At 56.2% G+C, this 54789-nt stretch carries 58 protein-coding genes and 1 pseudogene (1 of these 59 only partly in view); 30 read left to right on the top strand and 29 right to left on the bottom strand.

Translation table 11 applies throughout. The features are described 5' to 3' along the window. Positions 1–218 carry the 3' portion of an isocitrate lyase/PEP mutase family protein gene (locus H8S59_RS01500; RefSeq protein WP_187520230.1) on the top strand. 592 nt of this gene lie to the left of the window's left edge, so 218 of the gene's 810 nt are visible here — the last part of the coding sequence; its start codon lies off the left edge, out of view; it ends in the stop codon at positions 216–218. Between the two features lie 68 nt (positions 219–286). Here H8S59_RS01500 and H8S59_RS01495 read toward each other — a convergent pair whose 3' ends face one another. The 3 genes from H8S59_RS01495 to H8S59_RS01485 form a co-directional block, all read right to left on the bottom strand. Then, positions 287–766: a GNAT family N-acetyltransferase gene (locus tag H8S59_RS01495; protein ID WP_187520229.1), complete on the bottom strand. Its 480-nt coding sequence runs from the start codon at positions 764–766 to the stop codon at positions 287–289. A 194-nt stretch (positions 767–960) separates the two neighbouring features. Next, complete coding sequence (locus H8S59_RS01490) at positions 961–1443, bottom strand: hypothetical protein (RefSeq protein ID WP_187520228.1); 483 nt, start codon at positions 1441–1443, stop codon at positions 961–963. A gap of 464 nt (positions 1444–1907) precedes the next feature. Further along, complete coding sequence (locus H8S59_RS01485; protein WP_187520227.1) at positions 1908–2534, bottom strand: immunity protein Imm33 domain-containing protein; 627 nt, start codon at positions 2532–2534, stop codon at positions 1908–1910. 1605 nt (positions 2535–4139) lie between these two features. Between H8S59_RS01485 and H8S59_RS01480 the strand changes: the two genes are divergently transcribed. Beyond that, a complete protein-coding gene (locus tag H8S59_RS01480) occupies positions 4140–4556 on the top strand; it encodes an Imm50 family immunity protein (RefSeq protein WP_187520226.1) in 417 nt (138 codons plus the stop codon). 180 nt (positions 4557–4736) lie between these two features. Here H8S59_RS01480 and H8S59_RS01475 read toward each other — a convergent pair whose 3' ends face one another. From H8S59_RS01475 to H8S59_RS01465, 3 genes are all read right to left on the bottom strand, one after another. After that, positions 4737–5120 (bottom strand): hypothetical protein, encoded by a 384-nt coding sequence (locus tag H8S59_RS01475; protein ID WP_187520225.1) that lies wholly within the window; start codon positions 5118–5120, stop codon positions 4737–4739. Between the two features lie 72 nt (positions 5121–5192). Then, entirely contained in the window at positions 5193–5429 is a 237-nt protein-coding gene (locus H8S59_RS01470) for a hypothetical protein (protein ID WP_187520224.1), read from the bottom strand. A 397-nt stretch (positions 5430–5826) separates the two neighbouring features. Beyond that, a complete protein-coding gene (locus H8S59_RS01465; RefSeq protein WP_187520223.1) occupies positions 5827–6222 on the bottom strand; it encodes a GFA family protein in 396 nt (131 codons plus the stop codon). A gap of 1400 nt (positions 6223–7622) precedes the next feature. Between H8S59_RS01465 and H8S59_RS01460 the strand changes: the two are divergent. The 3 genes and pseudogenes from H8S59_RS01460 to H8S59_RS01450 all read left to right on the top strand — a co-directional run. Next, positions 7623–7784 (top strand): annotated as a pseudogene (locus H8S59_RS01460) (transposase domain-containing protein); the annotation flags it as partial. A 276-nt stretch (positions 7785–8060) separates the two neighbouring features. Continuing rightward, entirely contained in the window at positions 8061–8579 is a 519-nt protein-coding gene (locus tag H8S59_RS01455) for an isochorismatase family protein (RefSeq protein ID WP_187520222.1), read from the top strand. A 504-nt stretch (positions 8580–9083) separates the two neighbouring features. After that, positions 9084–9752, top strand: coding sequence for a hypothetical protein (locus H8S59_RS01450; protein ID WP_187520221.1), 669 nt, complete (start codon positions 9084–9086; stop codon positions 9750–9752). Positions 9753–9991: 239 nt separating this feature from the next. Here H8S59_RS01450 and H8S59_RS01445 read toward each other — a convergent pair whose 3' ends face one another. Next, positions 9992–10306, bottom strand: a complete 315-nt coding sequence (locus H8S59_RS01445) for a hypothetical protein (RefSeq protein ID WP_187520271.1) — start codon at positions 10304–10306, stop codon at positions 9992–9994. Between the two features lie 151 nt (positions 10307–10457). Between H8S59_RS01445 and H8S59_RS01440 the strand changes: the two genes are divergently transcribed. Continuing rightward, complete coding sequence (locus tag H8S59_RS01440) at positions 10458–10880, top strand: hypothetical protein (RefSeq protein ID WP_187520220.1); 423 nt, start codon at positions 10458–10460, stop codon at positions 10878–10880. Between the two features lie 305 nt (positions 10881–11185). Here H8S59_RS01440 and H8S59_RS01435 read toward each other — a convergent pair whose 3' ends face one another. Together H8S59_RS01435 and H8S59_RS01430 are read right to left on the bottom strand one after the other, a co-directional pair. Further along, positions 11186–12019, bottom strand: a complete 834-nt coding sequence (locus tag H8S59_RS01435; RefSeq protein WP_095100820.1) for a hypothetical protein — start codon at positions 12017–12019, stop codon at positions 11186–11188. Positions 12020–12181: 162 nt separating this feature from the next. After that, positions 12182–12604, bottom strand: a complete 423-nt coding sequence (locus H8S59_RS01430; protein WP_187520219.1) for a hypothetical protein — start codon at positions 12602–12604, stop codon at positions 12182–12184. Positions 12605–12779: 175 nt separating this feature from the next. Between H8S59_RS01430 and H8S59_RS01425 the strand changes: the two genes are divergently transcribed. Further along, positions 12780–13280 carry a GNAT family N-acetyltransferase gene (locus tag H8S59_RS01425; RefSeq protein WP_187520218.1) on the top strand — a complete coding sequence of 167 codons (501 nt, stop codon included), beginning with the start codon at positions 12780–12782 and terminating at the stop codon, positions 13278–13280. Between the two features lie 42 nt (positions 13281–13322). Then, entirely contained in the window at positions 13323–13823 is a 501-nt protein-coding gene (locus H8S59_RS01420; protein WP_027899308.1) for a DUF3916 domain-containing protein, read from the top strand. A 16-nt stretch (positions 13824–13839) separates the two neighbouring features. Here H8S59_RS01420 and H8S59_RS01415 read toward each other — a convergent pair whose 3' ends face one another. Then, positions 13840–14316 carry a cyclophilin-like fold protein gene (locus H8S59_RS01415; protein ID WP_176560652.1) on the bottom strand — a complete coding sequence of 159 codons (477 nt, stop codon included), beginning with the start codon at positions 14314–14316 and terminating at the stop codon, positions 13840–13842. 47 nt (positions 14317–14363) lie between these two features. Further along, positions 14364–15575: an MFS transporter gene (locus tag H8S59_RS01410; RefSeq protein ID WP_187520217.1), complete on the bottom strand. Its 1212-nt coding sequence runs from the start codon at positions 15573–15575 to the stop codon at positions 14364–14366. Positions 15576–15814: 239 nt separating this feature from the next. Between H8S59_RS01410 and H8S59_RS01405 the strand changes: the two genes are divergently transcribed. After that, positions 15815–16735, top strand: a complete 921-nt coding sequence (locus tag H8S59_RS01405; protein ID WP_187520216.1) for an AraC family transcriptional regulator — start codon at positions 15815–15817, stop codon at positions 16733–16735. Between the two features lie 34 nt (positions 16736–16769). On the opposite strand, the gene H8S59_RS01400 is transcribed toward H8S59_RS01405, so the two are convergent. Then, positions 16770–18218: a fatty acid desaturase gene (locus H8S59_RS01400; RefSeq protein WP_187520215.1), complete on the bottom strand. Its 1449-nt coding sequence runs from the start codon at positions 18216–18218 to the stop codon at positions 16770–16772. Positions 18219–18470: 252 nt separating this feature from the next. Here H8S59_RS01400 and H8S59_RS01395 point away from each other — a divergent pair, with 252 nt between their 5' ends. Then, positions 18471–19136, top strand: coding sequence for a hypothetical protein (locus H8S59_RS01395; protein WP_176469969.1), 666 nt, complete (start codon positions 18471–18473; stop codon positions 19134–19136). Then, positions 19130–20245, top strand: coding sequence for a hypothetical protein (locus tag H8S59_RS01390; protein WP_187520214.1), 1116 nt, complete (start codon positions 19130–19132; stop codon positions 20243–20245). The genes H8S59_RS01395 and H8S59_RS01390 overlap by 7 nt, the downstream gene beginning before the upstream one ends. Here the strand turns inward: H8S59_RS01390 and H8S59_RS01385 are convergent. Together H8S59_RS01385 and H8S59_RS01380 are read right to left on the bottom strand one after the other, a co-directional pair. After that, complete coding sequence (locus H8S59_RS01385; protein WP_187520213.1) at positions 20233–21141, bottom strand: hypothetical protein; 909 nt, start codon at positions 21139–21141, stop codon at positions 20233–20235. The genes H8S59_RS01390 and H8S59_RS01385 overlap by 13 nt on opposite strands. 24 nt (positions 21142–21165) lie before the next feature. Then, on the bottom strand, positions 21166–22032 hold the full coding sequence (locus tag H8S59_RS01380) for a metal-dependent hydrolase (RefSeq protein WP_187520212.1): 867 nt from the start codon (positions 22030–22032) through the stop codon (positions 21166–21168). A gap of 124 nt (positions 22033–22156) precedes the next feature. Here H8S59_RS01380 and H8S59_RS01375 point away from each other — a divergent pair, with 124 nt between their 5' ends. The 6 genes from H8S59_RS01375 (at position 22157) to H8S59_RS01355 (ending at position 26820) form a co-directional block, all read left to right on the top strand. After that, positions 22157–23086 (top strand): fatty acid desaturase family protein, encoded by a 930-nt coding sequence (locus tag H8S59_RS01375; protein WP_187520211.1) that lies wholly within the window; start codon positions 22157–22159, stop codon positions 23084–23086. Continuing rightward, a complete protein-coding gene (locus H8S59_RS01370; RefSeq protein WP_187520265.1) occupies positions 23086–24690 on the top strand; it encodes a GH3 family acyl-acid amido synthetase in 1605 nt (534 codons plus the stop codon). The genes H8S59_RS01375 and H8S59_RS01370 overlap by 1 nt, the downstream gene beginning before the upstream one ends. After that, on the top strand, positions 24675–25775 hold the full coding sequence (locus tag H8S59_RS01365) for an aromatic ring-hydroxylating oxygenase subunit alpha (RefSeq protein ID WP_187520210.1): 1101 nt from the start codon (positions 24675–24677) through the stop codon (positions 25773–25775). Before H8S59_RS01370 ends, H8S59_RS01365 begins: the two co-directional genes overlap by 16 nt. Before the next feature lie 232 nt (positions 25776–26007). After that, positions 26008–26178 (top strand): hypothetical protein, encoded by a 171-nt coding sequence (locus H8S59_RS26890; RefSeq protein ID WP_246474994.1) that lies wholly within the window; start codon positions 26008–26010, stop codon positions 26176–26178. Positions 26179–26199: 21 nt separating this feature from the next. After that, positions 26200–26493, top strand: coding sequence for a hypothetical protein (locus tag H8S59_RS26885; RefSeq protein ID WP_246474993.1), 294 nt, complete (start codon positions 26200–26202; stop codon positions 26491–26493). A 12-nt stretch (positions 26494–26505) separates the two neighbouring features. Then, positions 26506–26820, top strand: a complete 315-nt coding sequence (locus H8S59_RS01355) for a hypothetical protein (RefSeq protein ID WP_246474992.1) — start codon at positions 26506–26508, stop codon at positions 26818–26820. Between the two features lie 65 nt (positions 26821–26885). On the opposite strand, the gene H8S59_RS01350 is transcribed toward H8S59_RS01355, so the two are convergent. Continuing rightward, on the bottom strand, positions 26886–27788 hold the full coding sequence (locus H8S59_RS01350) for an AraC family transcriptional regulator (protein ID WP_187520209.1): 903 nt from the start codon (positions 27786–27788) through the stop codon (positions 26886–26888). 138 nt (positions 27789–27926) lie between these two features. Here H8S59_RS01350 and H8S59_RS01345 point away from each other — a divergent pair, with 138 nt between their 5' ends. The 3 genes from H8S59_RS01345 to H8S59_RS01335 are packed head-to-tail and all read left to right on the top strand — an operon-like array spanning position 27927 to position 30062. Then, positions 27927–28670 carry an SDR family NAD(P)-dependent oxidoreductase gene (locus H8S59_RS01345; RefSeq protein ID WP_187520208.1) on the top strand — a complete coding sequence of 248 codons (744 nt, stop codon included), beginning with the start codon at positions 27927–27929 and terminating at the stop codon, positions 28668–28670. 16 nt (positions 28671–28686) lie between these two features. Further along, positions 28687–29088 (top strand): VOC family protein, encoded by a 402-nt coding sequence (locus H8S59_RS01340; RefSeq protein ID WP_187520207.1) that lies wholly within the window; start codon positions 28687–28689, stop codon positions 29086–29088. Beyond that, positions 29085–30062 (top strand): saccharopine dehydrogenase family protein, encoded by a 978-nt coding sequence (locus tag H8S59_RS01335; RefSeq protein ID WP_187520206.1) that lies wholly within the window; start codon positions 29085–29087, stop codon positions 30060–30062. Before H8S59_RS01340 ends, H8S59_RS01335 begins: the two co-directional genes overlap by 4 nt. Positions 30063–30228: 166 nt before the next feature. Here the strand turns inward: H8S59_RS01335 and H8S59_RS01330 are convergent, their stop codons facing one another. Further along, positions 30229–31122, bottom strand: a complete 894-nt coding sequence (locus H8S59_RS01330) for an AraC family transcriptional regulator (protein WP_187520205.1) — start codon at positions 31120–31122, stop codon at positions 30229–30231. A gap of 202 nt (positions 31123–31324) precedes the next feature. Here H8S59_RS01330 and H8S59_RS01325 point away from each other — a divergent pair, with 202 nt between their 5' ends. Further along, entirely contained in the window at positions 31325–32074 is a 750-nt protein-coding gene (locus H8S59_RS01325) for an SDR family NAD(P)-dependent oxidoreductase (protein WP_187520204.1), read from the top strand. A gap of 72 nt (positions 32075–32146) precedes the next feature. Here the strand turns inward: H8S59_RS01325 and H8S59_RS01320 are convergent, their stop codons facing one another. Continuing rightward, a complete protein-coding gene (locus H8S59_RS01320; protein ID WP_095100790.1) occupies positions 32147–33337 on the bottom strand; it encodes an MFS transporter in 1191 nt (396 codons plus the stop codon). A 112-nt stretch (positions 33338–33449) separates the two neighbouring features. Between H8S59_RS01320 and H8S59_RS01315 the strand changes: the two genes are divergently transcribed. From H8S59_RS01315 to mnmH, 3 genes are all read left to right on the top strand, one after another. Further along, a complete protein-coding gene (locus H8S59_RS01315) occupies positions 33450–33875 on the top strand; it encodes a winged helix-turn-helix transcriptional regulator (RefSeq protein ID WP_187520203.1) in 426 nt (141 codons plus the stop codon). Between the two features lie 159 nt (positions 33876–34034). Further along, positions 34035–35069, top strand: a complete 1035-nt coding sequence (gene selD, locus H8S59_RS01310; RefSeq protein WP_187520202.1) for a selenide, water dikinase SelD — start codon at positions 34035–34037, stop codon at positions 35067–35069. Further along, the gene (gene mnmH / locus H8S59_RS01305; RefSeq protein WP_187520201.1) at positions 35069–36169 is read left to right on the top strand and encodes a tRNA 2-selenouridine(34) synthase MnmH; all 1101 of its coding nucleotides are present in this window, start codon (positions 35069–35071) and stop codon (positions 36167–36169) included. Before selD ends, mnmH begins: the two co-directional genes overlap by 1 nt. A gap of 22 nt (positions 36170–36191) precedes the next feature. Here mnmH and H8S59_RS01300 read toward each other — a convergent pair whose 3' ends face one another. Further along, a complete protein-coding gene (locus H8S59_RS01300) occupies positions 36192–37247 on the bottom strand; it encodes a permease (RefSeq protein ID WP_187520200.1) in 1056 nt (351 codons plus the stop codon). Between the two features lie 152 nt (positions 37248–37399). On the opposite strand from H8S59_RS01300, the gene H8S59_RS01295 reads away from it, so the two are divergent. Both H8S59_RS01295 and H8S59_RS01290 read left to right on the top strand, forming a co-directional pair. After that, entirely contained in the window at positions 37400–38020 is a 621-nt protein-coding gene (locus H8S59_RS01295) for a glutathione S-transferase family protein (protein WP_187520199.1), read from the top strand. A gap of 297 nt (positions 38021–38317) precedes the next feature. Further along, complete coding sequence (locus H8S59_RS01290) at positions 38318–39013, top strand: tRNA (adenine(22)-N(1))-methyltransferase (RefSeq protein ID WP_246474989.1); 696 nt, start codon at positions 38318–38320, stop codon at positions 39011–39013. A gap of 220 nt (positions 39014–39233) precedes the next feature. On the opposite strand, the gene H8S59_RS01285 is transcribed toward H8S59_RS01290, so the two are convergent. Next, the gene (locus tag H8S59_RS01285) at positions 39234–41420 is read right to left on the bottom strand and encodes a TonB-dependent siderophore receptor (RefSeq protein ID WP_187520198.1); all 2187 of its coding nucleotides are present in this window, start codon (positions 41418–41420) and stop codon (positions 39234–39236) included. 220 nt (positions 41421–41640) lie between these two features. On the opposite strand from H8S59_RS01285, the gene H8S59_RS01280 reads away from it, so the two are divergent. Continuing rightward, the gene (locus tag H8S59_RS01280; protein ID WP_095100774.1) at positions 41641–42267 is read left to right on the top strand and encodes a glutathione S-transferase family protein; all 627 of its coding nucleotides are present in this window, start codon (positions 41641–41643) and stop codon (positions 42265–42267) included. A 95-nt stretch (positions 42268–42362) separates the two neighbouring features. Here the strand turns inward: H8S59_RS01280 and H8S59_RS01275 are convergent, their stop codons facing one another. Beyond that, positions 42363–42521 (bottom strand): DUF2986 domain-containing protein, encoded by a 159-nt coding sequence (locus H8S59_RS01275; RefSeq protein WP_187520197.1) that lies wholly within the window; start codon positions 42519–42521, stop codon positions 42363–42365. Between the two features lie 170 nt (positions 42522–42691). Here H8S59_RS01275 and H8S59_RS01270 point away from each other — a divergent pair, with 170 nt between their 5' ends. Next, on the top strand, positions 42692–43177 hold the full coding sequence (locus tag H8S59_RS01270) for an isochorismatase family protein (RefSeq protein ID WP_187520264.1): 486 nt from the start codon (positions 42692–42694) through the stop codon (positions 43175–43177). 54 nt (positions 43178–43231) lie between these two features. On the opposite strand, the gene arsH is transcribed toward H8S59_RS01270, so the two are convergent. From arsH to H8S59_RS01245, 5 genes are all read right to left on the bottom strand, one after another. Continuing rightward, on the bottom strand, positions 43232–43966 hold the full coding sequence (arsH, locus tag H8S59_RS01265; protein WP_187520196.1) for an arsenical resistance protein ArsH: 735 nt from the start codon (positions 43964–43966) through the stop codon (positions 43232–43234). After that, positions 43966–44436 carry an arsenate reductase ArsC gene (locus H8S59_RS01260; RefSeq protein WP_187520195.1) on the bottom strand — a complete coding sequence of 157 codons (471 nt, stop codon included), beginning with the start codon at positions 44434–44436 and terminating at the stop codon, positions 43966–43968. Before H8S59_RS01260 ends, arsH begins: the two co-directional genes overlap by 1 nt. A gap of 9 nt (positions 44437–44445) precedes the next feature. Then, a complete protein-coding gene (locus H8S59_RS01255; protein ID WP_187520194.1) occupies positions 44446–45735 on the bottom strand; it encodes an arsenic transporter in 1290 nt (429 codons plus the stop codon). Between the two features lie 23 nt (positions 45736–45758). Beyond that, positions 45759–46109 carry a metalloregulator ArsR/SmtB family transcription factor gene (locus tag H8S59_RS01250; RefSeq protein ID WP_187520193.1) on the bottom strand — a complete coding sequence of 117 codons (351 nt, stop codon included), beginning with the start codon at positions 46107–46109 and terminating at the stop codon, positions 45759–45761. A gap of 217 nt (positions 46110–46326) precedes the next feature. Further along, positions 46327–46719: a cupin domain-containing protein gene (locus H8S59_RS01245; RefSeq protein ID WP_187520192.1), complete on the bottom strand. Its 393-nt coding sequence runs from the start codon at positions 46717–46719 to the stop codon at positions 46327–46329. A 98-nt stretch (positions 46720–46817) separates the two neighbouring features. Between H8S59_RS01245 and H8S59_RS01240 the strand changes: the two genes are divergently transcribed. Beyond that, a complete protein-coding gene (locus H8S59_RS01240) occupies positions 46818–47669 on the top strand; it encodes a LysR family transcriptional regulator (protein ID WP_187520191.1) in 852 nt (283 codons plus the stop codon). A gap of 73 nt (positions 47670–47742) precedes the next feature. Here the strand turns inward: H8S59_RS01240 and aldA are convergent, their stop codons facing one another. From aldA to H8S59_RS01220, 4 genes are read right to left on the bottom strand one after another with little or no spacing between them, the layout of a single operon-like run. Next, entirely contained in the window at positions 47743–49176 is a 1434-nt protein-coding gene (gene aldA, locus H8S59_RS01235; RefSeq protein WP_187520190.1) for an aldehyde dehydrogenase, read from the bottom strand. 18 nt (positions 49177–49194) lie between these two features. Beyond that, positions 49195–49995 carry an HpcH/HpaI aldolase family protein gene (locus H8S59_RS01230; protein WP_187520189.1) on the bottom strand — a complete coding sequence of 267 codons (801 nt, stop codon included), beginning with the start codon at positions 49993–49995 and terminating at the stop codon, positions 49195–49197. Positions 49996–50040: 45 nt separating this feature from the next. Then, positions 50041–51225, bottom strand: a complete 1185-nt coding sequence (gene rhmD, locus H8S59_RS01225) for an L-rhamnonate dehydratase (protein WP_095100761.1) — start codon at positions 51223–51225, stop codon at positions 50041–50043. Positions 51226–51242: 17 nt separating this feature from the next. Next, positions 51243–52541: an MFS transporter gene (locus tag H8S59_RS01220; RefSeq protein WP_187520188.1), complete on the bottom strand. Its 1299-nt coding sequence runs from the start codon at positions 52539–52541 to the stop codon at positions 51243–51245. A gap of 274 nt (positions 52542–52815) precedes the next feature. Here H8S59_RS01220 and H8S59_RS01215 point away from each other — a divergent pair, with 274 nt between their 5' ends. Continuing rightward, the gene (locus H8S59_RS01215) at positions 52816–53760 is read left to right on the top strand and encodes a LysR family transcriptional regulator (RefSeq protein WP_095100757.1); all 945 of its coding nucleotides are present in this window, start codon (positions 52816–52818) and stop codon (positions 53758–53760) included. Positions 53761–54789: the final 1029 nt, after the last annotated feature.

Genomic DNA, 54789 nt, shown 5'->3' with positions numbered 1-54789 from the left:
TCAACCTGCTCTGGCGGCCGGGTCTTGCCACTCCGGAAGCCTTGGCGCAGATGGGAGTCCAGCGATTGAGCGCGGGTTCGGCCATCGCGGAGTTTTTGTACGGAGCCATGGAGGGACTGGCACGCGGTTTCCTGGAAAACGGTCAATTCAACACCCACGACCTGAAGGCTAAAACCTACGGAGAACTCAATGCGCTAATGGCCTGTCGATCACAGTGATAGTGCTACTCGGCGGAAGACGACTACCGATCCATTGCGCACGTCCTGTAAGCAGGAAAGCCAGTGAATCAGTTCCCAGACCAATGCATTGTCTGCACTGAAATATGCGGATGACTTTCTAACGGTTCCCATTCATCCAGGAATTCAAAACCCTGCTTTAGATAGAAGTTTGAGGCTCTCGCATTGTCTGGAGAGACGTCGAGAAAAACGCCATCAAAGCCTTGGGCTATCGCGCGAGCTTTCACGGCCTCAACCAACTGAGTTGCTACGCCAGAGCCGCGTGCAGAAGGCGCAATCCACATTCCGATCAAGTTATAGCGATTCGCACTGCTCACTGCGGCACCGACCATTCCGACAGGTTTGTCACTGTCGAAGGCCAGCCAGAATGCCGTTCCGGCTGACGATGCGCGGTCTTTCCACTGTTCGTCAGTGTATTTGGCGGCGGTTTGGTAAGTCACACCAAACGCCGTTGGCGTGTCCAGAAGTGCTGCGAGTCGGACTTGCTTCAAAAGCATCCAGTCTTTTGTTTTCGTCAGTCTAATGTCCATAATCTTCCTGGAAAATCGGCAGCGTCCCAACGTCTTATAAGAGTGTAACGACCTTGCTGGTGTTGCTTGATGTCGAGCTTGGCTGGAAGTGAGCCAGTGTGGACGATTGTGACATGCCAGGATCCAGGCGACGGGAGCAGTGACGTCATGATTGATCTACCCTCACACATCCTCGAAAGCATGAATCTCAACCTTTAGCGAATAAAAGCAAGTACGCGCTCATATAGGGCAGCGTCCCGCGTGATCAGTAACAGGCTTGGACAGGCGCCAAGCAGAGCGTGTGTTGGTTGCAAATCCTCAATTTGTGACCAGAACTCTTCGACCTTACTGCTCTCTCCGAAAGGTTGAAATGCGATAGCGCTGTTAAATCTGGAGAGACTGGCCCGATCTGGTAAGCGCTCAAAGACATACCATTCATCAAAGCCCGGCGTGGGCAACTGAGCGACATCTGTAATCATAGGACTGATTACCAGGTCACCTATACGTTGCCAACCGCTGGCTATCTCAGCAGTGCTAAGTTTATGGGGGCCACTATCCGACCAGGCGATTGCCACGTGATGGCTCAGCACGAGCTGAGGAAGCTGGCGAATGACGTCGCCCAGGTTAACGTCGCATCCATTGTCCCAGCTGAGAGCGCTGTAGCCGGCGTGCGTCCCGGTATGCAGTCCGGCTGTCATATATCTTCCTTGCAGGATTAGCGATTGGATATGCCTCAGCACCTTACTCTGGGTGAAGATTACGTCAACAGGCATCCAGAGTTATCGGGATTTAACGGAAGGTCCAACATTCAAAACGCAAAATCCATTCAGATGACACCGACCAAGGTTGTGCCACTGCTAATTTTGGCTTGGTCATTAGAGATGACTTTTTTGGTGATTCAGAAAATCGGGGTAGACCCTCCCAGTGCTGACCATTAGCGCCAGTTGAAGATCGTTATAGAAGCATTTGCTATGAAGGAGGGTAGGTCAGGTCGAATTCGCGACGTAGATGAGTCCTAATCAGGAAACTCATACGATAAGATGTCTGAAATATCAAAATTTTGCACGGCAAGACCCTCAGCGTTTCAAGCCGATAGCCAGGGCAACTAGCGATGCAGATTATTTACAGTGGCCCAACCCTTGGGTTAGGCCGTTGCCACCCTCTATCCGACCACTTTCTCATCGAACCAGGCATCATTGGTTAATTCATGAAACCGATAGCCGTTCGGTAACCCAAGATACTTAACAAGGTCTGGACGATTAACGGCGAGGTGCTGGGCATGCACAGTCTTCAGGCTTTTGGTATCTCCGTTGTATTGGTCAGTGGTTATCCACCAACCAGACATATGCTCGGGAGAAGGGTATCGCACACCCTCAGTTGCCTCTCCCTCGAGCACGCCATCGGAGATGACGATTAGTTGCTCAAATCGAGATGTAGTGAAATCTGCACCTACTTTCGAGCACATTGCGTGCTGCTCAACCCATAGCCTAAGCGTGGTACTGATGCCAAGCGCATATTCATCCGTTAGCGGCACTTGCTCGAAAAATATCAGCTCACGATTATCGTTCAGCTCCATTTTTGTGATCCAGGACCCATAGCCCAGGGTTTCACCAGAAGCCACCTGATGACCTTCCTCAATGTAACGAGCCACGAGGTCTATGAACTCAATCGCATCATTTCTCAGGTTGGCATCATTGAAATTCACACTTATTTCGTAGCCAAAGCGCTCTAGCAAACCCTCAGATTTCAGTGTCACACCGGTGTCTGTTTCCGCGTTAATAATCTTCATCGAATTCTCCTCGTAGCGCCACGCTCCTGGCCACCCTGTATTCGGCTACAGGTTAAGCAGTGCGGATAAATTCATTGCTCCCCACCGGTTGGATTGAGCGCATCAGCTGGTTGAGGATACGGAATATGGTTCCCACTCCTGGTTCCCAAGTCCGTATCTCCGCATGTATGGCACCCAGTCTCACGACCAATCTCATCCATCCAGTCTCCTTCGCCATGATTCGAACCTCGTCCAGACCCTCGTGCAGAAATGGACTCACCAGCAAAATCAGCTAGGCTGAAGAGGGCTTTTAAGGGCTCTTTGGATGAGTTTGAATCTATTTCGCTGCTGAGTATATTTGTAGGGCCGATTTCGATCCCGTTGAATGGCGACGGCTATGCCGTTAATGCGGAGAAGGGGGCATTGACCATGTTATCGAGAGCGCCCTTCACGGCAGTTCCCGACCCAGAAGGACACCACCGCAGCGATAACACACTGGACAGCCGAGATAGCCAAAAGGCTAACTCACCTTTGGGGTCTATGTGAGAGCGGAGGAAGCCCAAACTGACGCCCTTTGAGAGCAGTGGAAGAGCATGCCAAAAGTTTGCGTTATTAGTCGCAAGTGCATCGCTAAATGAGGGGGGTAAAATGTTTAAGCTGCATGAGGTTTGGAAGTGTGTTGATGAGAGTACTATGGCGATTTATTTTTGTTTCGAAGATCTTGAGCGGAATAAGTTTTGCGTTCAAAATGTGGAATTTTACAAATCGCCTCTAGATGTTGATCGTGATACAAACGCTCGGAAGCAGACGGCGCAGCTTTTCGTCGAAGAAAATCCTGTGAGTCGTTGCGATTGGGGGGAGTCGTTATTGGAAGCGATAAAAATCCACGATGACTACTTTCAGCGAATAGATCCGTCTTTTTCTGATGTGCAGTGCTATTTCTTCATTTAGGGTAGTTCTTTGGAGGGAGGGCGCGATTTCTTATCGATAAGAATAACGTTCCTTGTATAGAGTTGTGGTGTTTCGGTGGTTTCCATATCCAGTTCGGCAAGGGGGACAAGTCAAGAATCGCCAGATGGCAATTACCAGCAGGTTCTTGGAGCAAGCGGTCAACCTATAGTTGATTGCTTGGGCCGAAGAGGTTATAAACGCCAAGTGATTCAAGAGCAAAAGGCCTCACGGCCATCGACTCGGTGTGACGGCACCGAATGGAAATCCTCATCTTCCGGCGTATCATAGATATGAGTAAATTTACGTATGACGATATAGTTAGAGTATCCGACAGGGCGCCATTGGAAATCAGGCCCGGCGCGCGAGCATGGGTAGTTGGCGTTTCCGACGATCGTCCCGGTGGATACTTTGATCAGTTTCCACCAGGTACTATCTACTTGATTGAGTTTGAGGACGGTTCGTCTCTCGAGGTTCACGAGTCCATGTTGGATTTGATTGAATAGCCGGATAAGGAGAGCCGATGATGGTGCCAATCCTGTTATTAAATAAAACTTGAATCTCGTGATTCACTTGGGAGTACATCCTTAATGGGAACTCCCAAGCCAGCAAGAATTAACTGTTTGGGCATACCGCTCTGATGAGTATCAGTCATTGACGTCATCCTGGAGGCACACAGTGAAACCCGAAGAACTGATCAGCGGAGCCAAACATGTTATTGAAACTATTGGTTTCTGGCCATCGTTTCACGACGCAGAGGTGATCTCTCTTCTGGTATCGCGCGGCCTTCCGGACCAGGGTTCGGCTACGATCGCGAAGCTATGCGTGCACTACCGAGAGCATGATGTAGTTGGCGTTGGTACGGCGGACTTTGAATACGTATGCCAGAGAAGTTTACTGGTTGAGCTGATATTCAGTGATATCTATGACCTTTCACTGACAGATTTCAATCATCAAAACGTGCTCGAATCAATTGACCTGAAGCGATTACAAGATTTATCGATTCTCGTGGATATCGCCTCGATCTGGGGAATTGGCGGAACCATTCGTTGCAACCATGTAACCGTTGGAGCGGTAACGAATCTACTGTCCTGATCCTCGTCTGCTCTACTTTGTATTCAGCTTCACATTGTCTGGAAGGTCGCCAGGGAAGACTGTTTAGGCTTGAGGTCGCAGCATGCTGCAGCCGTTTTCCTTTGGTGCTGATCGTCTACATTGATCCAGCTTCTCGGTTTTAGCAGGCTAGGTGAGGGTCAGCTCCGGTTGAATGAGTTGTTAGTGCCCATCGACCATCAGGCACAGTTGGGAGGCTTTGCTCGCCGGGGAGCAGGCTCCTATGAACATGAGGTCATCCGAGATCTCCCCATTTGTGTGCCGCAGACCGATAACAAACTCGCGGTCGGTCTGCTGAGAGAGCCCGATGAGAAAAGACACTAGCTCGGTAGCGACCGCCTCACTGAGAGTGGAGGTGGAGAAATTGAGGCCGAGGTTCCAGTCAGGCAAATCATCGGGGCCTAGATCGGGAGTACGTGGGTATTTGTCATTAATGACCGTTGCACCTAGCCCTAGCTTGGCCGAGAACTCAGAGAAGGCCTGTATCAACGGTAATTGGCACCGATCAAGGTCGGATCCGTCGACGTAAACGTAGAAATTAAGCATTGGGGCTACCCCTGAATTTAAGCCGCCCTGCGAAGCGGCGTCGGCTTGAATGGATTGTCAGGCCACAGCCGCTCACGCTGGGATCCAAAGATCATCGCCCTCAAGATCGTAGGTGCGCTGCTCGCAGCCTCCTTCTTTGCAGCGGACATAGGAAAGCATACGGGTCGCGCCATCGTTGTGCGCCACCAGCCAGTAGTAAGCATAACCATCATTTGAAAACTCGCTATCTGGCCAAACTTCGATAATAGGATGACATGCGCTAAGACGAGAGAACACTTCCGTCGATTTGATCATGGATAGGTCGGACATACTCTTTCCTGTGATCTAACACGCGTAATAGGCTCGAGCTAGCGAACATCCTGATTGACGCGATTGTTAATTGTGTTGGGGCTCAAATTGGCCAAATATTAAAAATATCACTAAAAGCCTGGCTCAGGTTGAACTCCTCCCGCTCGCTTCTTCTAGGGGCGCAAAATACGGGTGAGGCCACGATTAATTTTATGGCATCGGCGGCGATTAGGATGATCATGTGTCGGTAAGCGTCGGCTTTTGGCCGCAAACAGCCAAAAGCGGCCGGTCCGTCCTATGAATAACTCTGAGAATCATCTGTAAGCGTCCAGCCAACATGCATTCCGAACTCGCACATTCGAGACCGTTGGCGTCCGCATACGCACCTAACGGGCGATATGGCCAAGCAACGTTTCTCTTATCTATCAGGCTGCCATTGTGAATACCTTGGGAGATCTTCCCCAGCCAGCCAAGCTACGTCCTGCTCCGTCCAGATGTGATACTCGGGCCTATAGCCAGGCTCCTCGTCTAACGTCGCAACGCGCACGATCATTGCAATTGAGCCGTTACGCTCAGCTGCAAGGTGCGATCCGCAGTGGGAGCAGAAGTGCCGGATCTTGCCAGGAGATGACTCGAAAGCCCTCAATGCGTCCAAGCCTTGAGTCCATTTAAAATGCTCTCTCAGCACCCCAGCAGTGGAGACATAAGCAGCGGCATGGGTCTTCCGGCAGGTAATACAATGACAATGGCTAATTGGCGTATCAATGCTATCGATCTCATAACCTACAGCCCCGCAAGCGCAGCTTCCTTTCATTTCATCCTCCGATTTCGACACAGTGCGAAGATTATGGTCACCATCGTAAATCGAACCAACAAGCAGTGACTAGAATGCTACGCGGAACGCATGCCTCCGGTATCAGGTCCCGCGCATGCTTTCTCCCCTAGGGCGACATGCCAGCGACAGCTTTTCTCAACGAACCCTTTCACTTTGGGGATGGATCTAGGTTTGAACGCCCAGTATGATTCCAGCGATTCAACCCGAGGAGTCCGTCAGATCATTCGTGGAAAGAAATCTTTTCTTTAATGGGAAACATTCTTCAAAGACGCTTTTCGGATGTTTCCAAAAAAGCTGCCCCTTAATCCTCACTTGCTTGAGATAAGTGGAGTGTTGGGTTGGCCAGGATGTCAAGGGTTCAATAGGCTCTTTCACGGGCATACTGATTAGCGGGTGTGGCACCTCTTTGGGTAATTTACTGACGGGAAAAGACTAAGAATGTTCCATATTGAACCGCATCGATACTTAGCAACCATATGGGGAGCTTGGTTTTTGTTCACCATGCTAGCCGTGTTTTCCGCGGGTGTTGTACCGAGTGTGTTAACTATTCCCGCCGCTGTATTTGTGTTGTGGGTAACCTACTGGTGCTTTGACTGCGCGTACCGGACTGAAAGGTTTAGTAAGTATGCCAGTCTTAGGCTGTTTACAAATTTGGGTATTGCCCCTGGGTTCGCATTTTTAATGGCGTTAGTCGCGACTTACAAACAGTTTAAGTTGGGGCTTGGCCTATCGTTACTGATCAGTTGTATGCCGCTAGTTTTCTGCACAATTGTCTATTCATCATTATGTATATGGCGGAGTCCTAGGAAGTCTCTGGTCGTACGCTCGCAGCGCGTCAAAGTCATTGAGCCAAATCAGGAGAATCGTTGGGCACTCGGTGCTGTTGGGGGCGGCTTGGGAGTACTGATTTATCCAGTTTTCCACGCTTATAGATCGCCAGCGTTGCTGCTCGTCTTTCTATTTATAGTTATTGCCCTATTTATGCTGTTTTACCATCGCACCAGTATCTCATCCCTACGTACTCTGAAGGATCAAGAGGCGCGAGAACACCAGGAATACACATTCATGAATGTTGAAGAGCTTCGTTCAAGGCGCGCGGCGTCCTGGATTGGGCGCATTTTCGCTACCAAGGTAGACCGATGAGTTTTGCCAGTGCCAGTTTTCAAAGAGCGCACACTGTTGACGGACCTTCTTTATATGCGGACCCCGCAAAATAAAAGGCTTTTCAAGCTAAATACATTTGCGTCCGGCGGTGAAGAGGAAATGCTGCTAGAGCATTTTTCTGGTTCAGAAGGACCCTCCCGGTTTTTTCGAGCTAGATTTGGCGCTGCTAAGCCGGAGTTCCGATGTGAAGCTAAAGACACTTATTGGCAGCCCAGCGAACGGGCGAACGGGCGGCGGCGATCATGAGTTTGATCCAATCGGCGCGTCTCAACGGGCATGATCCGTATATTTACCTGAAGGATGTTCTCACGCGCCTTCCGACGCATCGTGCGAGTGAAATAGACCACTTACTGCCGCATAATTGGCAGCCCGCCTGAGTTACACAAGACCTGATTTCCGTAAACTTACACTACCCCATCCGCCAAAAGCATTCACTCCAGGATCCTGGCTTGTCAGCTCGCTGCGATATTGATAGTGTCGATCCATGACTACCTATTGCCTCACCTCGACCGCCACCACCACCACGACCGCTGAAAGCGGAGCGTGCGAGGTTTCGTGAGCCGATAGCAGACGAACTTCAAAGGCCCGCCAGTGATGGACAGGGCCTTTTTTACGCCCTTGTGTCGCTGGCTTCAACGCAAGGAGATGCACCCATGTACGCCCTGTTGATACTCGATATCCAAGTCGGGCTTGTTCACGGCCCGGATAAACTATGGCGCTGCGAAGAGTTGTTGGAAACACTGAATACCCTGATGGACAAGGCACGCAGCGCAGGCGCTCCGATTTTTCTCGCACGCCACATCGGGCCCGCTGGATCTCCAATCGAACCAGGCAGTCCGCTAACAATGGTTGCACAGGAACTGAAGCTACAGGGTGGGGAAGTGGTGTTCGAAAAGCGGCGGCCCAATGCTTTTGAAATGACCGACTTGGCTGACAATTTGCGCTCTTGTGGCGCAACCGGTGTGGTAGTCACTGGGATTAAAACTCAATACTGCGTCGACAGCACCTGCCGTGCTATTCGTGATCTTGGCTTCGATGCGGTACTCATCGCCGAAGGCCATACCTGTTCAGACACGCCAGTGATGAAAGCTGAGGACATCGTTGCCCATCACAATGCAACTCTTGACGGGCCGTTCTGCCAGCTAGTTCGGGCTGAGGAGTGGAGCTTCTAGCAGAGCCCGAAAGTGCGGGAGTGCGCGTGAATTGCCGTAAGCACTGGCACCATACGTGCATTCCCGCACGTCCTGAATGAGACGTTAAGTGCCCGCTATGGGTCGATTTTATTGATGGGGAATTGGCCGAGGCGCTGTGCTTCAGACTACGAACACCATAACACTTGGTGATGGGCGGCAAGATGTGTTGCCGGAACGCTTACGTCTCAAATGTTGATGGTGCAATTTACGGAATCGGGAAGCATGTGGCACTGTCTCGTGTGGCACTGTCCAGAGCGAAGTTAAATCTTAAATTTGATAATTTACTGTTCTGATAACCTGCTTCTGGCCGTAAGCAGCCGGTTAAGATGCCCCCTTTACACTTATAAATGGTGAGCTTTGGAAATCCCAGGGTCGACGTTGGGGGTAGACTCCTGGAGTCATGTGGCGTGATCATTGATAACAGTGATGTCCCCAAAATTTGGACACCATTGGGCGTGGTCTGACATAAATTAAGGATAGAGTTTGTTCAGCAAATCTCAGATTATTGCTATCCCAGTCCTGATTTCATCGGTACTTTTACTTACCGGCTGCCCGCCACCAGCGTCTTTCACCCAATGGAAACGCGCTTCCACTTCTGTAGAGGGCGTCAAAGCGGCAATGGCAGAGTGTGGAGACCCTGTAGGAGGGCCACAAAACTATTTCCCAATAAACGAAGAGGTCATTCACTTTCAGTGTATGCAGCGCCTCGGTTTTACTCGTAGAGACGGCTTTGAATACTGCGAAATAATGAAGAATATGCCAGCCTGCGTCGAAGAAAGGCAGGGCCGTCCGCTCAGTCTGTCCCAGCTCGAAGCATTGCCGTTTGTTGAAGATGAAGCATTTCACCCAATCAAGCCTAATTCAGGCCGGGATGAACGTATGCAGGTCTCATGGCGTAAAGCGGGAGCATCACTCCATTTCTCAGTCCAGATAGCCAATGATAGTGAAGCCCTGCCGGTCATGTATGCGTGCGGCTATGCAAAACCACTGGGGTCAAATCTAGATGTCGCAAGCATCGGAAGCACAGCCAAAGTCCAACGCTGCATGATTGATCACGGCTTCGAGCCCAAAAATAAAAATATGCTGGTTTGCCAGACTTACCCGCAAGTGACGGGCTGTTCGGTGACAACACTACCGAGTCAACCGAGATAGCGTCCTAGGCTCACGACGTTTCAGTTCATTGGGCCAGTTGCGTTTTCTGCATTGATTTAACGGATACCACTTCATCTGTCGCCGCATCGACTGCAGTAGACCCTTGGCTTAGCTGGCGGTCGAGAATTATGATGCCCGGAGGATTATGTCCAACATGGTGTTGAACGTGAGGGAGATGATCTCTTTCGCATTAGGGATTCCAATGCCGATCGCTCCTTTACGGGCGATGTCTTTTGGCCTCAACGTGCCGACGCACATGCCTTCAGCTCATGCCTGGTGTCCAAAGCACAGAGATCGAAGCCGTCACTGCGGGTGTAGCCTGCGCGCTTCATACACTCGAAGCGTTCTGCTTTCTGCTCGAGCGTGGCCTTGGGGTCAATGCCGTAGCGATTCGTTGAACCGCACGCCAACATCGAGGAGAGCACCTGCCGCTCGTCCTCGCCAGGCTTCTTCCAGAGCTCCACTTCATCGGTGGGTGGCTGAAACGGCTTGGCAAAACAGGCCGTCACAAGCAGTAGCAGCATGATTGCAAGTGCAACAGGTTTAAGCCACATTCAGGGTTTCCTTATTTTCCACGACTGACAGGCACCAACACATATTTCTTTTCTGTGAGCATCTTTTGCCCGCCAGGGTTACCTGACACGCTGCTCATCCACCTTTAATCAGGTACGATCCTGACGACTCACCAACAACTGAGGTCGTGTCATGCAAGATGGCTTCTGGCCCTTTCATCTCTTTGGTGCCAATTTCGCTACCGAAGCCGAGGCGCATAAATTTGTGTTTGAACAATGGGAGCCAGAGCCCCCTGAAAGCGCAAGCGAAGCCGAGTACGTTTCGTGGGAACAACGCAATCCGACCTGGAGACTGGCGGAAGATCTTGGGTTCCATATGGATTCAGATTTCGTTGAGCTTGCCGGCACCCCAGAAGACGTCATAGGGCAAATCCGCAGTCAGTCCGAAATAGCGCTGCTCGACTCCAAGGCCCGAGAATTCACGCATTTTATCATTGTGGGCTCTAATGCCATCTGGGGCGACCATCGTTCGACCTCTACCCAAGTAGAACCGCTGGTACGCTTGCCGGAGAGCACTGCAACCATTTCATATCTCGGCCTGTTCAACTCAATTTGACTGACCGAAAGCGAACACTAGCTACCGACATCCATCGGCCAAAAATGGACAGCCCCCTGTCGAGTACTGGTTCGGCATAACTCTTACGCTGTCCTTGTTCATTCAGCAGATAAGGAGCCGCCAGAGCGAAGACCGAGGCAGGCTGGACTCATCGCCCGACTTCCACAGAACTCATCTTGTCGCGGGGAACCATCCCGACCCGACACGCGTCGAGGCTGTTCAGAAATGTCTGCCAGACAGCTAAATAGAAATGTAATTCGAGGAGTTGAAAGGTATCCGATGGCATGAGTCGACGATGATTGACCTCACCTGTGGAGCCACTTGCCGAAATGTTTGCGCACTGCCTCGTGATCGAACTTGTCCTCTCCGCGCCAGCATGCAGCCGCTCCCGACCAGTCGCTTCTGCTGTGAATAGGCCGTTCGAATGACGCTGGTTTGAGCACGTCCAAGTGTGCAAGGACGTCGATAATCACCCGCCGCTCGTTCTTTGAAGACTTCACCACGCCTGCCAACCGTTTTTCCAATGTGCCGGCGTGGTCGCCAGGTTGGCTTAGTTCGATGATCTCAAGGATTGCCTGGAGAATTGCTAAATCCTCTTCCTTCGGATCGGGGATGTCGGCACGCAACAGTTCCTGAAGGTCGAACCACGTGTAGATCAACTTGCCGTGGCGGACGCCGCCCCATTTTATGCGCTCGAAGTTGAGGACATTGAGGTTCACATCTGTGTATTGATCGTCGCCGACCGTGAGGCCGGGCACCACATCGCGACAAACAGCGCACGTATAACTTGTTGCGGTGACCGTACCGTCTGGAAGGTAGCTGTGACCACTAACAGCCGGCGTGTAGTGATGAAGAGCCATTTGGCAGGCAAGATGATATGAAGCCACGCCAGACCGCCAATCCAGTCTTCTTGTGGAAAGACTGGCTACAAATGCACAGGCTGCCTTGGCTGCGGGGATTCGCTTGACCATGTCCAATACCTCGCCCACGCACTGGTCGTGGCCGATGCTCACGGGTTCAAACATCAAGCCTTGAGCTTTTGCATAGGCGAAATCCTGAGATTCCGTCTTCGGGGCAGGAAGCCAGCCATTGCTACCCCAGTATGTTTTAAAAAGTATGTTTTTCGCCTTCTTGTCCATGTGTGCTCCGCTTTTTCCAGTGGTGCGATTGTTTCGCTCCGCAGCCAAGAGGTTTGGGCGACGCCCGCTTGAGGGGAGAGCGTATAAAGCGCCTCGCCGCAGTCAGCCATCCGCCAAAAGCGGCCAGTCATTGTGAGCAAGGCTAGAGGTTTCAACCGTTTGCTAGCTGGAGGTAATCGCAAATAGATTTTCGCATAAATACGCATCCTCTCTTTGGATGAAATCTTCGGGGCTTTCATTGCAGGAAAATGCTTCGAAAACGTGGTTGATAACTTTTTTTGCCTGGTCCGTAGTAAGGATAGGAGTGTCTATCAGGTCAAGAAGAGCATCGGCTATCTCGTTTAAACTAATGCAGTATTCTTCAGCGGCAACCCTAAGCAGTGCTCGCATCTCCTTATATTGACCATCTGAATTTACATTGCTTTTCAGAAAACCAAGTGGCTCTTCCACGATGTCAAAAGGATAAATCTTTTGATACCTGTCGCAGTATTCTATAAGGGTCCGCCTGACCTTCACGCCATCAAATTGTTGAGAGCTAGCCCCTAACAGGGCATCAATTTTCGTATTAGCTATCCAGCTTTTCATCGCGAAATTTACCTTGTTTAGCGCTTATTCAAGGGACATAGACTGGCCGCTCTTGGCCGACAGCAGCCTTTCATCGCCGATACTGTCGACCATCGTCGCAGGTGACGGACACCCTTGTGCATTACCGCACGCCGGTTAGTATCGGCGCATGGACGCTAACAGTGGAATAGCCCAAATGACCCAGCATCAAACCCATATCGGCAGAGCTGACGAAGCTGACCTGGCTGGGATTCTAGAGCTTCAGGCTGCCAATCAAATCGCCCAGGGCGGCTCACTCTCTGCAAGCCTGCCACGGTCGCGGGTAGAGGCTATGATGAATGAAATGCCACTGATCGTTGCGCGCCGCGATGGGCGTGTCACTGGTTTTCTGATGACCACCACTCGGGCAATGAACGCGGATCTGCCAATCGTGCAAGCCATGTTCTCGGCTTATCACGGTGCGCCCGACGCCTATGTCTACGGCCCGATCTGTGTCGGAGAGCAAGAGCGCGGCAAAGGCTTGGCGCAGAAGATGTTTGCTGATCTGCGAAGCCTTGAACCGGGGCGTGAGGGCGTTCTGTTCATACGCCGGGACAACGAACCCTCTCTGCGTGCCCATCTGAAAATGGGCATGAAAGAAGTCGCGCTTTTTTCATTCAACGGGTTTGAGTACGCTGTTTTTTCTTATGTCGGATAGTCCGGGCGACTACGTGGCGAATTGATTTTGGCAGGTCTGTGCATGAGAAAAATAAGTACCAGCGGCAAGCGAGTCAGGGGCGTTGCTCGCCGCCTTCGTGCATTGGAGCGTTGGGCCTCAAGCTTCAGTGATATTTATTACCCTCGTTCTGAGAAAGGGGAAAAATATAACAACTTTAAAATCCCGGTCGATATGTCGTTGGTACAGGGTTCTTGGGCCAGAATCGAAGTTCAGGCGCTCTGCATTCAACAGTTGCTTGAAGCCGCTGCCCATCTGTCCAGAGCCGCCGACCGTTCGCAGGGTTACTATCGGGTCGCATGCATTTTTGTCTGGCCTTGGGTTCACCAGAGTGAGGTCACGGTTTTTTATGATCGAGATTATTACCTGAGCTTTTTAGGGCAAACCAATGCCCTTAAGCCTGATTTGTTAAGCCAGACGCTTGCATTGCATCTGCCCGAGCATTTTGTGGAGCACGGGCATGACGTGACCCAGCCGGACGACGAAGTCAAGGTTCGGTGGTGGTGTATCGGTGAGCCAGCGTGATCGTATCGTCAGTCGCCTATTGCGCAGCAAACACCACCCGAGCGCTGTTTCTTCCGAGGACCTGAGCCAGATCGCCTGCATCCTCCACCCGGCCAATCCGGGTGTATGAATAGGGCGAATCAAACGTAAGGTAAAAAAGCACCAGCGTGTTCGAACCGTACAGCATGAGATCACCGTTACGGATCACGCCCGGACGGAATGGTGCGGTGGGCAACTGCTGCGACAGGGTGACGTGTTTCTCATTGTCGTTCAGGTCGGGCATGTCCAGGGTGAGCGGAAGCCTTGCAGCGAATGCCCGGCCAGTCTCGTTGTCAGCGAGAGTGACAGTGAAACGGCGTTCGCCAACCGTCATCGATATGCGTTGCTCATTTGTTCGTGTGGACGTCGTGGTTGTTTCCGCGATGGCCGCGTTGGATATGACCTGAGTGCCGAGAGCCATCAGGCCAACCATTACGCGCAGAGCACTTTGACGTAAGCGATGTAATCGGGTCATGAATATCTCCTTGTCGAGAGAAGCGCAGGATATCCAGCGCGTGTGAGTCAATTCACCGTGTCAGCTGATGCTCGCGATAAACCTGACGCGGCCCGCGCCGCCAGCAGCGCAAGCACCGCAGCGACCACCAGCAACGCAGCGCTCAATTCGAAGGTGGCCCGGTAGCCGCTCAGGTCGAACACAAAACCGCCAACCGTTGCGCCCAGCGCGATTGCCAACTGAACAATCGCGACCATCAGTCCGCCGCCTGCTTCTGCATCGTCAGGCAGGGTTTTCGCCAGCCATGTCCACCATCCCACCGGCGCGGCGGTGGCAACCAGTCCCCAGAAGCCCAGCAGTACCGCTGTGGCAATCGATGAACTGCCAAATGAAACCAATGCCAGTGCGATTACAGCCATCAGCATAGGGATAACAATCAGTGTTCGATGCAGGCCGTTTTTGAGAAAGATCTCGATCAGGAATGTGCCCGCCAGACCGGACAGGCCCAGGATCAGCAACATCAGAGAAAGCATGGAAACGCTGACATGCGTGACGGTTTCAAGGAACGGGCGCAGGTAAGTGAACAGCATGAACTGCCCCATGAAAAACACGCTGACCGCCACCATGCCCAATGCCACGGGCATCTTTTTCATCAACTGGAACACGTTAGTGCTGCTTTTACTGCCGATTGCTTTCATCGCGGGCAGGCTGAACAGCAGCCACGCAGAGGCGAGCAGGGCGACAGGCACGACGCAGAAAAACGCCCCGCGCCAGCCGATCAAGGCGCCAAGGAAACTTCCCAAAGGTGCCGCAACAACGGTCGCCAACGCGTTGCCGCCATTGACGATGGCCATGGCCCGTGTCACCTGATCTTCCGGTACCAGCCGCATCGCCGTTGCTGCAGACAGTGACCAGAAACCTCCAATGGCGACGCCGATCAGTGCGCGTCCGGCCATGAAGATTGAGTAGTTGGGGGCGAACGCCACCACGGTGCCGGAGATGATCATCAGCAGCGTGAGCGACAGGAGCAGCAGCTTGCGGTCAACCCGCGCCGCGACTGCCGGGATCAGCAGACTGGTGAGCAGGGCGAACAGACCCGACACGGAAATACCTTGCCCGGCTTGCCCCTCGGTAACGTTCAGGTCGGCAGCAATGGGCGTTAGCAGGCTGACAGGCATGAACTCCGACGCGACCAGTGCGAAAGCTGCGAGGGACATGGCGAGCACTGCGCCCCATGAATGCTGATTGTTCTGTCGGGAGGCGTGATAGGTGTTGGTCATTGAATGATGTGTCCTTTAGAGCGTGAAGCGCCGCTGCACCTGAGTCGATGCCGCGTGAGGGGAGTGTTGCCAGTTGGCCTTTGCGCACCAGATGTCATTGATGATCATTTTCCCGGTATCAACGGAGGCTCTGTAGTGCATTCCACTGACTTACTTGCCTGATCCTCTGAGTCTCTGTTTTTTTGCAGGACGCCTGAATGCCGTCGGGTTAGAGTTCAGTGAAGAGACGCGAGACGAATATGGCGACCAATAAAAACACTGCTGCTCAACACTCGTCGGCACAGGAAAGGCTGGCGCAGATCATTGGCAACCGGATTGACCGTCCGGGTGATTTCGGTACGCCCATTGAGGGGCTTGGCTTCTTCCGCCGTGAGCACCCCTCGCCACCGGTGGTGTGCATGGTCGAGCCGAGCATCATTCTGGTCGCCCGTGGCGAGAAGCAGCTGTGGGTCGGTGGCGAGGGATATCCGTACGACACGTCACGTTTTCTGATCACATCCCTGAATTTGCCTGCCAATTCTGAAGTGCTGGCCGCTAGCCCGGAACAACCCTGCCTTGGGCTGACACTGAAGCTGGATGTGCGCATGCTGGCTGAACTGGCAGCGCAGGGTTGTCTGGCGCCGGTCCGTGATAAATCGGTAGTGGCGGGGGTCGGCATCGGCTCAGTGACCGATGCGTTGTTGGCCTCGTTCGAGCGCTTGCTGGCGTTGCTTGAAGAGCCCGACGCCATTCCGATTCTCGCCCCTCTGATCAAGCGCGAAATTCACTACCGGCTATTGATGAGCGATCAGGCGAGCAGGCTGCGACAGATCACAGCCGTTGACGGCCAAGGCTATCGCATCGCCAAGGCAATCGACTGGCTGAAACTGAATTATGCCTCCGCGCTTCGTGTCGACGAACTGGCAGCCCAGGTGCAAATGAGCGCTGCAACCTTTCATCATCACTTCCGCCAGCTCACCGCCATGAGCCCTTTGCAGTACCAGAAATGGCTACGGTTGAACGAGGCAAGGCGTTTGATGCTCAACGAACACAAGGATGTATCTACCGCGGCATTCAAAGTCGGCTACGAAAGCCCGTCCCAATTCAGCCGTGAATACAGCCGCTTGTTCGGCGTACCGCCCAAGCGGGATATCACGGAGTTGAGGGGGCAATGTGGTTGACTGGATGGAGCAGGAATCGGATGCAGAATACGCATCAGGATTTGCGCCGCAGCCCTGACCACATCAGCGACGGCAATGCCCGTGACGGCAGAAGGTGTTCGTCTTTGCCGACGGCGCCGGGCAGGGCATGCCAGGGGATGCTCGCTGTGCGGTGATGCTGCAGATGCAGGTTGATGTTGTAAGGCCAGATGAAAAACCGTCCCAGCCAGCCCACGCGCCAGGCGTACGTCCATTCCTGCCAGCCGGGTGTGACGCCGGGGCCGCCGCTGTGCTCGGCAATGCTGCGGATTTTCTGCAGCAGAGTGCCGAGGGTGATCAGGGGGATGAACCACAGCATCGCCAGCAAGCCCACTTCCTGGATTGAGCATTGCCAGACAAGGCAGGCCACAATCATCAGCCAGACCAGCGCTGCGGCAATCAAAGGCCGGGTGAGCCTGGGTGGCGCGCCACCGGCAGCTTTGTAGGCCGCGATGTTGCGCAGCGTATTGACCATCAGCAGGTCACCCAGCAGTTGTCTGGCCAGAAGCTTTGCGCTCAACGGCTGAAAACGCCACGGCTGACGGAAATAGAGGAAGCGGCGCTCCGGGTCCTGCTCGGTCCCGGCGTGCTGATGATGATCAAGGTGCAGCGGGCGATAGAATTCGATGGGCACCAGGCCCGGGACACCGATCGCCAGGTTAATCAGAAAGTCGTTGGTGCTGCGTCGGCGGGTCAGATTGTAGTGGGTGGCGTCGTGATACAGCACGAACAGGGCGTGCTGGCGTGCTGCAACGATGAGCATTGCCAACAGGTAAAAACGCCAGTCTGCGAGATAAACCGCAACGCGGATCGTGACGAGGATGCACAGCCATTCGAGCAACAGCGCCGACAGGGTGCGCATGTCGACCGCATAGCGCTTGAAGATCAGCGTCGCTACGCCGCACGCTACACCGATGGCCACGCCATAGGCCATGTCGGTAAACACGTGCTGCCCGGTGGTCATCACCGTCAGCATCAGCACCACACTCCAGACGGCAAATACCCAGGCTTTTTGCAGTCGCAAGCCAGCCATTGCGACGCTGATTGCCACAGGCAATGCCACATGCCCGCTGGGCGAGGCGGCCAGTGGGGCATCGAGCCGGTACAGCCAGTCGAGCCAGGCAGCGCCGGTTTCAGGGCGCAGGATCATGGTTGGCCAGAACAGATGGCAGACCAGACACAAGCCCGCCGCGAGGGCACCGGCAAAGAAAGTCGGCAGCAGCCATGTCGACTGACGCCCCATGTACACGAGCACCGGCATGACCAAGGGGTAGCTGAGGTACAGGGGCAGCGTGAACGGGAGAAGGGGAACGTGAGCGTCGACAATTCCGGGCTGCACAAGCTGCACAGAACCCATGGGTACATGCGTGACCAGAAAGTACAGCAGGCCGGTGACCAACAGGTACATCATCAGCCAGGTAATAGGCCGATCAACGCTGGAAGCGGCGGAATGAGGAGGGTGCATGTGAACAAAACCTATGAGGATAAAGCCTGGTTCAATCGATACGTGCGCAAGCGGACACTCAGCCTGACAGGTGCGCAATGAACATTGCAGAAGAGTTGGGGCGGGCACTGAATTGAGCTGACAGATTTATTGCCCTCAGCCGCCCGGCCATTCAGAATCCGGTCATTGTGTATCCATACATCGAAGGCCTCCATGAGTTTGTGCGCGACTGCTGTACAGCGCTCCGATCTGCAACCGAATGATATCGATCGGATGTTCGAGATTTATTCCGCCTGTTATCAGGATACTTGTCTGTTACGGTTCAAGCAGGACCTTGACGACAAGACCCACTGCGTCGTGCTGCGTGACGCCTCTGACACGATCATGGGCTTTTCGACGCTCAAGCTGTTTGAAATGCACTGGGACAACCAGCCCGGCAGGTTTATTTTTTCCGGCGACACCATCATTACCCCTGAACACTGGGGCAGCCAGCAGCTCGCGTTCGCCTGGTCCCGACTGATTGGCGACCTGTGGCGTCAGGCTCCCGACGTGCCCCTGTACTGGTTTCTGATCTGCAAAGGGCACCGGACTTATCGCTATCTGCGGGCGATGGTACTGGATTACGCACCCCGTGCGGGGCATTTGACCGAACCTCATGTGCAGGCGTTGATGGATCACCTGGCGTATACGCGTTTTGGCGATGCCTACGACCCGGCAACCGGCCTGCTGTCCTTCAAGACACCGCAGGGGCGGCTGACCGCAGAGCTTGCACAGGTGTCGGAAAATCATGCGAGGTTGCCGGACGTTGCCTACTTTCTGCAGAAAAACCCTGGTTATGCTCAGGGCGACGAGCTGGTTTGCCTGTGTCGCTTCACGCCTGAAAACCTGCGGCCGCTGGCGCGACGCCTGATCATGGCCGAGCAGTACTCAACGTGCTGATTCGTCAGGCGGGTACGGCGGACAACTCGCAGCTTCTGGATTTTCAACAGCGTCACGCCATGCGCGGCAGCATGCCGCTGCGCTTTGATCGCAGCCCGGATTACTTTGCCCTTCACAACTGCCATGCCGCCGATCACCGCACCTGGGTCGCCCAAAGCCCGGAAGGCGAGCTGCGCGGCTCGGCCAGTCTGGTGGTACGCGATGGTTACCTGCAGGGCAGCGCTGAACCGGTTGCCTATCTGGGTGATTTACGACTGATGCCCGACCGCAAGCTGTCCCGCTCATGGATGGCAGAAGTCCAGACGCGTCTCGCCGATCTGTCCCTGCAGACAGGCGTGCAGCAGGCTTACTGCTGCATCATTCGCGATAACCCGCTGGCCATTCAATCGCTGTTGGGACGACGGCGTGCAAACCCGTTGAAACTTGCCCACTGGCGTGGCTACAGCAATGTTTCGGTGTATGCCCAGCGTGGCTTGAGTCGCGCACCTCGCACATGCCCCAGGGTGCGAGTGATGCACGCGGAGCCGCGACATCTGGATGCGCTGAGGGCGTTTCTCGACAGCGAGTCGTCACGGCAATCCTTCGGGTGCGTGTTCAGCGAAGCAGAATTCGAGCGCAGGCTCAGCCACTGGCCTGACTTCAGCATTGGCTCGTTTCTGCTGGCGGTCGATGAGCGCGATAACCTGCTTGGCTGTGTTGCGCCATGGGATGCAGGAAAGATAAAACGGATCGTTGTCGAGCAAATGCCCGTGGCCCAGCAGTTGCTGCGCGTGGGCTACAACGCGGTCGCCCCGCTGGCTGGCCGACCGGGCATTGCCTCGCCGGGTAACGCCCTGCGAGATATCTACCTGACCCATCTACAGGTTCGACAGCGTGATCCCCAGGTGTTTGCCGCTTTGCTGGATGTCGCCTGGGCGCAGGTGCGCAAAGAATATTCGCTGATGCAGCTATGCCTGTACGACCATGACCCGCTGTGGCCGGCGCTGCGCCGTTACCGCAGCGTGTCCTTGCCGATGGATCTTTACACGGCCCCCTGCGGCAGCAACACCCCTGTTTTTACCGAGGCGAGTGCGGCGGGAATTCCGGGGTTCGAGATCTACCTGGTGTGATGGGTTCTGACCGGTAGGGTCTGGTGCAGGACTTCCAGCAACGTTCGCCAGAACCTTGCCGGATCAAACCCGGCGCCGCCCAGTATCGGCTGGCCATGATCCACATCCGGCAGGCAGATTTGCGGCAGGCCTGGTATTGCCAGGTCTTCCATATAGAACTGGCCATCATGCGCATGCCCCGGACGCAGGGCGTTCAGGCGTTGATGGTGAGTGTCGAAGCGCGAGCGTCGCACCGCTGACCAACTGACAACATGGACACAATGCAGCGTATCCGGCAGGGCGGACAGCATGTTGGCGACCTGCGGGTCTCGGTGGCTGCTGATATCCCGTGTGCCCTCGGCGAGCAGTGTGCTGTTGACCATCGCCTGACGAAACCGGTCCATGGCATAGCCCGGGCCACCTTCCGGAGTGCTGTAGCCCAGCAAGTCATCGATGATCGGCGAGGGGCCAACCGGCGGTTGCACCAGCGCGATGCCGTCACAGGCGTCGAGCAAGGACGGGTTCTGCGTCAGCGTCGCCAGCGTGTCCAGACTGCCCTTGCTGTGCGCCAGCACCACAAACCGCTGCCCTGGTTTGAGGCGCCTGCCGAGTACCGTCGCAATGTGTTCGCCCTGCGTAATTACGCCGCGCGAGGAGCGCACCGGCATGCGCAGGACCTCGTAGCCCTCGGACTTCAGCGACCGCGCACAGGCCCGGTTGCAATAGAGTATGAATTCCGAATAAAGCCCTGCAACCAGCACCACCAGCGTGTCTTTCGGCAGGCCGAGCCGGGGCGTTCTCCAGCCTTTGAGGAACAGTTCGGTCCAGTCCAGTGCTGCAGGCGGGCGCACGAAGGCTGTAGCCGGGAAATGGCTTTGCCAGTCGTCAAAACCCTCGGGGGTCCAGATATTCGTCATGCGGATCGGCCCTGATCGCTTTGCTCAACGCTGTTCATCGAGCGCCTGGCGAGCACTGTCGAGAAGCTCGCGGGTATCGATGCGGTTGGGGTGGAAACCGGGCAAAAACCAGAACAGCCCGGCAGGCACGATGCGCGAAAGCAGGCCCGGATTGACGAACAGCCACCACTGCAAACGCAGCCATTCACGCCAGTTGCGGTGTTGTTTGTCGCCGTGCACCAAGTGATAGGTGAAGTATGCGAGATCGAAGGTGAAATACACCGACAGGCTGATCATTGCCACACAGCGAAGCAGGTAACGCCATACCGGGTTGCGTTCGACGACACACAGCACGTCATAGGCAACCGCCTTGTGCTCGATCTCTTCCAGAGCGTGCCAGCGCCACAGGCCTGCCATTGTCGGGTCCGCGCCCCTGAGGTATGCCGGGTTACGCAAAAGCTGATCTGAAAGTATCGAGGTGATGTGTTCAAGGCTGGCGGTCAGCGCCAGTCGGAAGCTGGCCGGTAGCCGCTCGCTTTCCTTTCTACGCCGCAGCAGCATGCGTTCCAGCTTTTCGACCGGCGCGCCTTGTGCGCCAAGCCGCTGGTTATAGGCGCGGTGCTCGCGCATGTGTGACGCTTCCTGATAGATAAAGTCGTCGACGGCCTTGTCGAGCGCGCTGCCCTTGGCGAGCTTGTGGCGAAAATGCACCACGCTTTCGATGAAGATTCTTTCCCCCTGAGGGAACATGAACGACAGGCAGTCGAAAAAGCGCGTGGTGTGTGTCCGGCCTGCGTGCCAGTAGCGGGGGATGCTGTCATCGAAGGTAAAGCGTATCGAGCGGTACGCGATAACCTGCGGGGAGAGCTGTGCCGCCGAGCGTCGTGAGAGGATGCGTTTGAACAGCGACATGGTGCCCGGCTTACTGTGATGATCAGGGTGGACAGTGTGCCAGAGTCCGGCAGGCTTGAAACTGCCGAATAAACTTCCGCATGCGCGGGCAGGTATACTCTGCATTTTTACATGTGGTTACTTTATGCGCACTTATAAGGATATTTTGCCAGCACGCCGTTTCGATTTGGCGAATCTGGCGGTGCTGGCTTTCCAGACGCTGCTCTGGGGCGGGACCCTCACATGGTTGTCGCACACCGACGCAGGTGCGTGGAAATGGCTGATCCTGATTCCGTTCTGTCTGGTCATGCAAGGCGTGTTCTCGATGATGCATGAGGCGTTTCACAGCCTCGCGCACAGTAACAAGACCACCAATTACCTGATGATGTGCTGGGCTTCCACCCTGTTTGGCGCCTCCGCGACGCTGATCCACATCAACCACCTCGGGCATCACTCGCGAAACCGTACGCGTGCCGAGCTGGCGGACTTCGCCATGCCGGATGAATCGTTGCTGCGCAAACGCCTGGAATACTATTTTGCGGTGCTCGGCGGTATCTGGCTGGCGGCATTCATCGGCAGCCTGCTGCTGCCTTTGCTGCCGCCGCGCGTGGCCGATCGCTGGTCGCAAAGTGGTGAGGTCAACACTTATGCAGCGGCGTTCAAGGACTTCTCCATCGACGACTTTCGGCGTATCCGCAAGGAAGTCGTTGCAGGCATTATCGTGTGGCTGGCGTGCGCGTACCTGTTTGGCTGGACCTGGGAAGTGGTGCTCGTTACCTACATCGCATTCGGTTTTTCCTGGTCGTCACTGCAGTGGGTCTACCACATGCGTACCCCGATAGATGTCGTCGAAGGTGCCTACAACATGCGTGCGCCGCGTTTGGTTCGCTGGGCATTCCTCAACTTCAATTACAACCTGACTCACCACCGTCACTCGCAGATGCACTGGCAGCACATGCATGCGGCATCGGACCTCAAGGAAACCCGGCCGCTGTGGTTCGGCTGGCTCCAGGTGTTCACGCCGCCGCAGCGATTGCCCGATGACCTGTCCAGTCTCGACAAGACCTATTTTTGATGCAGACCGATGGCGACGTAAAAAGAGCGCTTTGGCAGTCATTCATTGACAGTACGCACGCCGTACTGGACCACTGGCAGACGCAGTTCGAGCAACCTGAGCAGGCTCAGGAGCGTTTGTTGTTAGGCATGTTGTCGGCCAATCGCGATTGTGCGTTTGGCCGTGCCCATGACTTTGCCGGGATCCGCAACGCCAGCGACTTTCGCGATAAGGTGCCGCCCCACACTTACGCACAATTGCAGCCTTGGATCGAACAGGCACAGCACGACCGCGGCGCGGTGCTGACTACCCGCCCACCGTTGTTTTTCGAGCGCAGCAGCGGCAATAGCGCGTTGCAGAAACATATCCCCTACACGCGGGAATTTCTTGCCCAGTTGCAGGGCTCGCTGACGGTCTGGCTGGCTGATATGTACCGCCAGGTTCCGGAAATCAGCCACGGCAGCGGCTACTGGTCCATGTCACCGCCCTTGCAGCAACCTGCCATGAGCGCCAATGGCATCCCGATTGGCAGTGTCAGCGATCTGCAATACCTGCAAGGCAGTGCAATTGCCGGGCTGGCGGGCACTTTGCTGATCCCCGACATGGCTCATGACGTTGTGCACTGGCGCAGGCAAACGCTGCTGGCCCTGGTTGCCGATGCCGACTTGAGCATTATCAGCGTGTGGAGCCCGACGTTTCTGACCAGTCTGCTACAACCATTGTTCGACACCGAAAACCCCGAAAGCCGGCAGACCTGTGACTGGCTCGAAGCAATGCTGCCAGCACCGCGCAAACAAGCCTTGCGCCATGCCCGTGCTCAAGGGGTATTCACCGAGTTATGGCCGCGTCTGGCAGCGGTCAGCTGCTGGATGGACGGGCCTAGTCGCGGGTACGCCGCGCAACTGGCGGCGCGTTTTCCTCAGGCTCGCTGGTTGCCAAAAGGCTTGTTCGCCACCGAAGGCGTGGTCAGCGTGCCGTTTGGCGAAGGGGCAGGCTGCCCGCTGGCGATTGGCAGTCACTATCTGGAATTCGTCGGTGACGATGGTCTGCCGAAAGGCGCTCACTCGCTACGCATGGGCGAAACCGCGCAAGTGTTGCTGACCACCGGGGCGGGTCTTTACCGGTATGCCTTGGGTGATCGGGTGCGTGTGGTCGGCAAACAGGGCGGTACGCCAAGGGTGGAGTTTATCGGGCGCAGTGCAAGTGCCTGCGATCTGGTGGGCGAGAAACTGGATGAGCAGCTTGTGGAGGGTGTTCTGGCACAGTGCATCCACAATGCAGACAGCGCTTGCCTGATCCCTGACTCCAGAAAAACATTGCCGCATTATGTAGCCCTTGTGTCGACATCAGCGGCTATACCCTGCCAAGTGTTGGCACACGACATCGAAGCAGCGCTGCAAGGCTCCTTCCACTATTGCCATGCACGCACGCTGGGTCAGTTGGGGCCGGTACGTGTACGTTTGGTGAGTGGCGGCGCGCAAAAACTCGCAGCGTTGCTGCAGCGCGCGGCGGAGGCAACCGGAATTCGTGCGGGCGACGTCAAACCGCGCGCGCTGATCAGTCGACTGGACACGGCCAATGCCCTCCTTGCAATCACGGAAGAACCTGAATGCCCGCACGTTTGAGCAGCGACATCGATACGCCTGACACTGACACACCTGGCGATGGCACGCGTGAGCAATGGTATGTGGCGTGCACGCAAAAGCAATTGCGCAAAGGCAAACCTTACCGGGCGACGATTCTCGGCCTGAACATCGTCCTGTTTCGCCAGCGCAGCGGAAAGGCAGCGGCGCTGCTCGACCAGTGCGTGCACCGAGGCACCCGGTTATCTGCCGGTAAAATCACCGATGACTGCCTTGTGTGCCCGTATCACGGCTGGCGCTACGACGCGAACGGGCGCGTGGCCCATATTCCCAGCGTGGATGCCGAGCAGGGCGAACCGAAGTCGCCCGGTTATCGCTATCGACAGCGTCATTTTTCGGTGTGCGAGCAGGATGGACTGGTCTGGGTGTACACCGGTACGGGCGATGCTCGCGACACACCGATTTTCCGGCTTCCCGCCTATGGCGAGCGTCCGTGGCAATCCTATTTCATGATCAACACCTTCGACGCCGATGTTGGCAGTCTGGTGCAGAACTTTCTGGATGTGCCGCACACGGTATTCGTTCATGAAGGTATTTTTCGGTCGAGCAGCGGTCGCGCAATGGAGGCGACGCTGGCTTGCAAGGCGCAAAGCATCGAGGTCGTCTATCACGATGAAGTCGACGAGATCGGCCTGATGCAATGGCTGACCAACCCGGACGCCGAGCCGCTGGTGCACACGGATCGCTTCCTGGCGCCGAATGTGACCTTTTGTGATTACTTGTGGGGCGCACGCTCTGGCTTTCTGATCGTCAGCCAGATCACCCCGGTCAATGATCGCCAGTCACGCGTCTACACCTACATCGCCTACCGTTTTCCGATGCCGCGTTGGGTGTTGCGAATACTGCGTCCGTTCATCCATCTGTACACGCACATCGTGATTCAGCAGGACGTCAAAATCATTCGCGCACACCGCGAGGGTCTCGACAACGTGGCGAACTTCAAACCGTGCAATGTACCTGCCGACGCCATCCATGTGGGCGTCGAGCAGTTGCTTGCAGCGGTTCGGCGCGGCGAGGCGCTGCCGGAGGCGCAACGTCGCGAGCGGCGGATCCGATTCGAGCTTTGACAGCCTGGTATTTCAACCGGCTTTGAGCTTCGGCTGAACTGAATTCGCCAGTTGCTTCAGTGACAGGCAGCACAACTCCGCAAGAAGGTGGTGACTGAAGGCATGCTGTTCGATTTGGAATGCTCTGCCAATTGATGTGCTGGTGAAGGGTCGGTCGTAAGGGGTTACTTGATTCCCAGGCTGGGTACTGAGCAGTTAACCTAAGCACCTTTCGTTCTGCAAAGCGCTCAACATGGCCATCAACCTGTTAACCGAATCCATGCTCGGACACTGGCGCGCTCCGTCGGGCGTCTGGTTATGCGAGTTCCAGTTCGGGAGCCGATTGATCTACGTCGAGCACCGCAATGGCGAGTCGCCTGACCGTCGGCTTGCCGCAGCTCAGCGCCTCGTTAATGCTGCATGAGAGGATTTGCCGCAAGCGCTGATGTTTGCCGAAAAGCAGTGCAAGGCGCAAATGGCCGAATTAATACGGCTATGCCAGGCTCATATGACGGGGGAGTCGCCGTTGCATGTTTACTCAATCCAGTTCGGACTGGACAACCTTAATCCCAGCTACGCAATTTCGAAAAATCCTGATTTCGATTGGGATCAGACCCTGATCTTCGAAGATGATCTGTGTCAGCAACACTGCGTAAGCCTGGAAAGTTACGAACCAGACCATGACTTTTTTATTTATGTCCGGCGTGTGGGGTTTCAACAATTCGAGCTTGAGGGCTAAGCGGGAAAACACATGGCGCGATTTTCAGTTTATAGCGGGACAACTCTGGTGGGCTATTCGGCGCTCGAAAATACAGATCCTTCAATGGGAGTTGCTTTCGGGCAATTCGATCCCGCCGATGGGTACCGTTTGATCCAGAGCGAATGCCGAGCTAATCATTCGGATCAGTCGGCACTCGCGCTAACGGTTGAAACGTCGGATGGCCAGGTTATTCCATGTGCAGGCGTCGGGATTCTGGATTACTCGGTTGAGTATCAGGACGACTATATCGAGGTCAATGTGCTGGGCATTCATGATCCGTTCTATGCAGAGTTGTTTGCTGATTAGCCACGTTGCACATGAGGCGGACCTGGCAAATTAATCAGCTATCCACCCACATCATTATCGGTTCATCAAACCGCTTTGTTTCCAGACGCTCTGGTGTCCCCGTGAATCCTGTCGGCATCCTTTGCAGGAGGAAGCCCAAACACCCGTGAATAATCCCGACTGAATTGCGTGGCACTTTCGTAGCCGACCTCGAAGGCCGCAGCCATGACGCTTTTGGCACTGCCGACCATCAACGTTCGGGCGTGGAGCAGGCGGACGCGTTTCTGGTACTGCAACGGACTCAGGTTAGTCACCGCCTTGAAGTGGCGGTGGAAAGCCGAGACGCTCATCGACGCGCGTTGCGCGAGGCTTTCTACCCTGATCGGCTCAGCAAAGTCGCGGCGGATCCACTGGATCGCTGTATTCACCCGAGCCATGGCGGTATCCGGTGCTGCAATTTCTCGCAGCATCCAGCCATGGGGGCCTTGAAGTACACGGAAGATAATCTCTCGTTCGTAAACCGGCGACAGGGCCGCAATGGCATCCGGATCGCCCATCAATCGCAGCATTCGCACCCAGGCATCCATCAGCTCGGTTGTGACCGGCGCGACCGAAAATCCAAGGTTCTTATCGATGCGGCTGGCAGGTTCAGGCAAGTCAGCAAACAGCGTGGATAACACGGTGGGATCGAGTGTCAGGCTGACTGCCAGGTAGGGCTCGCCGGACTCGGCGGGATGCACCGAACCTACCGCTGGCAATTCAATGGACATCACGAAATAGGTCGCAGGGTCGTACCGCAGCGTTCGATCACCCACCGTCATGCTTTTGCTGCCTTGCAGAATCAGGTTGATCATCGGGTCATAGACAGCCGCCAGCATGTGTTCGGGGATTTTGCCCTGAACCATGGCCACGCGCGGGATGCCCGTTTCGGTACGCCGGTTTTCAGCTCCGGCCGCGAGCGACCTGAGTTCATTCAGTTGTTTGTCCATCTGCAGCATGCTGAAGGCAGAGCATGGCGATGCGCAAGCAAAAAGCAGAAACGGGCAGGTTTCGAGTAGGAACGGGTACGACCCTGGACGGTGTGATGCGTACTGTGGAGTCACGTTTGAACCACAGAGGAAATTCACATGGGCGTTATTGTCATTACTGGCGGCAGCCGTGGAATCGGTGCAAGTGCAGCCGAGCACGCTGCTCAACGAGGTATGGGAGTCATCCTGACCTACAATTCCAACCCGCAAGCCGCAGCGTCGGTGGTGGAGCGCATAGAGCAGACCGGTGGCAAGGCCGTTGCGCTAAAACTCGATGTGGCTGACGTTGGCAGCTTCGATGCGTTTCGCGAGGAAGTGGTGCTGGCTCTGCGTGAAACCTGGGCGGCTACTTCGTTGAGTGGCCTGGTCAACAATGCGGGATATGGCTTGTTCAACCCCTTGGCCACGGTCACAGAGGCGCAGTTCGATGGCCTGTTCAATGTGCACCTCAAGGGCCCGTTTTTCCTCACGCAGGCACTACTCCCTCTGCTGGCGGAAAACGCCAGCATCGTCAATCTCACCAGCGCAACGACCCGGGTAGCCACTGCGGGTGTTGCGCCCTATGCAGCCTTCAAGGGCGGGCTTGAAGTCTTGACCCGCTACATGGCCAAAGAGTTTGGCGAGCGGCGTATCCGAGCCAACGCCGTATCACCCGGCGCTATCCGCACTGAACTGGGCGGGGGGCTAAACGATGAGTTTGAAGCGATGCTGGCGTCGCAAACGGCGCTTGGCAGGGTGGGTGAGCCCGAGGATGTCGCTCGTGTGATCGCCATGTTGCTGTCCGAAGAGGGCGCCTGGATCAATGCCCAGACTATCGAAGTCGCAGGCGGTTACAACATCTGAGCGAGAGGGTTTTGCCATGCTGGATCATATTTTTCTGTCGGTGAGCAACATCGCGCGTTCCATCAGCTTCTATGAGGGTGTTCTTGTACCACTGGGCATTACCGGACGCCTGGACTACGACGGCAAGGACGGTCCGCCGGGTCATCCTGATCTGAAAGGCTTCGGCGCCAATGGTCGGGTATTTTTCTGGTTGCGTGAAGGGGTAGTCGAAGGTCGCGCTGTCCACATCGGTTTCGTGGCCAACAGCAAGGCTGAAGTTGAAGCTGCCTATGACGCTGCGATCAAGCAGGGCGCAATCGACAACGGCCCTCCCGGTGCGCGATTGCACTACGACCCGGCGTACTACGCCGCCAATGTGCTGGACCCGGATGGGTACAGCCTGGAGTTTGTTTACAAAAACTGGCAGCGCACCCAATGAGCACACTTCTGATCTACGGAGCTACGGGCTATACCGGTCGCATGGCTGCAGAACGTGCGAAAGCATCAGGTCTGAAATTTGAAATCGCCGGGCGTGATCACCCTCGAATCGCGGCCCTCGCTGCGCAGTTGGGTGTGCCTTTTCGCGTGTTTGATATCGGTCCGGATACAGAGAAATTTCTCTCTGGTATCTCGGTATTGCTGAACTTCGCGGGACCATTTGCGCAAACGGCAGAAGCGTTGATGCGCGCCTGCATCAAAGCTGGCGTTGATTATCTGGACATTACCGCAGAGATCAATGTTTACCGGTTGGCCGAACGGCTGGGTGCTGAAGCGGTTGCGGCACAGGTCATGCTGTTGCCTGGGGTTGGATGGGATGTTGTCCCGACCGACTCGCTGGCGGTCCATGTCGCTCAGCGTGTCGCCAAGCCTCTGACCTTGAGCATTGCGCTTCAGGTGCCAGGATCAATGTCTCGTGGGTCAGCCATGAGCGTCAGCGAAATCATTGGCGCCGGTGTCCTCGCGAGAGTCGATGGTGAACTCGTTGCAACCCCTGATGCCCAGCCACGCTACTTTGATTTCGGCGAGGGACCGGTTCTATGTGTGCCGCTGTCTTTCGGTGATCTGGTGACGGGGTGGCATTCGACCGGTATCCCCAACATTGCGATGTTTGTGCATCTTTCTGGCGAAGCTTTTCCAGAGGGCGATCTCTCGCTCCTGCCGGACGGACCTAGCGCAGAAGAAAGGGATACTTATCGAGCGCATGCGGCCGTCGAGATTATGGGGGCTGATGGCGCGATTTCACGGTCCGTGATCGAAACCGTAAATGGTTATTCCTATACGCCGCTGGCGGCTGTTGAAGCGGCACGCCGTGTATTGGGCGGAGAGCGGCGCGCAGGCTTTTCCACTCCGACGAAGGTCTTCGGCGGCGGATTTGCCCAAAGCATTGCAGGGACGGTAATCACTGACCTTTAAAATCTTGCTCGCGATAGCGTCAGTTCAGGCGATAAATTCGTCGACCAGGAAATCGAATCGCGAGCAAGCTCACTCCTACAGGGGACGTGTTTGCTGCGCGACAGCGCAGTGCCGGGGACACCGGGACGGCTCCTGCAGATCTGCGTATTAATTCAGCAGTAGCTGGTCATGGCGTCGCCGTCAGTTCATTGAGCGTGTGTTCTGTGGCAATAGGCGACCTGAATCTTGCTGCGTCCCGGGCCGGTGGCAGACCAAATAGCCGGGCATACTCTCGATTGAACTGGGACGCGCTTTCATAGCCCACGGTGTAGGCAATGGACGTAGCGTCCAGCGTATCGAACAGCAGCAACCACCGAGCCCTCAACAAGCGCAGGCGCTTCTGATATTGAATAGGCGTCATTGCTGTGACCGATTTGAAATGCCGATAGAAGGCGGCAACGCTCATGTCTGACATGCGCGCGAGCGGCTCGACGCGAAAAGGCTCAGTGTAGTGCTCGCGAATCCACTGAGTGACACGGCGGATCTGTGTCATACGCCCATCCGGACGGGCAACGTCCCGGAGAATGCCGCCCAGAGTACCCTGCAAGGCACGGAACAAAATCTCGCGTTCGATCATCGGTGCCAGCACCGCGGCCTCATGCGGTTTATCCATAAGCCGCATCATTCGTACCCATGCATCAATCATTTCATCCGGCGCGAGCACGCCCTGGAAGCATGAGTTCTGCGGCGCCCTCGGCATCTTGCCCTCGTCCATCAGCAACGTAGCAATCACATCGGCGTCCAGGGTCAGGCTGACGGCCAGATAGGGTTGATCAGCTGCACTGGCGTGAATCTGGCCCGTCGCGGGCACGTCAACAGGCACCAGAAAGTAACTCCCAGCGCTGTACCGAGAAACTTCTTCCCCTATCGATAACGTCTTTGTGCCCTGAAGCACCAGATGCAACATCGGCTGATAGACCTGATCGGCGCAGGCCTCGGCACGGACCATGGCTACACGAGGCAAACCGGTGTCCGTCCATTTATCATGGGCGCGCATCACGATGCGGCGCAGTTCTGTCATTGGCTTTTCCATGGCCTACCGTGAGCTACATCCCTGTTCATAGCAAGCCAGCCGAGAAGATCAGGCAAGTATGTGCGAATAACCGACAAACGTTAGTTCGCTCGTTGGCCGAATACTGACGGCACACGGTTCGTTGCACTCCCGTTGTTCGCAACCCGACAGCAACGAAGCCTCATGTCAGTCAACTTCAAAAGGTCACGTTATGAAACTCGAAGGAAAAATCGCGGTTGTCACGGGGGCGTCGAAAGGTATAGGTGCCGGGATCGCCAAGGCACTCGCTGCCCAGGGCGCAACCGTCATCGTCAATTACGCTTCCAGCCAGGTCGATGCTGATGCAGTAGTGACTCATATCACAGCCCAGGGCGGCTCGGCCTTTGCCATACAAGCAGACATGAGCCACGGGCCTGATGTTGTGCGCCTGTTTGCAGCGGTCGGTGAAAAGTATGGGACGCTGGATGTGCTGGTCAACAACGCTGGCGTTGCGGTGTTCCAGTTGATTGATGATCTGACTGAAGAAGCCTTTCATAAGCAGTTCAATCTCAATGTACTCGGCTACCTGCTCGCGGTACGAGAGGCCGTCAAGCTGATGGGCTCCGAAGCAAGCATCATCAATATCAGCTCAATCCTCAGCACCGACCCCTACCTGGCGTCGAGTGTGTACTCGGCGACCAAGGGGGCGGTCGACACGTTGAGTTTTGCACTGGCAAGGGAATTGGGGCCGCGTGGCATTCGCGTCAACTCGATCCTGCCGGGGCACACGAACACGCCTGCAACCGATGGGCATTTTGCGGGTGAATTGGGTGAGAAAATTCTGGCAGGCACGCCGTTGGGGCGTTTCGGTGAGCCAGAAGACATTGCGCCTTTGGCCGTGTTCCTGGCCTCCGCAGATTCGCATTGGGTAACAGGCGAATCCATCAGGGCTTCCGGTGGTGTGCGCGGTGTAGGTTATTAAGACGCCAGTTCAAAAGCGAGGTGCACGGCAACGTGCACCTCATGGTATCGCCAAGGCAAATGCCGGTTTGATTCAGATCGCAGGGCAGACCCTTGCTTCCTTGCGTTTGGTCACATGAGAAACCGTGAGCCATCCAGACGCGATTGCCAGTACCAATGCGCACGTTGACAGAATACCTCCCACCCAATTGGGCGCGGCATAACCAAACCCCAAGGCAATCACCCAGCCGCCGAGCCAGGCGCCAATTGCGTTCCCCAGGTTGAACAAGCCTATGTTCACGGAGGCGGCGAGATTGGGGGCCCCAGCCGCACGCGCCTTGTCCATCACCAGCCGCTGAATGGGCGACACGCTGGCGAAGCCGAAGCCCGCCATCAGCAATACACACAAGGCCGATGCCAAACGACTTTCCACCACGAAGAAAAACACGAACAGCACCAGCGCCTGTCCCGCCAGGGTGAAGTACAACAAGGGCATCAAGGCGCGATCCGCTAGCTTGCCACCGAGCAGGTTGCCGATGAACAGTCCCAGGCCAAATAGAAAAAGGATGCCCGTTACTCCATTGTCCGAGTATCCCGTTAACTCCGTCATCATTGGCGATATGTAGGTGATGGTCGTGAAGAACGCAGCGGGCCCGAGCACCGTAATGCCCATGGCAAGTAAAACGTGCACATTGACGAACGCTGAGAGCTCGCGGCGCAAACTCGGAACTTCATGCTGTTTGCCTTTAGGCACCAGCAACGCTACAGCCAGCATCGCCACTACACCTATCACGGTGATTGCCATGAACGTCGCCCGCCAGGAAACCATCTGTCCCAGCCAGGTGCCCGCTGGCGTGCCTATCAGGTTGGCGAGTGTCAGGCCGCTGAACATGAAGGCGATAGCACTGGTTCGGCGGTTGGGTGCCACCAGTTCCGATGCCAGAATTGATCCGATTCCGATAAACGCACCGTGTGTCAGCGAGGTGAGGACCCGACCGGTCAAGGCCCAGGCAAATGTAGGCGAAAGTGCCGTCAACAGGTTGCCGGCGATGAAGAACCCCATCAGCGATACCAGCATGGCTTTCTGCGGCACGCGGGCGCCAAGGATGATGAGCAAGGGTGCCCCTACGAACACTCCTAACGCATAGCTCGTCGCCATGTAGCCTGCGGCGGAAAAGGAAATGTCGAACTCGGCTGCAATCCCTGGCAATAGACCGGCGATGACAAACTCAGTGGTGCCAATGCCGAAGGTGGCAATGGCGAGTGCCCAAATGGCAGCAGGCATGAACAGTCCCTCTCGATTGAAGTGCGTGGTCGATGGGGGATGGTAGAGGTCTAGAGCATTCTTGGAAATTAGGTACTATATGGGGACATAGATACCTATTGGTAACCATAAGATGCCTGAAATTGTCGCTACACCGCTGGTGTTTGACGCCAGTTGCGCCCCACGCAGGGTCATGGGGTTGTTCACCGTAAAGTGGGTCAGCCTGGTGCTGCACGCACTGGATCGATGGCCGGGTGGACGTTGTCGTACCGGACAATTGCAACGGGCTTTGCCCGGCATCTCCAAGAAAATGCTCGTGCAAACGCTACGTGACGTAGAGGCGCGAGGATTGGTTGCGCGCCACGTGCACAGTGTCGTGCCGCCCAAGGTGGAATATGAGTTGACGCCGCTGGGCAAGACTTTCGCCGAGGCTGTCGAAATGCTCTACCGTTGGGGAGAAGAGCACCCACAGGAACTCGACGAACTGGAAGCTAATATGGCCAGTGCCCAAGCGATTCTTGAGTTGTCTGGTTTCGAGGACGCGGTGAAAGAGGACTGACGCCGATTCGACTACCGGGTCGCGAAAGGGCTAGATAGCTTCGCGGACCGGCTTTTCGTTGGTTAGGCATTCAGGGCTGCGTCAGCGTGCTAAGTCCGCGCAATCTGTTGTTCTTTGCCTCTGTTAGACTTCCACCCTTTACACGCAGAGTGGCATCCAATGAGCGCAAAGGTCCGTTTGACCCAATACAGCCACGGCGCCGGTTGCGGTTGCAAGATATCGCCTCAAGTGCTTGAGGTGATCCTCGCTGGCAGCGGCGCACAAAATCTCGATCCAAAGCTTTGGGTGGGTAATGCTTCGCGGGACGACGCGGCGGTCTACGCCATTGATGAAGAGCGCGGAGTCGTCTCAACTACCGATTTCTTCATGCCTATCGTCGACGACCCCTACGATTTTGGCCGTATTGCCGCCACCAACGCTATCAGCGATATCTATGCCATGGGTGGAGATCCAATCATGGCCATCGCCATTCTCGGCTGGCCGGTCAACGTGCTTGCTCCGGAAATCGCTCGCGAAGTGATTCGCGGTGGCCGTGCAGTTTGTGATGCTGCGGGCATCCCGCTGGCCGGTGGACACTCCATTGATGCGCCAGAGCCAATCTTCGGCCTGGCGGTCACGGGTCTGGTCGAAAAGCGTTTTATGAAACGTAACGACACCGCCACCGTGGGCTGTACGCTTTATCTGACCAAACCATTGGGGATCGGTGTGCTAACCACCGCCGAGAAACAAGGACTCCTGCGGGACGCCGACATTGGCGTGGCGCGCGACCAGATGTGCACGCTCAACACGATCGGCAGCCGCTTCGGCAAGCTTGCCGGGGTCACCGCGATGACTGATGTCACCGGTTTCGGCCTGCTGGGTCATTTGGTGGAAATGGCTGACGGCAGCCGATTGACCGCACGTATCGAGGCCAGCGCCGTGCCGCGCCTGGCCAGTGTCGATTATTACCTTGAGCAAGGATGCGTACCCGGGGGTACGTTGCGCAACTTTGACAGCTATGGGGGCCGCATTGGCAAATTGACCGATTGGCAAAAACATTTGCTATGCGACCCGCAAACCAGTGGCGGCCTGCTGGTCGCAGTAGCGCCAGAGGGCCAGGCGCAATTTCTGCAGACCGCCACCGATATGGGCCTGAGCTTGCGCCCCATAGGCACGCTGATCGAGCGCCAGGCTAACGCCGTTGAGGTGTTCTGATGCGGGACAACAGCGCCGACTTGCGCCATATTTTTTTAAACGATATCCCGCTGATGGACGTCCGCGCGCCCGTGGAGTTCGCTAAGGGGGCCTTTGGTCAGTCCATTAACCTGCCGCTGATGAACGATGCCGAGCGTGAGGCCGTCGGCACTGCCTATAAACAACAGGGTCAGCAAGTCGCCATCGACTTGGGGCATCAGTTGGTGTCCGGGGCTACCAAGGAAGCACGTATTGAGGCCTGGGCGGAGTTCGTCCGGTCTCAGCCGGAAGGCTATCTGTATTGCTTTCGCGGTGGCCTGCGGTCGCAGATCACCCAGCAGTGGCTGGAAGACATCGCCGGTGTTCCTTACCCGCGTGTGCTAGGCGGTTACAAGGCAATGCGCACCTTCCTTATCGACACCATCGAGTCCGCCGTTCAGGAGTGTGAACTGGTCGTGGTCGGGGGCTTGACCGGTTCCGGCAAGACTGAAGTGCTGGCGGGGTTGAGTAACGCCCTCGACCTCGAAGGTCACGCAAACCATCGCGGCTCCAGCTTCGGTAAACGTGTCAGTGCTCAGCCCGGGCAGATCGACTTTGAAAATGCTCTGGCTGTGGACATCCTGAAGAAACGCCATCGCGGTGCCGAACATTTCGTACTCGAGGACGAAGGTCGCGCGATTGGCAGCCGTGCGGTGCCTCTTTCGCTGTTTCGGCAGATGCAATCCGCGCCTCTGGTGTGGCTGCAGGACAGCGTCGAGAGCCGGGTCGAGCGGATCCTCAAGGATTACGTTATCGACCTGTGCGCAGATTTTGTCGCTGTCCATGGAGCGGAGGAAGGATTCAATGCGTTCGCCGAACGCCTGCGTCAGAGTCTGGCCAGCAATCTCAGGCGCCTGGGGGGAGAGCGCTACAATCGCCTGGCGGTGATTATGGACAGCGCCCTGCAGATCCAGCAGGCAACGGGACTGGTGGACGCTCATCGGCAATGGATCGAGCAATTGCTCAACGAATACTATGACCCCATGTACGCCTACCAGCGTGACAGCAAGTCCGAGCGTATAGAGTTTGCCGGTGACCAAGCCGCCGTCAGGGACTATTTACTGCAGCGCCGCCACGCGTGAACCCAGCGGCGCGTGCACCTTTCTAGAAGACCAGCGCCGCGATGACGCCGCTGATAATGCCCACCAGCATGGTCAGCAACGCGACGGCCACCAGCACCCGACGATCAAAGGATTTGCGCAGCATCAATAACGACGGCAGGCTGACGCTCGGCAGTGTCATCAATAGCGCTACTGCTGGAGCTGTCCCCAGGCCGAGCCCCATGAGGGCCTGCACGATAGGAATTTCTGCCGCAGTGGGGATCACAAATAAGGTGCCCACGACAGCCAGTGGTACCAGCCATAGCCAGCTATTGGTCATTGCTCCATCAACGTGAGGGAATAACCATACCCGTGCCGCTCCGAGGATCAGCACCGCCAGCACGTAGATCGGGATGGTGGTCCAGAACAACTGCCACATCGTGCGTAACCACTGCACCGGGAGACTGCGGGTATCTGCGGCAGTGGCCACCTCAACAGCATCCACAGCCGCTTTCGGCAGCGCTTCTGGTCGCGACATGCGCTGGGCGAGTAACGATGCACCGAGCACAAGTCCAACGCCGGCCACCAGACGCAGGGCGGTGAACTGCCAGCCGAGTACGAAGCCCATGAAGATCAAGGTGGCGGGGTTGAGTACCGGGTTCGCAATCCAGAACGCCAACGCCGCGCCCTCCGACACGTTCTGTCGCCGTAGCCCGGCCGCCACCGGAGCCGCACAGCAACTGCACATCATCCCCGGCAGAGCGAACAAGCTCCCCCGCAGCGTAGAGCCCAAGCCTGCTTTTCCAAACGCGCGCAGCAACCAGTCGCGGGGAATAAGCACCTGTACCAACGAGCCAAGGATGATCGCCAGAACGGCAGCCTTCCAGATCGCCAGAAAATACACTTGGGCATAAGTCAGCGCAGCCAACAAGGGCGACGTCAGATTATCGTTGAGGATCGAGCCGCCAATACTATGGGTATCGGCGGCGATGAACGACTTCAGGTAATAAGGTGACCACTTGACGTAGTACAGGCCGATGACGGCCACCAGCAGAAACACCGCCGGTTTGCACCAAAATGCCCAAGAGCGGGTTGTGGAGGGAGGAGACTGGCTAATCATTATAAAATCCGTGCGTAAGCGAACGTCTATGATACGTCAACCCTGACTGTCAGTTGGCAACAATGCCTGCCGCCAGGAAAGCAGGGATTGGCCCGGAGTGTGTAATCGCCGCTAACTAATACTTTCACTTACAGCCAATGGAGGGTTGAAACATGTACACGCTTTTCGGGACAGAGGGTTCCGGTTCGGCGGCTATCGAGATAGCGCTGAAATATTGCGGCGCCGATTACCGGTGGGTGGCAGCCAGCTCCTGGGAGGAGGGCAGTGGCCGGGATGAGCTGCGACGGATTAATCCGCTACTGCAAGTGCCTACTCTGGTTTTACCCGACGGCACCGTGCTGACCGAAAGCGCCGCGATATTGACCTGTCTCGGATTGGAGTTTCCTGCCTCAGGGCTGCTGTCCCTTAATCCGTCTGAGCGAGCCTTGCAACTGCGAAGTCTGGCGTACATCGCTGCCAACTGTTACGCCGCCATCGGCATTATCGATTATCCGGAGCGCTGGTTGCCCGCCGCAAATAAAGGCCAGTTGCAGCAATTGATCAGCGGCGCAAGGTCTCGCCTGTATGAGCACTGGGACACTTTCAGTGACGTGTTCGAACATACCGCGGCGTGGCAACCTGAAGAACCCGGTGCTGTCGAGATTCTCGCTTGCGTTGTGACGCGATGGGCCGACACCCGTGAACATCTGCGACTATCACGGCCGGGCTTTCATGCGGCGCTGTTGGATATTGATAGTCATGTAGCAACTGCGTTGGCGCGGCGGTGTTTCTGATTCCACAGGTTCTGCGCAATTCCAGGTATGGCGAGGCGACGTGGGACCGGCTTCAGCCGGGAAGAGGCCGTTGCAGCCGACACATGTGTATTGTCAGGAATATTCCCTTCCCGGCTAAAGCCGGTCCCACGTCGCATTCCACTTTGTAGGCGAACATAGAATCTCCCACAGGCGGATTTCAGGTGGCAGCGAGCCAAGGCTGAAGTTGCATAAGGTTGATATGTGCTGCATTGCTCGCCAGAATCGCGCCCCTGTCCGGTCATTGATGCTGGATGTCAGCGGTGAAAGGGGCTGCAGTTGAACGAACAGACATTGTCCAAGCGCCTGGAGCGCGTTGCGGCGCATGTGCCTGCGGGGGCGCGACTGGCCGATATCGGTTCGGATCACGGTTATCTGCCGGTCGCCTTGATGCGTCGTGGATCCATCGCCGCAGCGGTTGCAGGGGAGGTGGCATTGACGCCGTTTCTCTCGGCCGAACGCACGGTCCGCGAGAACGATCTGGATCAGTTGATCACCGTACGCATGGCCAATGGTCTGGCGGCGATCCAGCCGGAAGACGGGATTACGGCAATCAGCATCTGCGGCATGGGTGGCGAGACGATCCGCGACATTCTTGACGAAGGCAAAGCCCATTTGACTGGCGAAGAGCGTCTGATCCTGCAGCCCAACGGCGGTGAGCGGCCGCTGCGCCAGTGGTTGATGGAAAACGGTTATTGCATCCTCAGCGAGGAAGTCCTGCGGGAGAACCGGTTCGACTACGAAGTCATCGTTGCCGAGCGCGCCGGGCCTGTGGCCTACACCGCCGAGGAACTGTACTTCGGCCCCTTGCAGATGAAGGCACGCAGCCCGGCATTTCTGCTCAATTGGCGCCGCATGCTGCGCCATAAGCAGCAGACCTTGAACCACTTTGCCCGGGCGCGACAAGCGCTGCCCGAGGAGAAGCTGGAAGAGGCGGCGCGGCAGGTTCGGTGGATTACTGAGTTGCTGGCATGAGCATGCTCAGGGATTGGTGACCGAGGATATCTTTCGGTAACCACATGATCTGTAGGAGCCATCCCGGTGCCCCTGATACCACGCTGTCGCGCAGCACACATGGGGCCTGTAGGAGCGCACGAGCACCGCGAGGCCGCGATAGCGGTGTATCAGACAGGAAGCCATCGCTGCCTCGCTGTGCTCGTGAGCTCCTACAGAGACCAGACAGAGTAACGGCCGGTCAGAAGCTATACTTCGCCGTCAGCATCATGTTGCGCGGAGTGCCATAGCTATCGCCGCCGTATTCGGTTGAAGTAGCGATGGACGAATAGTATTTGCGGTCGAAGACGTTGTTGACGTTGAGCTGCAGGTCCAGGTTTTGATTAACCTGATAGCCGGCCATCAGGTCGGTGATGGCGTAGCTGCCCTGTTCCAGGCGATAGTTGCCACCGTCGGCCAATTCGATGTCGTTGTACATCCTGCTCTGCCAGGAGACGTTGCCACCGATGCGCAATTTTTCCAATGAGCCCTGGAAGTGGTAGCTGGTGGTCAGTTTGAACAGGTGCTCGGGGATGTCGGTGTCGAATTGTCTGTTTACCTTCTCAGGGTTCGCGTCGTCCTTGATGGTGTGCGTCCGAGCGTAGGTATAACCGCCTCCAACCTGCCAGTTTTCGGTCAGCGCACCTTGCAGTTCGAAGTCGATACCCTCGCTGCGAATCTCACCGGAGGCCACTGAGCAGGATGATTGCGGACAGTTCTGCACGCCCACCTCCACTGCACGATTTTCCTGATCTACACGAAACAGGGCCATGCTCGCATTTAGCGCCCCATCGAAGTATTCGCCCTTGATACCGATCTCGTAGTTCTTGCCCACGATCGGCTTGAGCGGAGTTCCGGAGGTATCTTTGGCGCTCTGTGGTGTGAAGATATCGCTATAGCTGACGTATACCGAGTGGTGGTCGTCCAGGTCGTAGATCAGACCCGCGTAGCGCGTTACATTTCGGGTGACTTTGTAGTCACCGTCGCCATCACGGTTGTCGTAGTCATACCAGTCCAGACGACCGCCAAGGATCAGCTTCAGTGGGTCGGCCAGGTTCAGGCGGGTGGTCATGTATAAACCGTCCTGAGTGGTGACCTCGCGCGTCGTTGTGGTGTGGACGAAATTCGGCTTCCCGGCGTTGATCGGCCAGAAGGCGAAGTTGTAAGGGTTGTAGTCCTGATTCGTCATGTCGTAGATGCGCTTGCTGGCACCCACTACCAGTTCATGTGTCCGTCCGAATGCTTCAAACGGACCACTGGCGAAAGCGTCCAGACCTGCCTGGTTTTCATCGTTGACGGCTTGATAGACGGTCCGTGTCAGCGTTCTCGCCGGAGCCCAGCGCGATTGGTAGGAACCGGAGAACAATGCGTTCTGTTCGGCATAGTTGGCATTGATCTGAAGCTTCCAGTCATTGGCCAGACGATGACGCAGTTCGGCAAAAATAGTGTTGGTCTCCTGATCCTTGTCCTCCCATTTTGTGCCGGGGTTGTAAGAGCGCGGCAAGTCCAGGTGATGGCCATTTTGGCCGATAAGAGAGGAGCCCCAGAAATAGTTTGTCTTGTCCTTCTGGTGGGATAGCCCAAGGGTCAGGGTGGTATCGTCGTTCAGATCTGCTTCGGTGACGGCATAGAACAGTCCGTGATCCTCTTCTGCACCATCAATAAAGCTGTTGGAGTCTCGGTAAGACGTAACTATCCTGCCGCGCAAGGTCCCGTTTTCGTTGAGCGGACTGGAGGCGTCCAGTTCTCCACGATAGTCGTCCCAAGTACCTGCGGCTCCCGTCAGAGTAACTTTCTGCTCCGCCAATGGCCGTTTACGGATGAGGTTGATAGCCGCCGACGGGTTACCTGCACCCGTGACCAGACCAGTTGCGCCGCGTACGACTTCTACCCTGTCGAACATTGCCAGGTTAGGTTGGACACCGACCGATACGCCGTTGTAGCCGCTGGGTATGCCGTCGTACATCAGGTTGTCGATATCGAAACCACGGGACATATAAGACTGCCGACCGGGGCCATTGGAATAGTTGAGAAACAACCCTGGTGCGGCTTTGACCACATCATTGATGCTGGTCATGGCCTGATCGTCCATGCGCTGACGGGTGATGACGGTGACCGCCTGAGGTGTTTCTCGCATGGTCAGCGGTAGCTTGGTCGCTGTAGACATCGCTCCGGTGGTGTACGAACTGGTTCCTTCTGTGGTGCTACCCAGTTGCAGCTGTGTCGCGTTGATTTCACTGGCGCCCAGTTCCACGGTAGTCGGGACGGGTTTCGCTTTTGCATCGCTGCTGTCATCGGCCATTGCCGGAGTGATTGTGGCCATACAGATGGCCATGGCTAATAGATTGCGTGACGGACTGAAGCTGCGCAGCGGGGTAGAGCGGGACATGAATCGCTTCCTGACCAAATAGAAAAAGTAGCGCTTATGAGAATCGTTGCTATTTATTTTGTCAGGGTTTGCGTTGCCATAAAAGTCCGATGTGAAAAATATGTGAAAACCGTTATTGCCAATGGCACGTGGTAAGCCGTCATTCAGCAATTAAATTCAGGGCACTCCGCGACGACGCGGTAGTCTTTTCTAGACATCCCACTCCACCAGCGGAGCTTTCATGATCACCGTCCATCACCTCAACAACTCGCGGTCCCAGCGGATTCTATGGCTGCTCGAAGAACTCGACCTGCCATACGAAATCAAGCGATATGAGCGCGATCCGAAAACCAACCTCGCGCCACCTGAGCTCAAGGCCATTAACGCGCTGGGTAAATCCCCGGTGATAGAAGATGGTCCCCACGTGATCATCGAGTCCGGCGCTATTGTCGATTACCTGATCCGCCGCCATGGCGAGGGTCGTCTGCAGCCGGACCCGGCAACCGCTACTTACGATGAATACGTGCAATGGCTGCACTTTGCTGAAGGTTCGGCGATGCTGCCGTTGATGCTCAATTTGTACGTAGGTCGCCTGGGTGAGGCCGGTTCGCCGCTGCATCCGCGTATTGAATCGGAAGTGGCCAATTATCTGGGCTATCTGAACGATGCCCTGGGTCTGACCCCGTTTCTGGTGGGTGAAGAATTGACCGGTGCGGATATCCAGATGAGCTTCATCGGCGAGTTTGCCAAGGCGCAGGGCAAGTTGCAGCCGTACCCGAATGTGGCGGCGTGGGTACAACGTTTCCAGGAAAGGCCTGCGTATCGCAAGGCGCTGGAGCAGGGCGGTGAATATGTGTTTGCAAAGTAACCGTCAAGTTGCTGGCTGACTTAGAGCCGGTCGGTCAAGTGTGGGTTGATCACGGAGCTGGATGCATGATCAACCCCCGCTCTCGCAGCAATCTGTCAGCCTTCGGAAGGCGCGCCGACTTCCTGATCAGGTTCAGCGTCAAGCTTCAGCCGGTCAGCCTTGCTGATGTATTTAGGCTTTTTGGGTGCCAGTTTGGCACTGGCCTTTTTGGCTTTTGCCTTGAATAGCTGCTGTAGTTTTTTCTGGCGGTTCATGTTTCTGCTCAGCGTGTGATTCTTGAATGATTCGCCCTGAATGCTAAAAGCGATTCCATTGGCGCTGTAGCTGTATCGCGCTGACCATGATCCTCTATCTGGCGCAAAGCCGCCATCCGGCGCGTGGAACGATATACTCCGCGCCTTCAAACCGTGGCCGGAATAAGCTCATGCGACAGGTTTTACTCATCGTTGATATCCAGTCTACATTCAGTCCGCCCGAGTGGCTGGTCGATGGTGCGCGGGCGTTATCAGCGAGGATTTTCACAATCGCGTCCGTCGAACTCCATGATGAACAGGTCACTCCGTTTGATCGACAGCTCGGTTGGCACCCAGCCGCTGAGGACGAGAGCCTGATCGAGGCCGACAAGGTGTTTGTAAAGCATGGTTACGGGCAAACAGCTGAAACGATCGAGTTCATCAAACAGCTCGGTGTTGAACGGGTGCTGGTCTGTGGCATGCAGACCGAAACCTGCGTGCTCGCCGCAGGCTTTGCACTCTTCGATGCGGGGCTGACCCCTACGTTGATTACTGACCTGACAGTGGGTTCATCGCTGGACAGGTCCGGTCAATCAGGGATCAATCTCTGGAAGCATCACTTTCGCCAGGTCACTACGCGCGCCGAAGTGATTGCCGAGCTGGATGTTCGAGTTTGAAGCTATGGGTAATCAGCTCACGAATACTGGGCTTGAACCGGTGAGAAGACGGGCTCAAACAGATCGCTGATTAACCCGTTGTGAGAGTGTTTCGGCGCTCTCCTTGCGCTCCGAATAGCGGTCGACCAGATACGTTTCCCGTCCCCTGATCATCAGCGTGAACTTCATCAGCTCCTCCATCACGTCGACGACGCGATCATAGTAGGCGGATGGCTTCATACGCCCTGCGTCGTCAAACTCAAGAAAAGCCTTGGGGACGGAAGATTGGTTAGGGATGGTGATCATCCGCATCCAGCGCCCGAGTATCCGCAGTTGATTGACCGTGTTAAACGACTGTGAGCCGCCGCAGACCTGCATCACGGCGAGGGTTTTCCCCTGGCTCGGTCTTACAGCCCCCATCGTCAGAGGAATCCAGTCGATTTGGGCTTTGAACACCGAAGACATTGCCCCGTGGCGTTCCGGCGAACACCAGACTTGCCCCTCAGACCACAGCACCAAATCCCGCAGTTCCTTGACCTTCGGATGGTCTTCTGGGGCGTCATCGGGCAGCGGCAGGCCTGACGGGTCAAAGATGACGGCGTCGGCTCCCATCAGCATCAGAATGCGCGCAGCTTCCTGCGTCAGTAACCTGCTGAAGGAGCGTTCACGGGTGGAGCCGTACAGCAACAAGATACGAGGCTTGTGGGTCGGCTGGTCGCTACTCTGGAGCCGTTCGACGGTCGGGACATCGATCAGCGCCAGATCCAGATTGGGCAGGTCCGGATGACTCTGCGAGGCACGTTCGTCCATTACAGTTCACCTATACGATCTAGCTCGCGCTTGAGTTCCACCGGGGTGAGCGCGGAATGATCCAGTTTAAAAAAAGCCTCAAAACGTTTTCTGATCTGGGCGACTGTTGCGTCAAACGCCGCCTGTATTTCGCTGTCTGTGCCTATCACATCTGACGGATCGGCAAGGCCCCAGTGGCTTTTGATCGCTGGCCCGAAGAAGACCGGGCAAGGCTCGCCTCCTGCCTTGTCACACACGGTGATCACGATATCCGGTGATGCGTCAGAAAAAACCTCAAAGCCTTTGCTGTAGAGGGCCGAGGTATCGATACCCAACCCTTGCAGCGTGCTCAACGCACGAGGATTCAGTTGTCCGCTGGGGAAACTCCCCGAACTGACCGCCGTAAAACCTTCTGGCGCCATCTGGTTAAACAAGCCTTCCGAGAGAACGCTCCGACAACTGTTCGCCGTACACATGAATAGCACTTTCATTGATTGCTCCTAGACAGGGATGCTCAGCCGCATAGCTAGCGCCGCCAGTGTGATCAGCAAGATGGGAAGGGTCAGGATGCTGCCGACTTTGAAGTAATAGCCCCACGTGATACGGATATTTTTCTGCGCCAGAACGTGAAGCCACAACAGTGTGGCCAGGCTTCCGATAGGCGTGATCTTCGGGCCGAGATCGCAACCGATGACGTTGGCGTAGATCATTGCTTCGCGCACCAGTCCTGTGGCCTCGCTGCCCTGGATCGACAGGGCACCAATGAGCACGCTCGGCATGTTGTTCATGATCGACGACAGCAGCGCCGCGATGAGGCCGGTGCCCAGGGTCGCGGCCCACACACCCTGCTCGGCAAACAGGTTCAACAGGGCCGAGAGGGAGTTGGTCAGCCCCGCATTGCGAAGGCCATAGACCACCAGATACATCCCCAGAGAGAACACGACGATTTGCCAAGGCGCATGCTTGATGACCTTTCTCGTGGAGATGATGTGGCCTCTGCCCGCGATCACCAGAAGGATCACTGCACACGCTGCAGCGACGGCACTGATGGGAATGCCCAGAGGCTCCAGCGCGAACAGACCAATCAGCAGCAGGCCGAGCACCCACCAGCCTGCCAGGAACGTCGCCCTGTCACGAATAGCGGCCTCAGGGATCTCAAGTTGATCGGCGTCGTACCGGGCGGGGATGTCCTTTCGATAAAACAGCCAGAGCATGAGCAGGGTGGCCGCGACTGCGACGAGATTCACCGGCCACATGATTGACGCGTACTCACCGAAACCCACGGCAAAAAAGTCAGCGGAGACAATGTTTACCAGATTGGAGACCACCATGGGCAGGCTGGCTGTATCGGCAATGAACCCTGCGGCCATCACGAATGCCAGGGTGGACGCGGGGCTGAAGCGCAACGCCGTCAGCATCGCGATTACGATAGGGGTCAGGATGAGTGCTGCGCCATCGTTGGCAAACAGGGCAGAGACCGCCGCACCAAGCAGAATCATCAGTGCAAACAGGCGGCTGCCTTTGCCGCCACCCCATCGCGCAACGTGAAGCGCTGCCCATTTGAAGAAGCCCGCTTCATCGAGTAACAGACTGATGATGATCACGGCAATGAAGGTCGCGGTGGCATTCCAGACGATGCTCCACACGGAGGGCACATCCTCCAGACTGACGACCCCCGTCAGTAATGCGAGAAGGGCACCCGCTGCCGCGCTCCAGCCAACGCCCAGGCCTCTGGGCTGCCAGATTACGAGCAAGAGCGTAAATATAAAAATCGATGCAGCAATGAGCATTGGTTTCGTTCCAGATCAGAGGGTCAGCAGCAGGAAGCGGTGCGCACGGGCCTGCCTTCCATGGACGCCAGCCGTCCCTGATGGTCTTGAACCCAACCCGGGTGCGCCTCTGTTGTCACTTTCAAAACATCCAGTGCCCACCGCTCAAGCTCCGGATGCAGCCGGTAGTAAACCCACTGACCTTGCCTGCGATCTGCCAGTAATCCACAGGCGCGTAGTTGTGCGAGGTGGCGGGAAACTTTCGATTGGTTGTCGTCCAGCGCCCAGATCAACTCGCACACACAGAGCTCACCTTCTGCGCAAAGCATGAGCATGATCCGGGCGCGGGTTTCGTCTCCCAGGCATTTGAAGAGTGTGTGAGGCGCAATATTCATAGTGATCAATGCTTATTTGGAGATTCGAATATCCAGATATAATCATGCTTGATCTTATTTCACAAACTATGTAATCCGGCGCGACTGTTGATGACCTGATTCGCCGGTATGGCGATGGCTGCTTTCACTTGAAACGCAGATACGGTGTCTTTCACACCTTACTGTCACGTAACGAACACGTGACCTGCAGGAGCGCGCGAGCACCGAGAGTTAGTGATCATGTACCTGAATAATCCTGCTTCAACTGCCTTTCGATGGGTACGGTTCTGGCGCTGATTTCATCACCTGTATGCCGTGTCGTGACCGTTTCAATCAGCATGATTCCGCACTCATCTTCAGCCACTGGGTTATGCCTGACCTGCTTGGGGATGATGCAGAACTCACCCGGCCCGAGGATGACGTCGCGGTCCTCCAGCTGAATTTTCAGGGTCCCATAGACCACCATGAACATCTCGTCTTCGTCTGCATGGGCATGCCACATCAATTCGCCTTTCAGCTTCGCAACCTTGATGTACTGGTCGTTAACCTGGCCGATGACCTGCGGAGACCAGTAGTCGCTGACTTGGGCCAGGGCTGATTCGATGTTGATGGTATTACCGCTTGGGATCATGGTTCTGACTCCGGTGAGGGAGCGTCAATTTACGTCGGTGAGATGACTGGCCATATCGAATGTTTATAATGGGGGCATTAATTTTTGTAATGGCCCCCATGTCCAGACTTCGCACTATCGATCTCACTCTGATCCGTACGTTTGTTGTAGTTGCCGATACAGGCAGCATCAGCGCAGCAGCGCGACAACTGCACCTTACCCAAGGCGGGATCAGCCAGCAGATCAAACGCCTTGAGAGCTTTTTCAATTGCACGTTGCTGGTGCGTGATCCTGGTGGAACACAACTAACAGAACGAGGGACAGACTTTCTGCCCAAAGCCAGGCGCCTACTTGATCACAGCGACAGCCTATACCTGGACATGACCGGGATGGTCGGCACCCGAAGCGTGCGGGTTGGTGTGCCTTACGACATGGCCGGGGCGCATTTTGCACCCATCCTCAAAAGCTACGCCCATAGCCATCCGGACGTAGAGGTCACAATCGTGACGGGCTCGTCCATCGATCTGATGAATGATTTCGCGAAGGGCCTTGTTGACCTTACTTTGCGTCAGTGTCCTGCAAGCGAAGGTGTCGGGGAGCGGCTTTATATAGACCCATTGGTATGGTTGAGCACCTCGGATGAGTTGCTGTGCCAACGGCCTTTACCGTTATGCTTCGTGACGCCAACCTGTACGTTTCGAAAAACCGTGTTTGCATTGCTGATGGAATCGCACATCAGTTGGCGCGTTGTATTCGAAAATGCTTCGGTCGACACCACGTTATCAACTGTTCGCAGCGGTCTGGCCCTGACACCGTGGCTACGCTCGCTGGTGCCCGATGGCCTTGAGGAGATTGGAGTAGAGTCCGGATTGCCCATGCTGCCAGAGTTCGCAATCGAGCTTTACGTCTCGCCGAATGCGAGTCGCGGTGCGTTGGAAATGGGGGAGGCGATTCGCCAACATTACCGTTAGAGGGCGCTTTACAGGCTGCCTCAGAGGGTAAAGCGGGGGCTGCTAAGCCTTATGAGCAAGCCCCAAAAGACCTTCAAGCCTGGAGATAGACAACATGGGTATGGGTGTATTCATACAAGCCATGCTTGCCATCGGCACCGCCCACGCCGGACTTTCTGACGCCGGCATGGAAGCCCTGCATGGCCTCGAAGTTCTCTCGATTGATATAGGTTTCACCGAAGTCGATTTCGCGGATGGCGTACATGGCTTTGCTCAGGTCCCGGGTATACAGCGATGACGTCAGGCCGTATTCGCAGTCATTGGCCAGGGCGATGGCTTCATCAAGATCGTCGACAATCTGGATGGGCAGCACCGGGCCGAATATCTCTTTGCGCATGATCTCCATGTTGGCGCTGCAGCCGGTCAGTACCGTTGGCTGGAAGTGGAAGCCCTGGCCGAGATCGGCGATGTTGCCGCCAGTGATCAGGTTGGCGCCTTGTGCCTGGGCTTTTTTGACTTTGGCGGCGACGCTTTCCAGGCCTTGTCGGTTGATCAGCGGGCCCATTTCTACCGAGCTGTCGGCCATTGGATCGCCGTAAAGCGTCGCGGCCATGGCGGCGCTGATCCGGTCGATGAATTCATCAGCAACACCGCGCTCAACGTACACCCGCTCAGCGCAGTTGCACACTTGGCCGGTGTTGATGATCCGCGAGTCGCGAATGGCTTTGACGGCCAGTTCCAGATCGGCATCGGCCAGGACGATGGCGGGGGCTTTGCCGCCCAGCTCAAGGTTGAGTTTGGTGATGTTGGGGGCCGCGGCGCTCATGATTCGTGCGCCGGTTTCGACGCTGCCGGTGAAGCTGATCATGTCCACTTGCTGATGTGAGGTCAGTGCCGCTCCGACTCGGCCATCGCCGCAGACCACGTTGAACACGCCCGCAGGGAGGTCGGTTTCCGCGACAAGACGGGCAAACTCAAAGCAGTTGTTGGGTGTTTCTTCGCTTGGCTTGATCACGATGGTATTGCCCGTAACCAATGCGGGAGCCATCTTGCGGGCGATCAGGAAAAACGGGAAGTTCCACGGCAAGATGCCCGCTACGACGCCCAGCGGTTTGCGAAACATGAAGATGTTCTCGCCAGGACGATCACTGGTGATGATTTCACCTTCAATGCGCCGTGCCCACTCGGCCATATAGTCGAGGTAGTCCGCGGTAAAGTTGACCTCCACTTCGGCCAACCCATAGATCTTGCCTTGCTCCAGGGTAATAGTGCGGGCGAGGTGGGCGACGTTTTCACGCAGTTTGCTGGCGATCTTGCGCAGATAACCTGCGCGCTCGTTGGCCGGACGTTTTGCCCATGCGGACTGGGCCGAGCGTGCCGCGGCCAGCGCATGATCCACTTGGTCGGCATCCGAGGCCGGGACTCTGGCAAGCACGGCGCCAGTTGCCGGGTTGAGCACGTCAAAGTGCTCGGCACTCTGGACGAATTCGCCGTTTATATAGTTTTCGTAAACCGGTACTGAAGACATGTTCGGGCTCCTTTGCAATCAATAGGTGCGTGAGGCCGGGCGTTGTTCGGAGGTGTCGCGATAGCGCGCCAGATTGCTGAGTGCGGCCTGGCGCATCAGGCTGATGTCGATAGCCACTGCGATGAACTGACAGCCCCAGCTCTGATAGCGGCGGGCATCCTCTTCGGCCGGAGCCAGAATCCCACTGACCTTGCCGGCGGCGAGGGTGGCATCAATGGCATGGCGGATTTTTTCCTGTACTTCGGGGTGTGATGGATTGCCGATATGGCCTAGCCCGGTGGACAGGTCAGCGGGGCCGATGAACACCGCATCTACGCCTTCCACTGCAGCGATTTCAGCGACGTTATCGACGCCTGCTCGCGACTCGACCTGCACGATCAGACAAAGCTCTTCATGGGCCGTATTGATGTAGTCCGGCACGCCATCCCAGCGAGTAGCACGGGTCAAACCGCCTCCGACGCCACGAATGCCATGGGGCGGATAACGGGTGGCTTGCACCAGAGCACGGGCCTGCTCAGCGGTTTCGACCATGGGGATCATCAGGGTCTGGGTGCCGATATCCAGCAACTGTTTGATCAGCACCGGGTCGTGACTGACGGCACGCACGATGGGCGCTGTGGAGTAGGGCGCGACTGCCTGTAATTGGGCAAGTATCGAAGGCACGGTATTGGGCGCGTGCTCACCGTCGATCAGCATCCAGTCATAGCCGAAGCTGGCGGTGATTTCAGCGCCGTATCCCGTGGCAAATCCTGCCCAGATACCGTATTGCGGCTCACCTTTGGCCAAGGCAGCCTTGAAGCCGTTGCGTGGCATTTTCATCGTGGACTCCTGTCGAGCCAAACCCGACATCCAGGGTTAACTGATTCAGTGCTGGTAAGGGCGGTGCAGTTGGCATTCAGGGTTCAGCGTGACGCCAAAGCCTGGTTGGTCGAGCTTCGAAATCCGCATGCGACCGTTTTCCGGTACCGGTTCGCCCAGCAGTTGCGGGTGAAACATAGGCACAACTTCATCCGCTTTGGGCGCCATCATCAGGAATTCGGCGAACGGACTGTTGGTGCGGGTGGCAACAAAGTGATAGCTGTAAACGGACGAGCCGTGGGGTACGACCATCGCGCTGTGAGCGTCGGCCAGTGCCGAAATCTTGATCAGCTCAGTGATACCACCACACCAGCCAACGTCTGGCTGAATGATGTCGCAGCAACCCATTTCCAGCAGCATCCGGAAGCCCCAGCGTGTTGCTTCATGTTCGCCGGTGGTGACCAGCATGCCGGGTGGAACAGCTTTTTTGAGCGCGGCGTAGCCCCAGTAATCGTCAGGTGACAGGGCTTCTTCGATCCATTTCAGACCAAACTCGTGGGCACCCTGAGCCAGACGTGTAGCGTAGTTGAGGTCCAGGCTCATCCAGCAATCGAGCATCAGCCAGAAGTCTTTGCCGACGCGTTCACGCATGACGGCCAGCGCCTCGAGATTTTTGCGCAGGCCTTCTTCGCCCTCGGCCGGGCCGTGATGCAGGGGCAGCTTGCCGCCGATAAAACCCATCTTTTGCGCAAGGTCCGGGCGGGCGCCGGTGGCATAGAACTGTAGTTCGTCACGCACTGCACCGCCGAGCAACTGGTGCACGGGTTCTTTGCGCACCTTACCCAGCAAGTCCCAGAGCGCCAGGTCAATGCCGGAAATCGTGTTGATCACCAAGCCTTTGCGCCCGTAATACTGGGAGGAGAAGTACATCTGATCCCAGATACGCTCGATGTCAGTGACCTTCGCGCCTTCGACAAAACGCGCCAGGTGTTTCTCGACGATATAGGCCGCCGGTTCGCCGCCAGTGGTCACGGCAAAACCGATATTGCCTTCCGAGTCCTCGACCTCAACAACGAGAGTACCGAGAACATTGATACCAAAACTGCGACGGCTCTGACGGTACTCCGGGTATTTGCTCATCGGTGTAGCAATGTGGTCGTCGATCCAGTGACCGTCGCCCTGATCGTGATAGTCAGCGCCACCGCCGCGCAGGACAAAGGCGCGAACATGTTTGATGGTTGGAATGGCCATGATGTAATTCCTCCTGGTCAGACTTGAAAGGTCGGTTGCTTACGAGGGACAGCCTGACTTGGCGGGCGAATGCCCATGATCAGGGCTGCTGCAATGAGTGTGGTAAAGGCCAGCACGTACAAGCCTGCTGCCGGAGAGTGGAAGGAGGCTTCCGCCCAGTTCTTCAGGATGGGCGCAATGAACCCGCCCAGTGCGCCGAAAGAGTTGATCAGCGCGATGGCACCGGCTGCGGCGGCACCTGCCAGGAAGCTACCGGGGAACGTCCAGAACACCGGCTGTACCGCGATGAAACCCGAGGCGGCGAAGCACAGGGCGAGGATGCCGAGCAGCGGACTGGAGAAGGTCACCGAGGCAGCGATTCCCAGTCCCGAAACCACGAGAGTCAACGCGGCAACCGTACGGCGCTGGCCGGTACGATCGGCAATGCCGGGGATTTTCCACGCGGCCAGCAAGGCACATATCCATGGAACGGCGCTGACCAGACCAACCATCAAGCCGACCTTGGTGCCCAGCAAGCCTGCAACCTGGCTCGGCAGGTAGAACACCACGCCGTAAACGCTGGCCTGAATCAGCAGATAGATCAGGCACAAATACAGGACCGCAGGCTGACAAAGGATTTTCAGCAGGCTGCCATGGGACTGCTTTTGGCTGTCCTCGGCATCCAGCACGGCTTGTAGCTGGCTGCGTTCTTGAGGGGTAAGCCATTTGGCGTCAGCAGGGCGGTTGTCGAGATAGAAATAGGCCCAGACACCGACCACGCTGGCCATCAATCCTTCGACCGCGAACAGCCACTGCCAGCCGTGGGTGCCCATGAAACCGTCCAGTTCAAGCAACAAGCCAGACAACGGGCTGCCGAAGATAAAGGCCAGTGGTGCACCGAAATAGAAGAAACCCATGGCCTTGCCCCGTGATGCACTGGGGAACCAGTAGGTGAGGTACAGAATCACGCCCGGAAAGAAACCGGCCTCAGCCACGCCGAGTAGAAAGCGCAGGATGTAGAACGTGGTTTCGTTGTGAGCGAACATCATGGCGGCGGAGACAAGACCCCAGGTCACCATGATCCGGCACATCCAGAGGCGAGCGCCGACCTTGTGCATGATCAGGTTGCTGGGCACTTCCAGCAACGCGTAACCGGCGAAGAAAACGCCTGCACCAAACGCAAAGGCGGCATCGCTGATGCCGGTGTCCGCCTGGAATGCCTGCTTGGCAAAACCGACGTTGGCACGATCAAGAAACGCCATGATGTACATCAGCAACAGAAACGGCAGCAGCCGCCAGGAGACCTTGCGCAGTAAAGTCGCGGGTAGAGTGTTCACGTCAGTTTCCTTTTTGGAATTATTTGACTGCGTAAATTTTCAAAGCAGGTGAAGGGGCGCGTTGTGCCTCAACAGCATGCAGGTGAAGAGCTGGCTTGCGGAGCGAGACGGCTGTAAGCGAGGGGCAAAAAGAGGGCAGCAGAGCGTTTCATTGTATTCACCTCGGTGGGTGTTGTTTTCTTGTGCTGAGGACTCTACTGCTTGACTGGGATGCGTGACTAATCGAATTAAGCTTATAGTCGATACCTTAAAGTTATCGATTGCTGAGGGCTGCATGAGTGTTGATCGGTCTCCCCACCACCTGTTTGGCCGACTGCGTTACAAGCATCTGCAGATGTTGGTGGTGCTCGGCTCCAGCCTCAATCTGCACCGCGCGTCATTGAGCATGAGCATGTCTCAACCGGCGGCAACCCGCATGCTTCAGGAAATTGAAGACATGTTCGGCTGCGAGCTGTTCGAGCGGTTGCCACGGGGCATGCGCCCGACCGCGTTGGGCCGTGAGCTATTGCGTTTTGCCGAGGCAGCATTGAGTGGTCTGGATCGTTGCGCCGCCGATATTGCCGTGCGCAAGCAGGGTGGTTACGGGTATTTGTCCATTGGCACCATCATGGGCGCGGCGCCGGATCTGGTGATGAACGCCGTCGCCGAAATCAAAGGGCTTAATCCGCAACTGCGCATCCGGATCATGGGCGATACCAGCGATCAGGTGGTCCAGTTGCTCGAACAGGGCCGTGTCGACATCGCGGTCACCCGTCGCAACCTCATCACCGATCGTGAGCAATACGAGTTCGAGCCCTTAGGCAACGAGCGGCTGATTGCCGTGGTGCACAGCGGGCATCCATTGGCCCGGCGGCGCAAACTGGAATGGGCAGAACTGGTCAGGGACTGGCCGTGGATCCTGCAACCCGAAACCAGCCCGGCCCGCATCGCTATCGAGCAGGCGCTGCAGAAGCTTGAACTGCCGATACCGGCCGATATCATCGAGTGCAGTTCGGTGTATTCCATGCAGCAATTGGTGCAACTGACCGACGCCCTGATGGTGCTGTCGGAGTCGGCCATGCGGGACTATCTGAAGATGGGCCTGGTCAAGGCGCTGCCGGTCACGCTGGATGCGCAGATGGCTCCGTTCGGCTTGCTACGCCGTAAAGGCGAACCGGTCAGTCGCGAGCTGCAGCACTTCATTGATTTGCTGCGTAAACGGGCGCGCGAGACGTCGTGATGCGGCATTAAATTTGAAACGCATTTCCTGAATGACCGCATCAAGCCTTCTCGCCAACAAGTTGCCTCCTACCTGACTCGGTGCCAATCGGTAGGAGCGAACTCGTTCGCGAGACGATAGACCTGAATGACCGCATCAAGCCTTCTCGCCAACAAGTTGCCTCCTACCTGACTCGGCGCCAATCGGTAGGAGCGAACTTGTTCGCGAGACAATAGACCTGAATGACCGCATCAAGCCTTCTCGCCAACAAGTTGCCTCCTACCTGACTCGGCGCCAATGGGTAGGAGCGAACTTGTTCGCGAAACGATTGACCTGAATGACCGCATCAAGCCTTCTCGCCAACAAGTTGCCTCCTACCTGACTCGGCGCCAATCGGTAGGAGCGAACTTGTTCGCGAAACGATAGACCTGAATGACCGCATCAAGCCTTCTCGCCAACAAGTTGCCTCCTGCCTGACTCGGTGCCAATCGGTAGGAGCGAACTTGTTCGCGAGACGATAGACCTGAATGACCGCATCAAGCCTTCTCGCCAACAAGTTGCCTCCTACCTGACTCGGTGCCAATCGGTAGGAGCGAACTTGTTCGCGAGACGATAGACCTGAATGACCGCATCAAGCCTTCTCGCCAACAAGTTGCCTCCTACCTGACTCGGCGCCAATCGGTAGGAGCGAACTTGTTCGCGAGACGATAGACCTGAATGACCGCATCAAGCCTTCTCGCCAACAAGTTGCCTCCTAGCTGACTCGGTGCCAATCGGTAGGAGCGAACTTGTTCGCGAGACGATAGACCTGAATGACCGCATCAAGCCTTCTCGCCAACAAGTTGCCTCCTACCTGACTCGGCGCCAATCGGTAGGAGCGAACTTGTTCGCGAAACGATTGACCTGAATGACCGCATCAGGCCTTCTCGCCAACAAGTTGCCTCCTACCTGACTCGGTACCAATCGGTAGGAGCGAACTTGTTCGCGAGACGATAGACCTGAATGACCGCATCAAGCCTTCTCGCCAACAAGTTGCCTCCTACCTGACTC

The organism is Pseudomonas folii (genome assembly GCF_014357575.1).
Taxonomy (GTDB): Bacteria; Pseudomonadota; Gammaproteobacteria; order Pseudomonadales; family Pseudomonadaceae; genus Aquipseudomonas; species Aquipseudomonas folii.
Note: the sequence above shows the minus strand (reverse complement) of the source record. Positions and strands in the feature narration are given on the sequence as shown.

Bases quoted from the DNA above. Each gene is read 5' to 3' on its own strand.
- H8S59_RS01495 (WP_187520229.1), bottom strand. From the start codon at position 766: ATGGACATTAGACTGACGAAAACAAAAGACTGGATGCTTTTGAAGCAA.
- H8S59_RS01490 (WP_187520228.1), bottom strand. From the start codon at position 1,443: ATGACAGCCGGACTGCATACCGGGACGCACGCCGGCTACAGCGCTCTC.
- H8S59_RS01485 (WP_187520227.1), bottom strand. From the start codon at position 2,534: ATGAAGATTATTAACGCGGAAACAGACACCGGTGTGACACTGAAATCT.
- H8S59_RS01475 (WP_187520225.1), bottom strand. From the start codon at position 5,120: ATGCTTAATTTCTACGTTTACGTCGACGGATCCGACCTTGATCGGTGC.
- H8S59_RS01470 (WP_187520224.1), bottom strand. From the start codon at position 5,429: ATGTCCGACCTATCCATGATCAAATCGACGGAAGTGTTCTCTCGTCTT.
- H8S59_RS01465 (WP_187520223.1), bottom strand. From the start codon at position 6,222: ATGAAAGGAAGCTGCGCTTGCGGGGCTGTAGGTTATGAGATCGATAGC.
- H8S59_RS01455 (WP_187520222.1), top strand. From the start codon at position 8,061: ATGTACGCCCTGTTGATACTCGATATCCAAGTCGGGCTTGTTCACGGC.
- H8S59_RS01445 (WP_187520271.1), bottom strand. From the start codon at position 10,306: ATGTGGCTTAAACCTGTTGCACTTGCAATCATGCTGCTACTGCTTGTG.
- H8S59_RS01440 (WP_187520220.1), top strand. From the start codon at position 10,458: ATGCAAGATGGCTTCTGGCCCTTTCATCTCTTTGGTGCCAATTTCGCT.
- H8S59_RS01435 (WP_095100820.1), bottom strand. From the start codon at position 12,019: ATGGACAAGAAGGCGAAAAACATACTTTTTAAAACATACTGGGGTAGC.
- H8S59_RS01430 (WP_187520219.1), bottom strand. From the start codon at position 12,604: ATGAAAAGCTGGATAGCTAATACGAAAATTGATGCCCTGTTAGGGGCT.
- H8S59_RS01425 (WP_187520218.1), top strand. From the start codon at position 12,780: ATGACCCAGCATCAAACCCATATCGGCAGAGCTGACGAAGCTGACCTG.
- H8S59_RS01420 (WP_027899308.1), top strand. From the start codon at position 13,323: ATGAGAAAAATAAGTACCAGCGGCAAGCGAGTCAGGGGCGTTGCTCGC.
- H8S59_RS01415 (WP_176560652.1), bottom strand. From the start codon at position 14,316: ATGACCCGATTACATCGCTTACGTCAAAGTGCTCTGCGCGTAATGGTT.
- H8S59_RS01410 (WP_187520217.1), bottom strand. From the start codon at position 15,575: ATGACCAACACCTATCACGCCTCCCGACAGAACAATCAGCATTCATGG.
- H8S59_RS01405 (WP_187520216.1), top strand. From the start codon at position 15,815: ATGGCGACCAATAAAAACACTGCTGCTCAACACTCGTCGGCACAGGAA.
- H8S59_RS01400 (WP_187520215.1), bottom strand. From the start codon at position 18,218: ATGCACCCTCCTCATTCCGCCGCTTCCAGCGTTGATCGGCCTATTACC.
- H8S59_RS01395 (WP_176469969.1), top strand. From the start codon at position 18,471: ATGTTCGAGATTTATTCCGCCTGTTATCAGGATACTTGTCTGTTACGG.
- H8S59_RS01385 (WP_187520213.1), bottom strand. From the start codon at position 21,141: ATGACGAATATCTGGACCCCCGAGGGTTTTGACGACTGGCAAAGCCAT.
- H8S59_RS01380 (WP_187520212.1), bottom strand. From the start codon at position 22,032: ATGTCGCTGTTCAAACGCATCCTCTCACGACGCTCGGCGGCACAGCTC.
- H8S59_RS01375 (WP_187520211.1), top strand. From the start codon at position 22,157: ATGCGCACTTATAAGGATATTTTGCCAGCACGCCGTTTCGATTTGGCG.
- H8S59_RS01370 (WP_187520265.1), top strand. From the start codon at position 23,086: ATGCAGACCGATGGCGACGTAAAAAGAGCGCTTTGGCAGTCATTCATT.
- H8S59_RS01365 (WP_187520210.1), top strand. From the start codon at position 24,675: ATGCCCGCACGTTTGAGCAGCGACATCGATACGCCTGACACTGACACA.
- H8S59_RS26890 (WP_246474994.1), top strand. From the start codon at position 26,008: ATGGCCATCAACCTGTTAACCGAATCCATGCTCGGACACTGGCGCGCT.
- H8S59_RS26885 (WP_246474993.1), top strand. From the start codon at position 26,200: ATGTTTGCCGAAAAGCAGTGCAAGGCGCAAATGGCCGAATTAATACGG.
- H8S59_RS01355 (WP_246474992.1), top strand. From the start codon at position 26,506: ATGGCGCGATTTTCAGTTTATAGCGGGACAACTCTGGTGGGCTATTCG.
- H8S59_RS01350 (WP_187520209.1), bottom strand. From the start codon at position 27,788: ATGGACAAACAACTGAATGAACTCAGGTCGCTCGCGGCCGGAGCTGAA.
- H8S59_RS01345 (WP_187520208.1), top strand. From the start codon at position 27,927: ATGGGCGTTATTGTCATTACTGGCGGCAGCCGTGGAATCGGTGCAAGT.
- H8S59_RS01340 (WP_187520207.1), top strand. From the start codon at position 28,687: ATGCTGGATCATATTTTTCTGTCGGTGAGCAACATCGCGCGTTCCATC.
- H8S59_RS01335 (WP_187520206.1), top strand. From the start codon at position 29,085: ATGAGCACACTTCTGATCTACGGAGCTACGGGCTATACCGGTCGCATG.
- H8S59_RS01330 (WP_187520205.1), bottom strand. From the start codon at position 31,122: ATGACAGAACTGCGCCGCATCGTGATGCGCGCCCATGATAAATGGACG.
- H8S59_RS01325 (WP_187520204.1), top strand. From the start codon at position 31,325: ATGAAACTCGAAGGAAAAATCGCGGTTGTCACGGGGGCGTCGAAAGGT.
- H8S59_RS01320 (WP_095100790.1), bottom strand. From the start codon at position 33,337: ATGCCTGCTGCCATTTGGGCACTCGCCATTGCCACCTTCGGCATTGGC.
- H8S59_RS01315 (WP_187520203.1), top strand. From the start codon at position 33,450: ATGCCTGAAATTGTCGCTACACCGCTGGTGTTTGACGCCAGTTGCGCC.
- selD (WP_187520202.1), top strand. From the start codon at position 34,035: ATGAGCGCAAAGGTCCGTTTGACCCAATACAGCCACGGCGCCGGTTGC.
- mnmH (WP_187520201.1), top strand. From the start codon at position 35,069: ATGCGGGACAACAGCGCCGACTTGCGCCATATTTTTTTAAACGATATC.
- H8S59_RS01300 (WP_187520200.1), bottom strand. From the start codon at position 37,247: ATGATTAGCCAGTCTCCTCCCTCCACAACCCGCTCTTGGGCATTTTGG.
- H8S59_RS01295 (WP_187520199.1), top strand. From the start codon at position 37,400: ATGTACACGCTTTTCGGGACAGAGGGTTCCGGTTCGGCGGCTATCGAG.
- H8S59_RS01285 (WP_187520198.1), bottom strand. From the start codon at position 41,420: ATGTCCCGCTCTACCCCGCTGCGCAGCTTCAGTCCGTCACGCAATCTA.
- H8S59_RS01280 (WP_095100774.1), top strand. From the start codon at position 41,641: ATGATCACCGTCCATCACCTCAACAACTCGCGGTCCCAGCGGATTCTA.
- H8S59_RS01275 (WP_187520197.1), bottom strand. From the start codon at position 42,521: ATGAACCGCCAGAAAAAACTACAGCAGCTATTCAAGGCAAAAGCCAAA.
- H8S59_RS01270 (WP_187520264.1), top strand. From the start codon at position 42,692: ATGCGACAGGTTTTACTCATCGTTGATATCCAGTCTACATTCAGTCCG.
- arsH (WP_187520196.1), bottom strand. From the start codon at position 43,966: ATGGACGAACGTGCCTCGCAGAGTCATCCGGACCTGCCCAATCTGGAT.
- H8S59_RS01260 (WP_187520195.1), bottom strand. From the start codon at position 44,436: ATGAAAGTGCTATTCATGTGTACGGCGAACAGTTGTCGGAGCGTTCTC.
- H8S59_RS01255 (WP_187520194.1), bottom strand. From the start codon at position 45,735: ATGCTCATTGCTGCATCGATTTTTATATTTACGCTCTTGCTCGTAATC.
- H8S59_RS01250 (WP_187520193.1), bottom strand. From the start codon at position 46,109: ATGAATATTGCGCCTCACACACTCTTCAAATGCCTGGGAGACGAAACC.
- H8S59_RS01245 (WP_187520192.1), bottom strand. From the start codon at position 46,719: ATGATCCCAAGCGGTAATACCATCAACATCGAATCAGCCCTGGCCCAA.
- H8S59_RS01240 (WP_187520191.1), top strand. From the start codon at position 46,818: ATGTCCAGACTTCGCACTATCGATCTCACTCTGATCCGTACGTTTGTT.
- aldA (WP_187520190.1), bottom strand. From the start codon at position 49,176: ATGTCTTCAGTACCGGTTTACGAAAACTATATAAACGGCGAATTCGTC.
- H8S59_RS01230 (WP_187520189.1), bottom strand. From the start codon at position 49,995: ATGAAAATGCCACGCAACGGCTTCAAGGCTGCCTTGGCCAAAGGTGAG.
- rhmD (WP_095100761.1), bottom strand. From the start codon at position 51,225: ATGGCCATTCCAACCATCAAACATGTTCGCGCCTTTGTCCTGCGCGGC.
- H8S59_RS01215 (WP_095100757.1), top strand. From the start codon at position 52,816: ATGAGTGTTGATCGGTCTCCCCACCACCTGTTTGGCCGACTGCGTTAC.